Annotated in this window: 52 protein-coding genes and 9 tRNA genes (2 of these 61 cut by a window edge); 54 read left to right on the top strand and 7 right to left on the bottom strand. The window is 50.0% G+C overall.

Annotated features, from left to right (window positions below; all coding sequences use genetic code 11):
* The 9 genes from SOW26_RS08900 to SOW26_RS08860 form a co-directional block, all read left to right on the top strand.
* On the top strand, window positions 1-590 hold the 3' portion of the coding sequence (locus tag SOW26_RS08900) for an SIR2 family NAD-dependent protein deacylase (RefSeq protein WP_320652262.1). 415 nt of this gene lie to the left of the window's left edge; only the last 590 of its 1,005 coding nucleotides appear in the window; its start codon lies beyond the left edge, outside the window; it ends in the stop codon at window positions 588-590.
* Between the two features lie 159 nt (window positions 591-749).
* Complete coding sequence (gene fba / locus SOW26_RS08895) at window positions 750-1,613, top strand: class II fructose-1,6-bisphosphate aldolase (RefSeq protein WP_154476612.1); 864 nt, start codon at window positions 750-752, stop codon at window positions 1,611-1,613.
* 80 nt (window positions 1,614-1,693) lie between these two features.
* The gene (locus tag SOW26_RS08890) at window positions 1,694-3,805 is read left to right on the top strand and encodes a glutamine synthetase III family protein (RefSeq protein ID WP_154476610.1); all 2,112 of its coding nucleotides are present in this window, start codon (window positions 1,694-1,696) and stop codon (window positions 3,803-3,805) included.
* 30 nt (window positions 3,806-3,835) lie between these two features.
* On the top strand, window positions 3,836-4,282 hold the full coding sequence (locus SOW26_RS08885; RefSeq protein ID WP_276959034.1) for a DUF1700 domain-containing protein: 447 nt from the start codon (window positions 3,836-3,838) through the stop codon (window positions 4,280-4,282).
* A 323-nt stretch (window positions 4,283-4,605) separates the two neighbouring features.
* Entirely contained in the window at window positions 4,606-5,757 is a 1,152-nt protein-coding gene (locus SOW26_RS08880; RefSeq protein WP_154476606.1) for a THUMP domain-containing class I SAM-dependent RNA methyltransferase, read from the top strand.
* A complete protein-coding gene (rdgB, locus tag SOW26_RS08875) occupies window positions 5,754-6,383 on the top strand; it encodes an RdgB/HAM1 family non-canonical purine NTP pyrophosphatase (protein ID WP_472910319.1) in 630 nt (209 codons plus the stop codon). The genes SOW26_RS08880 and rdgB overlap by 4 nt, the downstream gene beginning before the upstream one ends.
* 9 nt (window positions 6,384-6,392) lie before the next feature.
* Window positions 6,393-6,872 carry a metallophosphoesterase family protein gene (locus tag SOW26_RS08870; RefSeq protein WP_276959039.1) on the top strand — a complete coding sequence of 160 codons (480 nt, stop codon included), beginning with the start codon at window positions 6,393-6,395 and terminating at the stop codon, window positions 6,870-6,872.
* Window positions 6,873-7,175: 303 nt separating this feature from the next.
* Complete coding sequence (locus tag SOW26_RS08865; RefSeq protein ID WP_320652261.1) at window positions 7,176-9,017, top strand: N-acetylmuramoyl-L-alanine amidase family protein; 1,842 nt, start codon at window positions 7,176-7,178, stop codon at window positions 9,015-9,017.
* Between the two features lie 230 nt (window positions 9,018-9,247).
* Window positions 9,248-9,333, top strand: a tRNA-Ser gene (locus tag SOW26_RS08860).
* Window positions 9,334-9,462: 129 nt separating this feature from the next.
* On the opposite strand, the gene SOW26_RS08855 is transcribed toward SOW26_RS08860, so the two are convergent.
* A tRNA-Ser gene (locus tag SOW26_RS08855) sits at window positions 9,463-9,551 on the bottom strand.
* 184 nt (window positions 9,552-9,735) lie between these two features.
* Here SOW26_RS08855 and SOW26_RS08850 point away from each other — a divergent pair.
* The 6 genes from SOW26_RS08850 (at window position 9,736) to SOW26_RS08825 (ending at window position 10,315) form a co-directional block, all read left to right on the top strand.
* Window positions 9,736-9,810: transfer RNA gene (locus SOW26_RS08850), tRNA-Pro, on the top strand.
* A gap of 6 nt (window positions 9,811-9,816) precedes the next feature.
* Window positions 9,817-9,887: transfer RNA gene (locus tag SOW26_RS08845), tRNA-Gly, on the top strand.
* A 55-nt stretch (window positions 9,888-9,942) separates the two neighbouring features.
* Window positions 9,943-10,016, top strand: a tRNA-Arg gene (locus SOW26_RS08840).
* A gap of 62 nt (window positions 10,017-10,078) precedes the next feature.
* Window positions 10,079-10,152 (top strand) — tRNA-His (locus SOW26_RS08835).
* 14 nt (window positions 10,153-10,166) lie between these two features.
* Window positions 10,167-10,238, top strand: a tRNA-Gln gene (locus tag SOW26_RS08830).
* A 4-nt stretch (window positions 10,239-10,242) separates the two neighbouring features.
* Window positions 10,243-10,315, top strand: a tRNA-Lys gene (locus SOW26_RS08825).
* A gap of 52 nt (window positions 10,316-10,367) precedes the next feature.
* Here the strand turns inward: SOW26_RS08825 and SOW26_RS08820 are convergent.
* Window positions 10,368-10,574, bottom strand: a complete 207-nt coding sequence (locus SOW26_RS08820) for a helix-turn-helix transcriptional regulator (RefSeq protein WP_276959043.1) — start codon at window positions 10,572-10,574, stop codon at window positions 10,368-10,370.
* Window positions 10,567-10,926 carry a DUF3796 domain-containing protein gene (locus SOW26_RS08815; protein ID WP_320652260.1) on the bottom strand — a complete coding sequence of 120 codons (360 nt, stop codon included), beginning with the start codon at window positions 10,924-10,926 and terminating at the stop codon, window positions 10,567-10,569. Before SOW26_RS08815 ends, SOW26_RS08820 begins: the two co-directional genes overlap by 8 nt.
* A 407-nt stretch (window positions 10,927-11,333) precedes the next feature.
* Between SOW26_RS08815 and SOW26_RS08810 the strand changes: the two genes are divergently transcribed.
* The 6 genes from SOW26_RS08810 (at window position 11,334) to SOW26_RS08785 (ending at window position 18,695) form a co-directional block, all read left to right on the top strand.
* Window positions 11,334-12,353 carry an alpha-hydroxy-acid oxidizing protein gene (locus tag SOW26_RS08810; RefSeq protein ID WP_320652259.1) on the top strand — a complete coding sequence of 340 codons (1,020 nt, stop codon included), beginning with the start codon at window positions 11,334-11,336 and terminating at the stop codon, window positions 12,351-12,353.
* Window positions 12,354-12,524: 171 nt separating this feature from the next.
* Window positions 12,525-14,210: a PucR family transcriptional regulator gene (locus SOW26_RS08805; protein WP_154476594.1), complete on the top strand. Its 1,686-nt coding sequence runs from the start codon at window positions 12,525-12,527 to the stop codon at window positions 14,208-14,210.
* A 230-nt stretch (window positions 14,211-14,440) separates the two neighbouring features.
* Window positions 14,441-15,682 carry a Zn-dependent hydrolase gene (locus SOW26_RS08800; protein WP_276959049.1) on the top strand — a complete coding sequence of 414 codons (1,242 nt, stop codon included), beginning with the start codon at window positions 14,441-14,443 and terminating at the stop codon, window positions 15,680-15,682.
* 38 nt (window positions 15,683-15,720) lie between these two features.
* Window positions 15,721-16,884 carry an NAD(P)/FAD-dependent oxidoreductase gene (locus tag SOW26_RS08795; protein WP_276959051.1) on the top strand — a complete coding sequence of 388 codons (1,164 nt, stop codon included), beginning with the start codon at window positions 15,721-15,723 and terminating at the stop codon, window positions 16,882-16,884.
* Window positions 16,885-16,922: 38 nt separating this feature from the next.
* Entirely contained in the window at window positions 16,923-17,711 is a 789-nt protein-coding gene (locus SOW26_RS08790; protein ID WP_320652258.1) for an electron transfer flavoprotein subunit beta/FixA family protein, read from the top strand.
* Window positions 17,712-18,695 (top strand): electron transfer flavoprotein subunit alpha/FixB family protein, encoded by a 984-nt coding sequence (locus tag SOW26_RS08785; protein ID WP_276959055.1) that lies wholly within the window; start codon window positions 17,712-17,714, stop codon window positions 18,693-18,695.
* A gap of 166 nt (window positions 18,696-18,861) precedes the next feature.
* Here SOW26_RS08785 and SOW26_RS08780 read toward each other — a convergent pair whose 3' ends face one another.
* Entirely contained in the window at window positions 18,862-19,725 is an 864-nt protein-coding gene (locus SOW26_RS08780) for an oxamate carbamoyltransferase subunit AllH family protein (protein WP_320652257.1), read from the bottom strand.
* A gap of 109 nt (window positions 19,726-19,834) precedes the next feature.
* On the opposite strand from SOW26_RS08780, the gene allB (SOW26_RS08775) reads away from it, so the two are divergent.
* The 4 genes from allB (SOW26_RS08775) to SOW26_RS08760 are packed head-to-tail and all read left to right on the top strand — an operon-like array spanning window position 19,835 to window position 25,430.
* Entirely contained in the window at window positions 19,835-21,238 is a 1,404-nt protein-coding gene (gene allB, locus SOW26_RS08775) for an allantoinase AllB (RefSeq protein WP_154476584.1), read from the top strand.
* A 31-nt stretch (window positions 21,239-21,269) separates the two neighbouring features.
* The gene (locus SOW26_RS08770; RefSeq protein ID WP_320652256.1) at window positions 21,270-22,631 is read left to right on the top strand and encodes an NCS1 family transporter; all 1,362 of its coding nucleotides are present in this window, start codon (window positions 21,270-21,272) and stop codon (window positions 22,629-22,631) included.
* A gap of 33 nt (window positions 22,632-22,664) precedes the next feature.
* Entirely contained in the window at window positions 22,665-24,038 is a 1,374-nt protein-coding gene (gene allB / locus SOW26_RS08765; RefSeq protein ID WP_276959059.1) for an allantoinase AllB, read from the top strand.
* A 27-nt stretch (window positions 24,039-24,065) separates the two neighbouring features.
* Window positions 24,066-25,430 carry an NCS1 family transporter gene (locus SOW26_RS08760; RefSeq protein WP_154476578.1) on the top strand — a complete coding sequence of 455 codons (1,365 nt, stop codon included), beginning with the start codon at window positions 24,066-24,068 and terminating at the stop codon, window positions 25,428-25,430.
* Between the two features lie 124 nt (window positions 25,431-25,554).
* Here the strand turns inward: SOW26_RS08760 and SOW26_RS08755 are convergent, their stop codons facing one another.
* On the bottom strand, window positions 25,555-26,409 hold the full coding sequence (locus SOW26_RS08755) for an alpha/beta hydrolase (RefSeq protein WP_320652255.1): 855 nt from the start codon (window positions 26,407-26,409) through the stop codon (window positions 25,555-25,557).
* A gap of 261 nt (window positions 26,410-26,670) precedes the next feature.
* On the opposite strand from SOW26_RS08755, the gene allE reads away from it, so the two are divergent.
* From allE to SOW26_RS08705, 10 genes are all read left to right on the top strand, one after another.
* Window positions 26,671-27,462, top strand: coding sequence for a (S)-ureidoglycine aminohydrolase (gene allE, locus SOW26_RS08750; RefSeq protein ID WP_276958687.1), 792 nt, complete (start codon window positions 26,671-26,673; stop codon window positions 27,460-27,462).
* Window positions 27,463-27,499: 37 nt separating this feature from the next.
* The gene (allD, locus tag SOW26_RS08745) at window positions 27,500-28,552 is read left to right on the top strand and encodes an ureidoglycolate dehydrogenase (protein WP_320652254.1); all 1,053 of its coding nucleotides are present in this window, start codon (window positions 27,500-27,502) and stop codon (window positions 28,550-28,552) included.
* An 11-nt stretch (window positions 28,553-28,563) separates the two neighbouring features.
* Window positions 28,564-31,572, top strand: coding sequence for a bifunctional FdrA/YlbE family protein (locus SOW26_RS08740; RefSeq protein WP_320652253.1), 3,009 nt, complete (start codon window positions 28,564-28,566; stop codon window positions 31,570-31,572).
* Window positions 31,573-31,596: 24 nt separating this feature from the next.
* Window positions 31,597-32,535: a carbamate kinase gene (gene arcC / locus SOW26_RS08735; protein ID WP_154476568.1), complete on the top strand. Its 939-nt coding sequence runs from the start codon at window positions 31,597-31,599 to the stop codon at window positions 32,533-32,535.
* A gap of 94 nt (window positions 32,536-32,629) precedes the next feature.
* On the top strand, window positions 32,630-34,240 hold the full coding sequence (locus SOW26_RS08730) for an L-lactate permease (protein WP_154476566.1): 1,611 nt from the start codon (window positions 32,630-32,632) through the stop codon (window positions 34,238-34,240).
* A gap of 24 nt (window positions 34,241-34,264) precedes the next feature.
* Entirely contained in the window at window positions 34,265-34,462 is a 198-nt protein-coding gene (locus SOW26_RS08725) for a hypothetical protein (RefSeq protein WP_154476564.1), read from the top strand.
* Window positions 34,463-34,521: 59 nt separating this feature from the next.
* The gene (locus SOW26_RS08720) at window positions 34,522-35,763 is read left to right on the top strand and encodes a M20 family metallo-hydrolase (RefSeq protein WP_154478823.1); all 1,242 of its coding nucleotides are present in this window, start codon (window positions 34,522-34,524) and stop codon (window positions 35,761-35,763) included.
* Between the two features lie 57 nt (window positions 35,764-35,820).
* Window positions 35,821-36,816 carry an FCD domain-containing protein gene (locus SOW26_RS08715; protein WP_276958684.1) on the top strand — a complete coding sequence of 332 codons (996 nt, stop codon included), beginning with the start codon at window positions 35,821-35,823 and terminating at the stop codon, window positions 36,814-36,816.
* Window positions 36,817-36,951: 135 nt separating this feature from the next.
* A complete protein-coding gene (locus SOW26_RS08710) occupies window positions 36,952-39,204 on the top strand; it encodes an LPXTG cell wall anchor domain-containing protein (RefSeq protein ID WP_320652252.1) in 2,253 nt (750 codons plus the stop codon).
* A 288-nt stretch (window positions 39,205-39,492) separates the two neighbouring features.
* Window positions 39,493-39,573: transfer RNA gene (locus SOW26_RS08705), tRNA-Leu, on the top strand.
* Window positions 39,574-39,683: 110 nt separating this feature from the next.
* Here SOW26_RS08705 and ybaK read toward each other — a convergent pair.
* Window positions 39,684-40,148: a Cys-tRNA(Pro) deacylase gene (gene ybaK / locus SOW26_RS08700; protein ID WP_330683558.1), complete on the bottom strand. Its 465-nt coding sequence runs from the start codon at window positions 40,146-40,148 to the stop codon at window positions 39,684-39,686.
* A gap of 449 nt (window positions 40,149-40,597) precedes the next feature.
* Between ybaK and SOW26_RS08695 the strand changes: the two genes are divergently transcribed.
* The 17 genes from SOW26_RS08695 (at window position 40,598) to SOW26_RS08615 (ending at window position 54,687) form a co-directional block, all read left to right on the top strand.
* Window positions 40,598-41,377: an HAD family hydrolase gene (locus SOW26_RS08695; protein WP_320652251.1), complete on the top strand. Its 780-nt coding sequence runs from the start codon at window positions 40,598-40,600 to the stop codon at window positions 41,375-41,377.
* A gap of 293 nt (window positions 41,378-41,670) precedes the next feature.
* Window positions 41,671-44,196, top strand: a complete 2,526-nt coding sequence (locus SOW26_RS08690; protein ID WP_320652250.1) for a glycyl radical protein — start codon at window positions 41,671-41,673, stop codon at window positions 44,194-44,196.
* Between the two features lie 2 nt (window positions 44,197-44,198).
* On the top strand, window positions 44,199-44,993 hold the full coding sequence (locus tag SOW26_RS08685) for a glycyl-radical enzyme activating protein (protein ID WP_276959135.1): 795 nt from the start codon (window positions 44,199-44,201) through the stop codon (window positions 44,991-44,993).
* A gap of 1 nt (window position 44,994) precedes the next feature.
* On the top strand, window positions 44,995-45,357 hold the full coding sequence (locus SOW26_RS08680) for a BMC domain-containing protein (RefSeq protein WP_276959133.1): 363 nt from the start codon (window positions 44,995-44,997) through the stop codon (window positions 45,355-45,357).
* A gap of 160 nt (window positions 45,358-45,517) precedes the next feature.
* Window positions 45,518-46,321 carry a class II aldolase/adducin family protein gene (locus SOW26_RS08675; protein WP_154476548.1) on the top strand — a complete coding sequence of 268 codons (804 nt, stop codon included), beginning with the start codon at window positions 45,518-45,520 and terminating at the stop codon, window positions 46,319-46,321.
* Window positions 46,322-46,339: 18 nt separating this feature from the next.
* The gene (locus SOW26_RS08670) at window positions 46,340-46,822 is read left to right on the top strand and encodes a GlcG/HbpS family heme-binding protein (protein ID WP_154476546.1); all 483 of its coding nucleotides are present in this window, start codon (window positions 46,340-46,342) and stop codon (window positions 46,820-46,822) included.
* On the top strand, window positions 46,813-48,201 hold the full coding sequence (locus SOW26_RS08665; RefSeq protein ID WP_276959130.1) for an aldehyde dehydrogenase family protein: 1,389 nt from the start codon (window positions 46,813-46,815) through the stop codon (window positions 48,199-48,201). The genes SOW26_RS08670 and SOW26_RS08665 overlap by 10 nt, the downstream gene beginning before the upstream one ends.
* Before the next feature lie 10 nt (window positions 48,202-48,211).
* Window positions 48,212-49,417 (top strand): zinc-binding dehydrogenase, encoded by a 1,206-nt coding sequence (locus SOW26_RS08660; protein WP_320652249.1) that lies wholly within the window; start codon window positions 48,212-48,214, stop codon window positions 49,415-49,417.
* 14 nt (window positions 49,418-49,431) lie between these two features.
* Window positions 49,432-49,746, top strand: coding sequence for a BMC domain-containing protein (locus SOW26_RS08655; RefSeq protein ID WP_154476542.1), 315 nt, complete (start codon window positions 49,432-49,434; stop codon window positions 49,744-49,746).
* Between the two features lie 47 nt (window positions 49,747-49,793).
* On the top strand, window positions 49,794-50,069 hold the full coding sequence (locus SOW26_RS08650) for a BMC domain-containing protein (protein WP_154476540.1): 276 nt from the start codon (window positions 49,794-49,796) through the stop codon (window positions 50,067-50,069).
* A 22-nt stretch (window positions 50,070-50,091) separates the two neighbouring features.
* A complete protein-coding gene (locus SOW26_RS08645; RefSeq protein ID WP_320652248.1) occupies window positions 50,092-50,619 on the top strand; it encodes a BMC domain-containing protein in 528 nt (175 codons plus the stop codon).
* A gap of 82 nt (window positions 50,620-50,701) precedes the next feature.
* Window positions 50,702-50,980 carry a BMC domain-containing protein gene (locus SOW26_RS08640; RefSeq protein WP_154476536.1) on the top strand — a complete coding sequence of 93 codons (279 nt, stop codon included), beginning with the start codon at window positions 50,702-50,704 and terminating at the stop codon, window positions 50,978-50,980.
* 129 nt (window positions 50,981-51,109) lie between these two features.
* Window positions 51,110-51,730: a phosphate propanoyltransferase gene (pduL, locus tag SOW26_RS08635; protein WP_418896400.1), complete on the top strand. Its 621-nt coding sequence runs from the start codon at window positions 51,110-51,112 to the stop codon at window positions 51,728-51,730.
* A 4-nt stretch (window positions 51,731-51,734) separates the two neighbouring features.
* The gene (locus tag SOW26_RS08630) at window positions 51,735-51,992 is read left to right on the top strand and encodes a EutN/CcmL family microcompartment protein (protein WP_154476532.1); all 258 of its coding nucleotides are present in this window, start codon (window positions 51,735-51,737) and stop codon (window positions 51,990-51,992) included.
* Window positions 51,993-51,997: 5 nt separating this feature from the next.
* Window positions 51,998-53,332: a 4Fe-4S dicluster domain-containing protein gene (locus SOW26_RS08625; protein ID WP_276959125.1), complete on the top strand. Its 1,335-nt coding sequence runs from the start codon at window positions 51,998-52,000 to the stop codon at window positions 53,330-53,332.
* Between the two features lie 16 nt (window positions 53,333-53,348).
* Window positions 53,349-53,897 (top strand): BMC domain-containing protein, encoded by a 549-nt coding sequence (locus tag SOW26_RS08620; RefSeq protein ID WP_276959123.1) that lies wholly within the window; start codon window positions 53,349-53,351, stop codon window positions 53,895-53,897.
* 25 nt (window positions 53,898-53,922) lie between these two features.
* Window positions 53,923-54,687, top strand: coding sequence for a DeoR/GlpR family DNA-binding transcription regulator (locus tag SOW26_RS08615; protein ID WP_154476528.1), 765 nt, complete (start codon window positions 53,923-53,925; stop codon window positions 54,685-54,687).
* Between the two features lie 19 nt (window positions 54,688-54,706).
* Here the strand turns inward: SOW26_RS08615 and SOW26_RS08610 are convergent, their stop codons facing one another.
* Window positions 54,707-55,564 carry an AraC family transcriptional regulator gene (locus tag SOW26_RS08610; RefSeq protein WP_276959121.1) on the bottom strand — a complete coding sequence of 286 codons (858 nt, stop codon included), beginning with the start codon at window positions 55,562-55,564 and terminating at the stop codon, window positions 54,707-54,709.
* A gap of 122 nt (window positions 55,565-55,686) precedes the next feature.
* On the opposite strand from SOW26_RS08610, the gene SOW26_RS08605 reads away from it, so the two are divergent.
* A complete protein-coding gene (locus tag SOW26_RS08605) occupies window positions 55,687-57,480 on the top strand; it encodes an L-fucose isomerase (RefSeq protein WP_276959119.1) in 1,794 nt (597 codons plus the stop codon).
* An 11-nt stretch (window positions 57,481-57,491) separates the two neighbouring features.
* Window positions 57,492-57,671, top strand: partial view of a rhamnulokinase gene (locus tag SOW26_RS08600; protein WP_320652246.1) — the beginning only. It continues 1,290 nt past the right edge of the window; only the first 180 of its 1,470 coding nucleotides appear in the window; the start codon lies at window positions 57,492-57,494; its stop codon lies beyond the right edge, outside the window.

Raw genomic sequence — 57,671 nt, 5'->3', positions numbered from 1 at the left:
TTATTACAACCAACGTGGATCATCAGTTTCAAAGAGCGGGGTTTGACAAGGAAAGACTATTTTACACGCAAGGAGATTACGGACTGTTCCAAAAGGCGGCGCCGGATCTTCCAAAGACCTATGACAATGAAGAATGGGTGAGGGAGGCGATGAAAGCACAGGGCTTTGTAAGGGATGTCAGAGGCAGGTGGGAAATTCCAGAGGATGGAAGACTTTCCATGCAGATTCCACCGGAACTGCTCCCACGGTGTCCGGATGACGGTTCGGAAGTAACCACAAATCTTCGTGTGGACAATTCTTTTGTAGAAGATGCGGGCTGGCACAAAGCGTCAGAAGCATACCGGGAGTTCCTTAAAAATCACGAGAAGACGCCGGTTCTGTTTTTGGAACTGGGAGTAGGAGCGAACACCCCGGTGATCATCAAATATCCGTTCTGGCAGATGGTGATGAAAAATGAAAAAGCAGCATATGCCTGTATCAATTATGGGGAGGCCTTCTGTCCGGTGGAAATTGAAAATAGAAGTATATGCATCAATGGAGACATAGGAGAAGTGTTACATCAAATGACACAGTTGCCTGTGACACCGTAAAAAAGACGCAGATACACAAACATTTTACACAAAGCAGAACCAAAAGAGAGGTTACTTGTTTTTTTGGATTCTTTGAGATATAATGGGAAAAGCAAGTGACACAGAAAATTGCCGGACAGGGGGGGACTCCTGGCAGGCAGAAAAAGTGGAGGTAGTAGAATGTTAGTATCAGCAAAAGAGATGCTTGAAAAAGCAGTGGAAGGACACTATGCGGTGGGCCAGTTCAATATCAATAACCTGGAGTGGACCAAGGCGATCCTGCTTACAGCTCAGGAATGTAATTCCCCGGTGATCCTGGGAGTATCCGAAGGAGCAGGCAAGTACATGACAGGCTTCAAGACCGTGGCAGATATGGTCAAAGCGATGATCGATGAACTGAAGATCACCGTGCCGGTAGCGCTCCATCTGGATCATGGCTCCTACGAAGGATGCCAGAAATGTATCGAAGCAGGATTCTCCTCCATCATGTTTGATGGGTCTCACTATCCGATCGAAGAGAATGTTGCCAAGACGAAGGAACTGGTAGAGACCTGCAAGAAGCTGGGACTTTCTCTGGAAGCAGAAGTAGGCTCCATCGGCGGAGAAGAAGACGGAGTCATCGGACAGGGCGAATGTGCAGATCCGGGAGAGTGCAAGCAGGTTGCAGATCTTGGAGTAGACATGCTGGCAGCGGGAATCGGCAATATTCACGGAAAATATCCGGCAAACTGGGCAGGCCTCAGTTTTGAGACGCTGGATGCGATTCAGCAGCTGACAGGCAAGCTTCCGCTGGTTCTTCACGGTGGGACAGGGATTCCGGAAGATATGATCAAAAAGGCTATCGATCTGGGAGTTGCGAAGATCAACGTAAATACAGAATGTCAGCTATCCTTTGCAGATGCGACAAGAAAGTATATCGAAGCAGGGAAAGATCTGGAAGGAAAAGGATTTGACCCGAGAAAACTTTTGAAGCCCGGTACAGAAGCGATCATGAAGACGGTAAAAGAGAAGATGGAATTGTTTGGTTCTGTCGATCGTGCATAGAACAGATAAGGGCATTCCGACGATGGTTGGAGTGCCTTTTTGTAATAACTGATAGAATTTATGGAAGAAGAGGATAATAGATGGAAAAGGGTATGAATGTAGCGGAAATATTCGGACAGGATGTGTTTAATGACACGGCAATGCAGGAGCGTCTGCCTAAAAAGGTCTACAAGGAATTGAAAAGGACGATAGAAGAGGGAAAAGAACTGGAACTGGATACGGCAGATGTGATTGCGCATGAGATGAAGGAATGGGCCATTGAAAAAGGTGCGACGCACTATACCCATTGGTTTCAGCCTTTGACAGGCGTGACGGCAGAAAAGCATGATTCCTTTATTTCGGCCCCGCTGGAAAGCGGAAAAGTACTGATGACCTTTTCCGGAAAGGAGCTGATCAAAGGGGAGCCGGATGCCTCTTCTTTTCCGTCGGGAGGGCTTCGGGCAACCTTTGAAGCGAGAGGATATACGGCCTGGGATTGTACGTCTCCTGCCTTTGTCAGAAGGGATGCTGCGGGAGCGACTCTTTGTATTCCCACGGCTTTTTGTGCATACACGGGAGAAGCGCTGGATCAGAAGACGCCTCTTCTTCGTTCCATGGAAGCGATCAATGAGCAGGCCATGCGTCTGATCCGGTTGTTTGGCAATACTCAGTCCAAGCGGGTGAGACCTTCCGTGGGAATCGAGCAGGAATATTTTCTGATCGATGCCGGCAAATTCCGGGAAAGAAAGGATCTGATCTATGCCGGACGTACCCTGTTTGGGGCAATGCCTCCCAAGGGCCAGGAGATGGATGATCATTATTTCGGGACCATCCGCCAGAGGGTGGCCGGATTTATGAAGGATGTTAACGAGGAGCTGTGGAAAATGGGCGTTACTTCCAAGACACAGCACAATGAGGTGGCGCCGGCACAGCACGAGCTGGCTCCCATCTTTGAAGTGGCGAACGTTGCAGTGGATCACAACCATATCATTATGCAGACCTTGAAGCGGATTGCCGGAAGACACGGGCTGAAATGTCTGCTTCATGAAAAGCCGTTTGCAGGAGTCAACGGTTCCGGGAAACATGACAACTGGTCTCTGACAACGGATGACGGAAGAAATCTTCTGGAACCGGGAAGTACACCGCATGAAAATATCCAGTTTTTGCTGGTGCTGACCTGTATTTTGAAGGCGGTGGACGAGCATGCAGATCTTCTGCGGGAGTCGGCAGCCAATCCGGGGAACGACCAGAGACTGGGAGCGGACGAGGCGCCTCCGGCGATCATTTCCGTCTTTCTGGGAGAACAGCTGGAAGACGTGATGGAACAGCTGATCAGTACGGGAGAAGCGACCCACAGTCTGGATAAAGGGAAAATGCATACGGGAGTGCGTACACTGCCGGATTTTGCAAAGGATGCAACGGACAGAAACCGCACTTCTCCGTTCGCTTTTACAGGCAACAAGTTTGAGTTCCGTATGGTAGGCTCCAGGGATTCCGTGGCAGGGGCTAACGTGGTGATCAATACCATTGTGGCGGAGGCCTTTGCAGAAGCGTGTGATGTACTGGAACAGGCAGAGGACTTTGATCTGGCGGTGCATGATCTGATCAAGGAATACGCCACCAGGCATCAGAGGATCGTATTCAGCGGCAACGGGTATTCGCAGGAGTGGGTGGAGGAAGCGCAGCGGCGCGGGCTGTCCAATCTGAGATGTATGGTGGATGCCATCCCGGCCTTGACCTCTGAAAAGACGGTGGCCATGTTTGAAAAATTCGGAGTGTTTACCCGGACAGAGCTGGAATCCAGAGGAGAGATCAAGTACGAAAATTATGCGAAGGCGATCAATATAGAGGCGCAGGTCATGATCAATATGGCAAGCAAGCAGATCCTTCCGGCGGTGGTGGGCTACACCAAAGTGCTGGCGGATACGGTGCTGGCTGTAAGGGAGGCTGGCGCGGATCATCAGGTACAGGCAGAGCTTCTGACGGAGGTGTCCGCTCTGCTGAAGCAGACAAAGGATGCCCTGAAGGTTCTCCGGGAAGTATCGGAAGAGGCGGCAAAGGAAGCAAAAAGTGAGATCAGAGCCAGATATTGTTATGAAAAAGTGGTTCCGGCTATGGAAAGACTCCGCAGACCGGTGGATCAGCTGGAGATGCTGGTGGATAAAGAGGTGTGGCCAATGCCGTCTTATGGAGATCTGATGTTTGAAGTGTAAAGGACAGATAGAAAGGGAGAGCAGGAATTCATGACAAAACACGAATTTTTACGCAGACTGGAGGAGGCGCTGGTCAATGAGGTGGAGCCTTCTGTGATACGTGAAAATCTGAAATACTACGAGGAATATATAGGTGAAGAGGTAAAGAAAGGCCGGACAGAGGAAGAAGTGTTGGAAGAGCTGGGGGATCCCTGGGCGATTGCAAGGACCATTTCGGATATGGCAGAGACGGGCTCCCAGGAGCCCCGAAGCCCGCAGCACAGAGCGGATTACGAAGAAGAAAGAACAGAATCCAGAGGTAGCTCTGTCCAGATCAACACAGGGCGCTGGGGCTGTATTTTGTGGCTGGTGATAGGGATTCTGGCTGTGATTGCAATCGGAGCTTTGATCGCGGGGATCATCAGTACCTTGCTTCCGATTCTGCTTCCCATCCTTGCGATCGTGGTGATCGTGCGGATCTTTGCCGGCCGACCCTGACAAAAAGGCGCCCTGTGAGGCGCCGGATCTTTTTGAGAAGCGGGATCGAAAAGTGAAGCGGCAGGAAAGATACCTGAAAAAAGGCTGCTTTGGAGCCTGAAACAGAATCCGTCAGATCAGTAAAAGACCGATGGGGGAGCCATCGGTCTTTTGAGGGGAGTATAAATAATTAATAAGGGGTGTAGGAAGTATCCTTCCTACAAGATTCAGTATAATATAGAGGAATTGAAAAAGCAAGCAGAAAAAGTAAAAAAATATTAAGAAAAAGTTAAAAAACAGAAAGAGCATTTTTCAAGGGAGAAAAGTGCAGAATAGGGAGAAGCATGAATAGGATAGAACTGATCGCACCCTGCCACTTTGGCCTGGAGTCGGTGCTGAAAAAAGAGATTGTGGATCTGGGATATGAGATCACAGAGGTGGAGGACGGTAGAGTTACATTTTGCGGAGATGTGGAGGCGGTTTGCCGGGCCAATGTGTTTCTGAGAACGGCAGAAAGGATCTTATGGAAGGTGGGAAGCTTTCGTGCCACTACCTTTGAAGAGCTGTTTGAAAAAACGAGGGAAATTCCCTGGGAAAATTATATTCCCAAAGACGGGAAATTCTGGGTAGCCAAGGCTGCTTCTGTAAAAAGCAAACTGTTTAGCCCTTCGGATATCCAGTCGATCATGAAGAAGGCCATGGTAAAGCGGCTGCAGGCCAAATACGGGATCGACTGGTTTCAGGAAGACGGCAGCTCTTATCCGGTGCGTGTCTTTCTGAAAAAAGATGTGGTGACGGTGGGGATCGAGACTTCCGGAGCCTCTTTGCATAAGCGAGGATACCGGGCGATAGCGGGAAAAGCGCCCATCACAGAAACGCTGGCAGCAGCCCTGATCCTTCTGACTCCCTGGAGAAAAGACCGGATCCTGGTGGATCCTTTTTGCGGCAGCGGAACATTTCCCATTGAAGCAGCGATGATCGGCGCAAATATCGCACCGGGTATGAATCGGTCATTTTTATCGGAAGAGTGGGACAACCTGATTCCCCGGCAGGCCTGGTATCGGACGATCGACGAGGCGCATGACGGGATCCGGCAGCAGGTGGAAATGGACATTCAGGGGTATGATGCAGATCCACAGGTGGTTCGGGTGGCCAGAAACAATGCTGCAGAAGCAGGCGTGGAGGAATATATCCATTTTCAGGAAAGGGAAGTATCCAGGCTGAGTCATTCGGGAAAATACGGGTTCGTCATTACCAATCCGCCCTATGGAGAAAGGCTGGAGGAAAAGAAAGATCTTCCGGCGCTGTACAGGACTTTAGGGGAACGGATGAAAGAGATGCCCACCTGGTCCACCTATATGATCACTTCTTATGAGGAAGCGGAGCAATATTTCGGGAGAAAGGCAGACAAAAATAGAAAAATTTACAATGGGATGCTGAAAACCTATTTCTATCAGTTTTTAGGACCAAAACCGCCAAGAAGGAGAGAAGGATAATGAGAGAGATTATTTTTGCCACGGGAAATGCACACAAAATGGAAGAGATCCGGATGATCCTGGGAGAAAAACAGGGGGAATTCCAGATTTTATCTCAAAAGGAAGCGGGGATTTTTGTGGATGTTGTGGAGGACGGTCAGACCTTCGAAGAAAATGCCATCATAAAAGCACGGGCGGTGGCGAAGGAAGCCCATAAGCGATATCCGAAAGCGATAGTGCTGGCAGATGATTCCGGACTGGAGATCGACTATCTGGGAGGAGAACCGGGAATTTATTCTGCCAGGTATCTGGGAGAAGACACCTCTTATGACAAAAAAAACCGGGTGATCCTGGAGAGACTGGCGAAGGCAGAACCCTCCCAGAGAACGGCACGGTTTGTGTGTGCCATTGCGGCGGTATTTCCCAACAAGGAACAGGAGGTAGTGCGGGGAACGATGGAAGGGCGGATTGCGGAAGAGATTGCGGGAGAAAATGGATTTGGCTATGATCCGATCTTTTTTTTACCGGAGTATGGATGCACCAGCGCCCAGCTTTCACCGGAAAAGAAGAACAGCCTCAGCCACAGAGGAGTGGGACTGCGAAAAATGCGGCAGATCCTGGAAGAAAGAGAAGGGGCAAAGGAGTAGGAAGGAAGCATGAAGCTTTTGATCATCAGTGATACACATGGTTCGCATATCAATGTAGACAAAGTGCTGGAGAAGGAAGAGGGAATGGATCTTCTGATCCATCTGGGAGATGTGGAAAAAGGAGAGGATGCTATCCGCTATTCCGTGAACTGTCCGGCGCATTTTGTCCGGGGAAATAATGATTTTTTTTCCGATCTTCCCAGAGAGAAGGAGCTGTTTCTGGAGGGCTGGCACCTCTTTTTGTGCCATGGGCATGCGTACTATGTTTCTGTAGGAGAAGAGCAGTTGAAGCGGGAAGCAAGGGGCAGGGGGGCGGATATTGCCCTTTATGGTCACACGCATAGGCCGGTGATCCACAGGGAAGAAAATCTTCTCATCCTCAACCCCGGCAGTCTGACACATCCCCGTCAGGAGGGGCGAAGACCCAGCTATATGATCCTGGTGCTGGAGGAGGGAAAAGAGCCGGAGGCTTGGATCAAGTATTTGTAGGGAGATGCGGGAAAAAGAAGTAAGATGGCAAAGTAGCGGATCAATCGACCGGATACTGGAAAGCATATATCACCATAGAAAAATAGATAAAAACCTGATAAACAGAGTGGAAAAGCAGGAAAAATCAGAATAGAAAAAACCTATAAATTACTTTTTTTATTAAAAAAAACAATCGGTCAGACGCCTGAATGTTATAGAGGAAGCCCGGGGAATTTGCTAAAATAGCAGAAGAAAAATCAGAAGGAAGGGCGGCACAGAGTAAACAGGCAGCCACTTTTTGGAGAGCAGAAAGAGGAGGACAAGATGAGAAAAAAAGTAGTGGGATGGATGCTGGCGTTTGCACTGCTGGCAACACAGGGAAGCGTGGCAGCGCTGGCGGCAGAAAGGGAGACAGAGACCGGTAGCAGCCCGGCGGCGAAAGAAAGTCTGGAAGAGGAACAGACGGCGGGGCAGGAAGCTGTGATCAGGCAGGTGACCCGGAAAACAGAAACTATGTCAGAAGGCAGGAAGCAGGTAGAGTTTTTGGCACAGGGAGAAAACCTGAAAGAGGTAGGTGTCCGCATAAAGATGGGGTTATTTGCTCAGAAGCTGGATCTGTTTCAGATCGTCAGGGAAGGGGAGGGAGAATCCCAAAGCATCAAGATCCTATTCCCTGAAAATGAGACCGGCGGCGAGGAGGTTTATGAGGTGCAGTTTTTCCCTACTCCGGAAACAAAGGGAAAAATTGCTTTTGAAACAAGCTATGAGGTTCGGATTCCCAGAAGGGAAGAAACGGGAGAGCCGGAGCTTTGGTGGGTTCGCAATGCCATGTGCTTTGGAGATCTGTATCAGGCCGGAGATGAAGTGGTTGTCTGGGTAAAGGGTAAGCATCTGACAAAGGAAAACGTTACGTTGGAGTTTTCTCATCCGGAAAGTGTCATGATTGAAAAGGTGGAGCATCCAAATGATGAAAACCTGACGTATACCCTGTTTTTTCAGGAAAATCCGGAAGCGGGAAGAAAAGAGCACATTATCACGGCAAAGGCAGGGCGATATGAAAAAACCATGAAGCTGACCCAGTATGGGACGGCAGATACAGATGCGCCGAAACCGGATGTAAAGCCGGAGCCTACACTGCCTCCGGTAATTCAGAATGCAAGGCTTTGCTGTGAGGAGATTACGGCAGAAGGCGGTGAGCCGACACTGACACTGGAGGGAGAAAACCTGAAAACGGACAACTGGAATGTGACGGTGGAGGCTTTTGAAAAAGGAACGGATACAAGGGTGGAGCAGATGGAGGTGACGGTGGAGAAGACGTCTGCGACTTCGGCAGTTCTGCATATTCCTGAAAATAAGACGGGAAAGGAACTGCAATATCAGATCTGGATCGGTGTAAAAGCCAAGGGAACGGAGCCGATTCTGAAGAACCTGTATCAACAGAAAAAGGAAGCCGAGACGGAGCCGATTGAGGAAGATCCACAGATCCGGGAAGGGTGGAAAGAAGATCAGACCGGAAAATGGTATCAATATGGAGACGGGAGTTATCCGAAGGCAGAAGCGGTAGAAATAGAAGGAGAAATCTATTATTTCAATGTGGTCGGATATCTGGAATGCTGTCGCTGGATACAGACAGGCGGACACTGGTATTACCTGACTTACGAAAGCAAAGCGGCAAAGGGATGGGTCGGAATCGGCGGAAGCTGGTATTTCTTTGACAAGAAAACGGCGCAGATGCAGACGGGCTGGCTCAAAGAAGGTGATGCGTGGTACTTTCTGGATGGAAACGGCGTCATGAAGACAGGTTGGCTGTACACAGGCGGCAGTTGGTATTACCTGGGAGAAACAGGCATCATGCAGACAGGTTGGCTGCACACGGGAGGCAACTGGTATTATCTGGATGAGACAGGAGCCATGAAAACGGGCTGGCTTCGGGAAGGTGGCAGCTGGTACTACCTGGAAGGCACCGGCGTTATGAAAACAGGGTGGCTGTATACGGGAGGATCCTGGTATTACCTGGAAGGAAACGGTGTCATGAGAACAGGATGGTTATATACGGGAGGCAACTGGTATTATCTGAAAGGCAATGGAGTGATGGCAGCCGGGGTGGCGCTGTCCGTATCGGGGACAAGCTACCGATTTGACGGAAACGGCAAATGGATCGGATGATAGAAGTAGAAAAATCAGGCAGGCAAAAAGAGGATCAGGCACAAAGGAAGAAAACCGGGCTTTGTGCCTGGTCCATAAAGAGGGGACAGGAGGTTATAAAAGGGAGATGATAAACGGGAGTCTATGAACAGGACGATAGACGATAGATGGGAGGCGGGAAAAAATATTGACGGAACCTGCCAGGTGTGATAGAATACACCATGTCGCCAGATCGCGGCAGAATAGGATACGGAGGGGTATCGAAGTGGTCATAACGAGGCGGTCTTGAAAACCGTTTGTCCGCAAGGGCGCGTGGGTTCGAATCCCACCCTCTCCGCTTTTGAGAAACAGGAAATGCTTACAGGTTAAGTATTTTCTGTTTTTTTGATCCGATCTTGAGCGACCGGAAGGCTGCACATAAAAAGCCCGCCGATGACGGAAAATCATCAGCAGGCTTTGGGATAGACGGAGATGGAGGGATTTGAACCCTCGCGCCGGCGAAGCCGACCTACCGGATTTCGAATCCGGACCCTTCAGCCACTTGGGTACATCTCCAGCGGAAATGTTGCATTTCCTTTCAGGGAGGGGGACTACAAAATTATCCACCTCTCATACCGAACCATTGTATCATAAAAAAGCAGAAGATTTCAAGAAAAAAATGATTGACATTTAAAAGTTGGTACTATATAATGACTAATGTGTCACGGCAAATTGCCTGATGACGATCGTGCGACAATGTCGGGGTGTGGCTCAGCTTGGCTAGAGCGCCTGGTTTGGGACCAGGAGGTCGCAGGTTCAAATCCTGTCACCCCGATCGTGTGCGGGTGTAGTTCAATGGTAGAACACTAGCCTTCCAAGCTAGATACGTGGGTTCGATTCCCATCACCCGCTTTTCTTGGAGCAGAAATGCCCGGGAAAATGGTTAGACGGTTTCTGTTTGGCCTGTGAGTCTGTAGCTCAGCTGGATAGAGCAACGGCCTTCTAAGCCGTAGGTCGAGGGTTCGAATCCCCCCAGGCTCGTTGGAACCACACAACTTAATATTGGGTACTTCATCGGTCTTAGTCCGGTAGGTAGATACATGGTGGGTATGGTGCAGTTGGTTAGCGCGCCAGATTGTGGTTCTGGATATCGTGGGTTCGAGTCCCACTACCCACCCTTTTTTCTTTTATTGGGCTATCGCCAAGCGGTAAGGCACAGGACTTTGACTCCTGCACTCGTTGGTTCGAATCCAACTAGCCCAGTTGCGGGCGTGTAGCTCAGTCGGTAGAGCACTTGACTTTTAATCAAGTTGTCCGGGGTTCGAATCCCCGCACGCTCATAAAAGCAAACAGCGGAAATCCAATACTATATGGGTTTCCGTTATTTTTATTTCATGACAGATCATTCTCAACTGTAAACATTTCTTCGATGGATACCTGGAACTGTTTTGCGATATTCCAGGCCAATACGAGGGAAGGATTATATCTTCCGTTTTCCAGATTTCCTATGGTTTCTCTTCTTACGCCGACTTTTTGAGCCAGCTCTTCCTGACTCATGTGGTATTTTGCCCGATATTCTCTGATTCTGTTTTTAATCATGACTGATCCCTTTAAATTCTCTCCACTCTAGTATGGTAACAGATAATGTAAAGCATAAAACTGCTATGGAAAAGCAAATGCCGAAAGATTCGGGAATATAGTTTTCTCTTTTTATGAAAAGACCCAGGATCATCAGCGTCGGAATGAGGGCGAACAACTGAACCAAAAAAGCTATTGTTGCTGATTTCTCAATGTTTTTCCAAAACGATTCATCGGGGATGACCCAAAAGTACCGTAAATAGAACAAGAATCCCAAAAATCCGAACCATCCGGGATTTTTAGTGAAGATCCCAAGAATGGAAATAGATGAAACAATAGATAAAAATCCAATTGGATTGATTCTTTTTCTCATAAAAATGCCTCCTTTTTTCTTATGTTTTTCAATGATCTGTTTTTCCGTAAGTGATATCCGTATAAATCTAAAATGTGGTATATTTATCACATTATGATATAAAAATATCACACCTCATACTTGCTGTCAACTCAGTTGTCGGCGATCTGTCGATGAGAAAAAAGGTAGTAAGGGGAAACGGACTTGCATTGCGCCGCTTTTCAGAGTAAGATGAAGCCAGTTCACATACGGAAGCTATCTTTCAAAAAGTGCGAAATAGAAAACAGAAAAAGGGACGGAGAAAGAAAACCGCAAAGAAAACCGCGAAAGGGAACCGTGAAAGAAGAAAGCAAAAAAGAGTGAGAAAGATACTTGCTGTTTTGTAAAAAACAGATCAAGATAAATTTCAAGAGAAAGAGGGAAGGCAAATGACATACGAAGAGATGCTAAAAGCAGCACAGGGAGAAATTGGAAAATTCTGCAAAGCCTGTCCGGTGTGTAACGGGAAAGCCTGCAGGAATCAGATACCGGGACCCGGGGCAAAAGGCGTTGGAGATACGGCCATCCGTAATTATGAGAAGTGGCAGGAAATTCGGGTGCAGATGGACACCCTGACAGAGAAACAGGAAGTGGATACCACATTTGAAATGTTTGGACGTAAGTTCCGCTATCCTTTTTTTGCAGGTCCTGTAGGCGCGGTCAACCTGCATTATGGAGAGAAATACAATGACGCTTCCTACAATGACGTTCTCGTATCCGCCTGTGCGCAGGCAGGGATCGTGGCAATGACGGGAGACGGCGTGAACGCAGAGGTGATGAAAGCGGCAACGGAGGCGGTAAAAAAGGCGAAAGGACTGGGGATCCCCACCATAAAGCCGTGGAACCTGGAAACCATTCGGGAGAAAATGCGGCAGGTGCAGGATTCGGGCGCGTTTGCGGTTGCGATGGACGTAGATGCAGCAGGACTTCCCTTCCTGAAAAACATGGTGCCTCCGGCAGGAAGAAAATCCGTAGAGGAGCTGCGGGAAATTGTGGACGCCGCCTCTGTTCCGTTTATCGTGAAAGGGATCATGACAGGAAAGGGCGCACTGAAAGCAAAGCAGGCAGGCGCATCGGCTATCATCGTATCCAATCACGGCGGACGGGTGCTGGATCAGTGTCCTGCTACGGCGGAGGTGTTAGAAGAGATTGTAGAGGCAGTGGAGGGAAGTATGCGCGTCTTTGTAGACGGCGGTATTCGCTCGGGCGTGGATGTATTTAAGGCGCTGGCTCTTGGCGCCGACGGAGTGATCCTGGCACGGCCTTTTGTAACGGCGGTATACGGAGGCGGCGAAGAAGGGGTGAAGCTTTACGTGGAGAAAATAGGCGGGGAACTAAAGGATACTATGGAAATGTGCGGAGCAGATTCGCTGGCGGAGATTAAAAAAGATATGATCCGAAAAGCTTAGATGCCAAGGACGGAAACCTACCGGTAGAAGAAACTCTGGCAAACATCCATGACCGGCTTTGCCGGGCTTGCAGAAACTTTGAAACAGATTCCCGCAAAAGAGGCTGTGCGGGTTTTGGAGCAGACAAAAAGACGACTGCAGACCAGGTGGAAGGATAGGAGAGGATAAAGCATGAAATATCGTGTGAGAGATTTGATGGAGCAGAGTGGTTTGGGGAAAATGAGGGTGATTGCCGGAGAAGATCATCTGGATAATGAGATCGGGGGAGTGACGATCATTGAAGCGCCGGATATTGTCAAATTTATCAATGGCGGCGAAGTGCTTCTGACGGGACTGTATGCCTTCAAATCCTGCAGCCTGTTGGAAATGGAAGGCTATATCCGGGAACTGGAGCAAAAAAAGATCAGTGCGGTGATCCTGAAACGAGGACGGAACATTGACTTTGCAGAAGAAAAAGTAGAAATGTTCAAGGCTTATGCGAATCGCAGGGAGATTCCCTGTCTGTCTGTGGATTTTGATACTTCGTTTAAGGACATTATGGAAGTGATCATGGGGGAGCTGTTTAGTGACGAGGTAAAACGGCTGAAATATTTTAAGACGACCAGAGATAATTTCGAGGCGCTAGTACTGTCTTTGAAACCGGAAGAGGACGGGATCGTGAAGCTGCTGACGGTACTGGGCAAGCTCATCAGCAATCCGACGGGGGTGTATGATCAAAATGGGGTTTGCATCGGAGAGACAAAAACCGTTCCCACTGATCTGGAGGTTTCGGGAGAACTGATCCAGGTAGATCCTGAAATCGCCTCCAACTACCAGTACATGAAGAGAAGTGTATACATTTATGGAGAAGGAAGAGCGGTTGACCAGTACGTAGTCCGCATGAAGAGGATGTTTGGGATCCAGATGTATCTGGTGGTGACAGAGATCGGGGAAAAACTGGACGCCATGGATTATATTGCGATCGACAGTGCGGTATCTGCTCTGCAATATGAACTGTCAAGAAGATATGCGGTACTGGAACTGGAGAAAAAGTATCAAAATGATATTTTGCATAACATTTTGCACGGAGAGATCCACTTCATCGAGGATATGAAGAAAAATGTAAGCCTGCTTGGCATGTCCTTTGGAGGGATGTACCGGGTCGTTGTTTTCGGGATGGAATATAAGAGAGGGAAGGAGCCAAAAGACATCAACGTCCGGATGGATGATGTAAACCTTCTGAAAGAAAGAATCCGCAGGGTGTTCCCGGGAGCCGTGATATCCAATGACCTGGATAAGGTCATCGTAGTAGAAACGGAAGAAATGGAAAAGCATGAATGTGAATTTAGAAAAGACATGCAGGCTGCCATAGAAAAATTGAAAGAGTTTCTGCGGGAGCAGAAAAAAGGCTTTGAGATCAAGGCGGGAGTGGGGAAAAAAGTAGACGGTATCGTCAATTTGAAGTATAGCTACCGGGAAGCGGAGGATGCGTTGGGATTCCTGGATATTGCAGGCAGCATCTTTGGAAAGGAGAAGTCTGATATCCTGTTGTTTTCCGACATGGGAATCCTGAAGCTGCTGTCAGGGTTGAAGGAGGAAGAATTACAGGAATATATACCGGAGACTCTCCAGAAGCTGTATAGGGATCATAAAAGTCAAAAGAGGGAATGGATCCTGACGCTTTCCACCTACCTGGATTATAATCAAAATCTGATGAAAACGGCGCAGGAGCTGCACATCCACTACAAGACGGTGGCTTACCGGATCGAAAAAATCGGAATGATGACAGGAATGCGCTTTGATGATGCAAGAGAAATGCTGAGTGTGCGAATCGGGCTTGTGGCATGTAAGATCCTAGACAAATTAAAGAAGGGGTAGGAGCAGGATGCCTGCTTCTTCGTACTGCCGGGGAGCAAAACAAAAACCATTTTATCTGAGAAAGATAAAATGGTTTTTGTTTTTTATCATGAAATGACGATGAAAATTGTTAAAAAATAAACTACAATGACGAATATACACAGGGGAAAGAAAAAGAAAAGGGAATAATAGGATAAATTGCACAAAAATAACCTTCTGTTCTTGTGGAACCTGACAGGGAGGAAAAGAGAATGGTCATTGACGCAGAAAAAGTCATGTTTTATTTGGAGGAACTTTATCAATGTGGAAAACAGCCGGACGGCACATTTTCCAGGATCGCCTACTCAAAAGAGGATCAGGAAGGAAGAAGGCTGTTTGCGGGATGGTTTGCAGAAATCGGAATTTCCACGCGGGTAGACGAAGCGGGGAATCTGATTGCCAGAATGGAAGGAAGGAATCCGGCTTTGCCGGCGATCCTGCTGGGCTCTCATCTGGATACCGTTCCCGATGGAGGCAGATATGACGGCGCTGCCGGCTGCGTGGGAGGCCTGGCGGTATGTGAGGCTATGAAAAAAGCAGGATACATTCCCGATCATCCCATTGAAGTAATCGTTTTTACAGATGAGGAAGGGGCAAGGTTCGGAAGCGGACTGTTTGGAAGCAGCGCTATCTGTGGACAGCCGCTGGAGGTGTCAGAGGAAGAGGCGGACGGATGCGGAAACAGGCAGAAGGAAGTGATGGAAAAGAGCTATGGGATCCGGATGGAAGACGTGTGGAAAGCAAAGAAGGAGCCAAAGGATGTTAAATGCTTTCTGGAGCTTCATGTGGAGCAGGGAGCGAGGCTGGACAGAGAAGAAAAAGCGATCGGAGTCGTTTCTTCTATCGCCGGAGTAGTAAGATTTGAGGTGGAGATTTTCGGCGAGGCAAACCATGCAGGAAGTACAGCCATGGGAGACAGAAAAGATGCACTGGTAGCAGCGGCGGAGCTGATCGGAGAAATCCCTGAAATCGTAAAGAAAACCGGAAAGGAGTTTACCGTAGCGACGGTGGGAACCATACAGGTCTCTCCCAATTCTGTCAATGTGATCCCGGGAAACTGCCGGTTTCATCTGGAGATCCGGGATCAGGAACGAGAAATCATGGAGGCGGTAGAGAAAAACGCTTTCGCATATCTGGAGGAAGTCTGCCGAAAAAGCGGATTGGAATTTCGGGTGCAGAAAATCTCGGACCATGATCCGCAGCCAATGCAGGACTGGCTGAGGAAACAGATCGAGGAGGCGGCCAAGGAGATGGACTATAGCTACACGATCCTTCCCAGCGGAGCATTTCATGATTCTCTGGCGATGGCACAGGCATTTCCCACAGGCATGATTTTTGTACCAAGCAAGGGCGGGATCAGCCATTCCAGATATGAGCGGACAGAAAAAGAAGAGATGAAAAAAGGCTGCGAGGTATTATTACATACCGTATTAAAAGTAGATAACATGAAATAACTCATGTTAGAAATAAAAAAGAAAGGAAGGGCACACAAATGGAGAAAAAGAGAATTGGGATCATCGGCGGAGGAATTTCAGGAACCTGTCTGGGTTATCATCTGAGTCTTTACGATCAGGCGGAAGTTACGGTGTTTGAGAAGAATACAGTGGGAGGAGCCTCTACGGCAAAATCTGCCGGAACAGTATGCCTGTTTGACGATTCTTTGAAAAACCGATACTGGGACGTGCGTCTCTATGGGTTTGAGTCTTACCTGAAAATGGAGGCAGAAGAAAAGGGATCAGCAGGATTTGATAAAACGGGGACACTGGTGGTAGCTACCAATGAGGAAGTGGAAAAGGTCATTCAGACGGGGATCGCTCTTGCAAAAGCGGCAGGCTATACAGGGGAATACATCACCGATAAAGATCGGATCAAGGAAATCCTTCCGGATATTTCCACGGAAAATATTCTGGGAGCAGGCTATACCCAGGATGACGGATATTTTGACGGCACCATGATCTCCAACACCTATGCAAAAAAACTGCAGGCAAACGGCGGCGTCGTAAAAACAGGTGTGGAAGTAACGGAAATAAAGGTAGAAGACAACAAGGTCAAGGGACTGAAAACCAGCGAAGGAATCGAGTATACCTTTGATGTGGTAGTAGACTGTACAGGGCCCTGGAGCAAATTTACCGGAGAAATGGCAGGTGTTGACGTACCGATCTGGCACACAAAAGCAGAAGCCTTTTTCCTTTGCCCTCCGGGAAAGAAGCTGGATTATACCTTCCCGGTATTAAAATACCCGGAATTTTATGCATTGCGGGCAGGAAACAATATTTTCATCTGTAAGTCTCACCTTTCAATGGATCTGAGCAATCCGATGCACGCAGGACAGTGGGATCCGGATAAGCTGCCGGCAACGGGAGGAACGGACGAGTATTTCATTGATTTCCTTCTGGACCAGCTGGAAGCGAAGGTACCCGGAATCGTAGACAGCGGATTGGTATCTTCCTGGCTGTCCTACAGAGCGGAGCCAAAGGATTTCTGGCCGATCCTTGGCGAGACGCCGGTGGAAGGCTATCTGCTGGCAACAGGCTATGGCGGAAATGGAGTGATCGAAGCGCCTGCAGCAAGCAGAGACCTTGCGAAACTGATCATGGTGGGCGAATCCACGCCGCTATTGGAAAACTGGGCGTTTAAGCGTCTGTTAGAGCAATAAGAAGTGAAAGACACTGCAAGAGTAGATAGGAGAGACATATGAATATAGCAGTTCTGATAAAACAGGTTCCTGTTTCCAACAACGTATCGGTAGATCCGGAAACACATGCGCTGGTTCGCACGAGCATGGAAGGAATGCTGAATCCTGCCGATCTGAATGCCATTGAAGCTGCCATGCTGTTAAAAGAGCAGGTAGGCGGGAAGGTAGTTGCCTTTACCATGGGACCGACAGAAGCGGAAAAATCATTGCGGGATGCCATGGCGCTTGGCTGTGAGGAGGGAGTGCTGATTTCAGACCGGTGCTTTGGAGGAGCAGACACACTGGCGACAGCGAAGCCTCTTGCAAGAGCCATCAGGAAATATGGGACGTTCGAACTTATTTTAGGAGGAGCGATGTCCAGTGACGGAGCAACAGGACAGGTGGGTGCAATGGTAGCGGAATATCTGGGGATCCCTCATATTTCAGAAGTGTCGGGCATAGAGTATGACGGGAAGGAAGGAATACGGGGAATCAAACAGTGTCAGGGAGAAGAGGTGACCTTGGAGGCGCAGCTTCCGGCTTTGATGACGGTATGCTTCGGATGCAATGAGCCGCGCCTTGCAACGCTTCGCACGAAGCGTAAGGCAAAGGAGAAACCGTTGAAGCTGTACACGAATGAGGAGCTGGGATTTGCGCAGGAGGAGATCGGGATCAAGGGATCTCCCACTCTGGTAGCGGATTCCTTTGCTCCTGAGCGGACAAGGAAAGCTGTTATGTTAAAGGGAACACCGGAAGAGATGGCGGCAAAAATTCGAGAGTGGATAGAGATTGAGAAAGGAAAAAATTAAATGGCGAAAGGAATTTGCGTTTTTGCGGAACACTTTCAGGGGAATATAGAAGCGGTGGTAGCGGAGCTTGTTTCGGTGGCACATTTGATCCGGGAGACGACGAAGGAACAGATATCGGCCATGGTTGTCTCTGACGACTGTGAGAAGCTGATCGAAGAACTGAAAAAGCTAGGGCTGGATGAGATCTATGCGGTGAAAACAAAAAGAGATCCCCTGTTTCAGGACGATGCAGTCAGCCAGGTGATCGCAGACATGCTCCGCAGGATCGATCCCTCCGTTGTGCTTGTTCCTGCAACAATGACAGGGCGCTCGATTTTTTCACGGGTAGCTGTAAAGCTGGGATGTGGACTGACGGCAGACTGTACAGAGGTGCTGGTGGGAACAGAGGAGGACGGCTCTTTCTATATCAAGCAGAACAAGCCCTCCTTTGGGGAAAATGTATTCGTGACCATCGTGACCAGACCGGGAGTATATCCGCAGATGATGACGGTAAGACCGGGAGTGTATCAGCCCTATGAGGCGACGGGAGAAAAAGAACCGCGGATCAGCTATTTGGAGGTAGAAGTGCCGGAATCCGGGATCCGGGTGGTAACAAAGCGTCCGGCCGTCTCTTGTACGGACAGCATCCTGGGGGCGGAAACAGTTGTGATCGCCGGAAGAGGAGCGGAAACGGCAGAAAGCTTTGAACTGCTCCGGCGGTTCGCCGGGCATCTGGATGCGGCGGTGGGAGGAACGAGACCCATTGCAGATGAAGGGTGGATTCCCTTTGAAAATCAGGTGGGGCAGACCGGATGTACCATCCGTCCTCGTATCTGCATTGCTCTGGGGGTATCCGGGGCGATCCAGCATACGGAAGGGATCAAGGATACAAAGCTGATGATCGCGATCAACCAGGATGAGGAGGCTCCGATCTTCCAGATTGCGGACTATGGGATCGTGGGAGACTTGAATCAAATTCTTGCAGAGTATCTTAAAGAAAAATAGAGAAATAAAACTTATCCGAAATGGATATAAAATATTTTGAAATTTATCGGTATTAGCCAATGTGTTACAGTGTGAGATATATTATAATTGGCGATATATACAAGAGATACAATGGTGGATTAAGATAACTGTGCATAGTTACTAAAGCGAAAAGGGGCAGGTGCATTTACACCCGCCCGTTTTCTATAAAGTCCAGGACGAAGAAGATCCCGTACAGGGTATCTATGCCGGAGGAATGTCCGATGGCTTCGAAAGAAGCCAGAATGGCTCCGGGCTCCGGACATTTTGCAAGAGAAAGAACGGCAGGACTGAACCGGTGGTTCAGCGCGCAGCGCAGGAAGGTCTGACTGATGGTGTTGGTGCGGTGTAAGTCGGCTGCAACCTGTTCCTTCAGCAAAGAAGCAAAAGAAGAGCTTCCGTTTCCGGAAAGGATCAGGCCGGCCAGAACACCGCAAAGGAAATCGTCGCCGGAGGGAGTCAGACCAATGCCCAGTCCCAGGAGCCGGGACAGGCAGACGGAGGCAGAAGAATACTCTTTTTGGGATAACGCCTGTCGGGCCTGCAGAAGATACTGCCGTCCGCCTTCTAAGATCGGGGAAGGAAGGGGGCGGCCGGGCTTCTGAAAGGCGTGGAAGATGGCGTCAAATCCTCCGGTGTGGGAGGAGAGCAGGACGGCGGCCAGACGCTCCTTTAAAAGGGCTATCTGAGCAGGCGTCAGTTCTTCCTGCAGACAGGAGGAATAGGATTTGGCTCCCTGAAACAGAAAGCGGAAAGAGCCGATCAGAAGGGAAGTGTCGGTAACTCTGACAGGTGTACCTTCTGAGAGGTTCAGTTTGCGCAGGGACTCCTCGGAAAGATCAGCGATCAGGCTGATGGGAGACAGAGGGGAAGCGTTCGATTGTAAGGCGATCAGTGTCTTATCAATACAAAGGTTCACAGTTTTTCGATAAACGGAATGCACGAATCCGTCTTGTCTGGTTTTTAACAGGTGCAATGTGAGGTCTGAGGCTTGTATGATGTCGTAATACATAGTATCTTATCTCCAAGGAATTTCCTGAGTATTTTATCTATAGATATGTACGTATGGTAGCAGACAAGGAAGAAAAACGCAACAGCAGGCAAGCAGGAGGGAAAAAGTTATGTATGATCTATTAATTCAAAACGGAAAGTTGGTAACTCCGGATCGTATCTATGAGGCAACGGTAGCGATCCATGACGGGAAGTATGCAGCATTTCTTGATCCGAAAGCAGAGGTGGAGGCAAAGGAAGTGATCGACGCGAAGGGAAACTATATTTTCCCCGGAATCATCGACTGTCATGCCCACTTAAACGAGCCGGGATTTGAATATCGGGAAGATTTTGAAACAGGTTCCCGTGCGGCAGCGGTAGCAGGCTGTACAACGTTGATCGACATGCCTCTGAACAATGATCCTTCTTTGTTAAACAAGGAAATTTTTGATTTGAAAATGGGAAAGGTCAGCAAGCATTCTGTGATCGACTATGCGTTGTGGGGCGGCATTGTAGGAGACTACAGCGACGATCCCAATGGGATCAAAAGCAATATAAAGGATCTGGTAGATCTGCATCACTGCGGCGTGGCGGCTTTCAAGGGATTTACCTGTCCAAACGGAGACCTGTTTCCAACGGTGAATATGGGGAATGTAAGAAAAGCGTTAGAGACCTTAAAGCCTTATGGGGCGCTTTGCGGATTCCATTGTGAGGAATGGGGACAGGTGTATGAAAGAGAAAAAGAAGCAAAGGCCAAGGAAGGGCGTACCAATGAAGAGAAGATCCGCGACTTTTTAGATGCCCATGATGTATGGACCGAATATGTGGCCACAAAAAATGTGATCGATATGGCAAGGGCAACAGGAGGAAGGGTGCATATCTGCCATGTCAGCCATCCGATGGTGGCGCAGGTGGTAAAGGATGCCATCCATGAAGGGCTTCCCATCACGGCGGAGACCTGCCCGCATTATCTGGGATTCACAGAAGACTTTGTGTTTGAGAAGGGTGCGCCGGCAAAATGTACGCCGCCCATGCGGACACGGGAGGATATGGAAAAGCTGTGGGACTATGTGCTGGACGGCACCCTGTCCTGTGTAGGAAGCGACCATTCCCCGGCGGCTGACGAGGAGAAAGACAATGCCACAAAGGATATCTGGCATGCCTGGGGCGGATTGAATGCGATCCAGTATTTCCTCCCAATGATGTTTGATATGGTGGTGCATCAAAAAGGGCTGTCTCCCAGTCTCATTGCAAAAGTCATGGACTACAATCCTGCCAAAGTGTTTGGGCTTTATGGACGAAAGGGTGCGTTTGAGATCGGGTTTGACGGAGATATTGTGATTTTGGATCCGGAGAAAGCATGGAAATGTGAACAGGAAAAGCTGCTGACGAAAGGGCATGTTTCCTGTTTCAACGGACTGGAAGGAAAAGGAACGCCGGTATGTACCATTATTCGCGGCAAGGTGGTGGCGGAAGACGGAGCATACAGGGAAGAGGCCATCGGACACGGAGAATATGTTACACCGGTAAAATAGAACTGTGGGAGAGAGAAAACAGGAGGGAATTATGAGTGAAGTAAAAAACAAGGAAGTGAAAAAAGAAGCCAGTTCGCTGGCGCCCATCAAAGAAAAAGACCGTATCATGGGCTGGGGCTCCAACACCATGCTGTGGCTGGGAGGCTGTATTTCCATCGGAACACTGACCATGGGATCTGCCCAGTTGGAGAAAGGCCTGAATCTGGTTCAGCTGTTTGCAGCCGTGCTGTTGGGATCGCTGCTTTTGATCGTTGGAATTGCCATGAATGACCAGTTCAGCTATAAGACGGGAGCGCCTTACAGCGTACAGCTAAAGAGCGCGTTTGGAACCAAGGGAAGTATCGTGCCGGTTATGATCCGGGGACTGCCCGGTATCGTCTGGTACGGGTTTCAGACATGGCTGGGAGGAGCGGCTCTGAACAATATTTCCATTGCATTCTTTGGCTATGATAATATCTGGGTGTACTTTGTCCTCTTTCAGGTGGTGCAGATCCTGCTGTCCATCAAAGGGTTCCAGGGAGCAAAGTGGGTTGGAAACATTGGCGGTGTAGTAATCTCTCTTGCCATGATCTATCTGCTGTACATCTGCATTTCACAGTACGGAGATACCATCGGACAAAAACTCCTGCATAAAGAGGGAACCTGGGGAATGCCGTTTATTGCGGCGGTGATTGCATTTTTTGGAAACAGTACCACCGTTATGCTAAATGCGGGGGATTATTCCCGTGAAATGAAAAGCGGATATTCTGCCGTTACGCGCGGGGTTTCCTATTTTCTTGCAATGGTGCCGGCGACGGTGCTGCTGGGACTGATCGGAGCCATGGTTTCCACAGCGACCGGAATTGCAAACCCTATCAACGCTTTTGCACAGATGGTGGAAAATAAATTTGTCCTGGTTGTAACGTTGGGATTCATCATTTTTGCACAGTTGTCCACAAACCTGGCAAGTAATGTCATTCCTCCGGCCTATGCGTTCATGGACGCCTTTAAGATGAAACACAGGACGGCAGTGATCCTGGTAGGAGTGCTTGCGGTGGCGACCTGTCCCTGGATCTTGACCAGCAACAGCTCTGCGGCGGGACTGGATATATTTGTGAAAGTTTATACAGCATTTTTCGGACCGATTTTTGCGGTGCTGATCACAGACTTTTTTATTCTTCGCAGAAGAACATACACCGAAGAAGCCCTGCAGGATCTCTATGATGAAAAGGGAGACCACGCAGGGGTCAACTGGGCGGCGATCCTTGCCATTGCAGTGGGGGCAGTCATCGGCTTGCTGAACGTAAATATTTCATTTTTTACGGCAACGATCCCGACGGGTCTGATCTACTACTTTGGTATGAAAAAGATGCCATCCTGTGCCCGTTTCAGAAAAGGAACCTCTTTAGAATAACAGACGTACAGAAAAAACAGGAGGGAATGAGGAATGTTTGACGTATTGATCCAAAATGGAACCATTGTGACGGCAGAGGCTGTTTGCAAGGGCAATATTGGAATAAAAGATGGGAAAATTGCGGCGATCCTGGAAGCAGGGATCGCTCCGCCGGCAGAGAAGGTGATTGAGGCAGAAGGAAAGTATGTATTTCCGGGAGCCATTGACACCCATGCACATCTAAATGATCCGGGGTTTGAATGGCGGGAGGACTACGCGCATGGAACGGCGGCAGCGGCTCTGGGAGGCTATACTACAGTGATCGACATGCCGCTGCAAAACGATCCCTGCCTGACAAATGCAGAGGCTTTTGATTTTAAGGAGGCGAAGGTGTCTCCCAACGCCTATGTGGATTACTGCTTCTGGGGCGGACTGACCAGCTATAATCTGGGAGATCTGAAGGATCTGGACGAAAAGGGATGCGTTTCCTTTAAATCCTTTATCGGGCCCGTTTCTCCGGACTATGAGTCGCTGAACTATGGACAGGCGATGGAGGCCATGGAGATCATCAAAGAATTTGACGGACGCGCAGGATTTCACTGTGAAGATTACTCCATCATCAAAAACCAGGAAAAGAGGATGAAGGAGGCCGGGCGTACCGACTGGAAAGCCTTTCTGGAATCCCGTCCGGTGGTGGCGGAAATCGTGGCGACAGACGCCATTATAGAGATCGCGAAGGCCACCGGCTGTAAGGCACATATCTGCCATGTATCGCATCCGGAGGTGGCAAGACATATCAAGGCGGCGCAGGACGAAGGATATGATATTACGGCAGAAACCTGTACCCATTATCTGACCTTTACCTCGAAGGATGTGATCGAAAAGGGCCCGCTTTATAAATGCGCGCCGATCCTGCATTCCCAGGAGTCGGTGGAGCAGATGTGGGAATATGTAAAGGCGGGCGTATTCAGCGGCATTGCTTCGGATCATTCTCCCTGCTCCTATGATGAAAAATACAAGGAGATCCTGGGGCAGAAAATAGAGACGGCGTTTGATGTATGGGGCGGCTGCTCCGGGATCCAAAGCGGATTTCAGGCGTCCTTCAGCGAAGGGGTCGTAAAGCGGGGAGTATGCCCCACTGTGCTGGCAAATGCCATGGCGGTTTTGCCGGCAAAGGCATTTGGGATCTATGGAAAGAAGGGAGACATCCGGGTGGGATTTGATGCGGATCTTCTGGTGGTGGATCCTGAAAAAGAATGGGAGATCACAGGGGATTCCCTCCTTTATGTAAACAAGATCTCTGCTTTTGTGGGATTGAAGGGAAAAGGACTTCCCATCCTGACGATGGTCCGGGGCAATGTAGTAGCACAGGACGGCAAGATCGTAGCGGAAAAAGGATGCGGAGAGCTGGTAAAAAAGCAAAAATAAAAAAGTTGGGAAAAAGGAGAAGAAGGGATGAGTAATCTGATAGAAAATAAGGAATTAAGGGCGGATCTGGCGCAGCAGATCGACCCGGATCTGCAGCCGACAAAAAAGAGGATCATGGGTACCGTTTCCTACGGGGCAAGCTTTATGGGCGGCTGTGTATCGGTAGGGACATTTTCCATGGGAGCGGGTCTGATCGGGGTACTTACCGTACCACAGGCGATCCTTGCGATGTGTATCGGATGTGTTGTCATTGCGGTGGCGCTTGCGATCATCGGAGAATGCGGACATATTTATGGCATACCGTTTGCCGTGCAGTTGCGCAGCAGCTTTGGCGTAACGGGAGTAAAAATCCCCGGTGTTCTTCGGGGACTGCCTGCCATTGTCTGGTTTGGCTTCCAAAGCTGGGTAGGAGCCGGCGCCATCAACGGCTGTTGTAAGGTTTTGTTTGGGTTTGACAATCTGCCGGTGGTATACGCATTGTTTACGATCCTTCAGGTGGCTCTTGCTATTAAAGGGTTTGAGGGGATCAAGTGGCTGGAAAATATTTCCTGTGTCTTCATCATCGGAATTTTGATCTATATGCTGTATGTGGTAAATACGCAGTTTTCTACAGAGATCGGAGACGTATTCTCCAAGGTGAAGGGAACCTGGGGGATGCCGTTTTGGGCAGCGACAACTTCCTTCCTTGGGATCTATTCGACCATGATCATTAATGCTTCCGACTATTCCCGGAACGCAACGCCGGATATCAAACCGGTAAAAGCGGCAAGCATCTACACCATCTCTATCTTGCCGGTAACCCTGTTCATGGGCCTGATCGGACTTCTGGTAACGGCGGCGACAGGCAACAGCGACCCGGTGGAAGTATTTTCTACGACGATGGGAAGTAAATTTCTGACGGTTGTGACCCTGCTGTTTATCGCATTTGCACAGGTGACCACAAATGTATTGAACAATATCGTACCTCCGGCATATGTTCTGATGGAATCCTTTAAAATGAAGTGGTCTCACGCAACCGTACTGGTTGGTGTGTTGTCCGTATGTGTGATGCCGTGGAAGCTGGTTACGGCAGATTCGGCAGCAGGTCTGAACCTGTTTACCCAATTCTACTCTGCCTTTTTAGGACCGATTTTTGCGGTGATGGCAGTTGACTTCTTTATCCTGCGAAAGAAAAAGCTGGATGTCAATGATATTTACGACAAACAGGGAACCTTCAAGGGAATCAACTGGGCAGGAATCATCGCGATTCTGATAGGCTCCATCTGCTCGCTGTTTATCATGAAGCTGTCCTGGTACGTCAGCCTGATTCCGACAGGGGTTCTGTATTATTTCCTGATGAAGACGCTGCCGTCCTCCAGGAAGTTCTGCAAGGGAACTATCTTTGAAAAATAAAGCATAAGAACAGAATGAGAGGAGGTGTCGTTTTCGTGTCCGGATGGGAAGGAAAGCGGCACTCTCCTTCCGTTTATAGGAGAGTATCCATAAACGGAAGGCTCCTGCTTGAGGCAGAAGAGGATCAGACTGCAAAGAGCTGATGCAGGAAAGCCAGAGAGGCATCCAGAAGAGCGGCAGTAAAGGCAGAGGAGGGATCCCGGTCAAAATCGTGTTCACTGCAGGGAGCCACATAGGAAAAGGCGTTGTATTTTGTGCACAGAGCAAGAAATTCTTCGTAAGGGACATCGGTATCTCCGGTGCTGTGGGCACAAAAAAGTGGGCAGGGAAGCCGGTCGCAGGTGCGAAGGGAGTGCTGCAGGAAGAAAAACTTTTCCCGTCCTTCGTAGATCAGATCCTTCCAGCAGCCCTGTTGCCTGGCGTAGACATAGACGCTGTAATGGGTCTGCAGGCTGCCGGTGGGATGGATCTCTTTCGGGATGGCCTGCAGACAATCGGCCGACACCGGTGGAAATGTGCGGTAGAAACTGCTGGGGGACTGAAACCAGTTGTCACACAAAAACCCATATCCGTAGTAGGAGAGGATCCCTGACGGCGGGCTGGGAAGCTGCCCGCAGGCAGCGGCGCTCAGGCAAAGATAAGCGCCGGCAGAACGTCCCCACAGCAGGTAGGGGAGAGGGCGGCAGACATAGGAAAGCGGATGCTCCAGATAATGCCGGATGGACGCGCAGACATCCTCCAGAATGAGAGGGAGCTTTGCGGCCGGCGCCAGGGGATAATCAAAGGAAATAATGCTGTAGCCGGCTTCGGTAAGCCGGCGGATATGGCAGTCGGGCAGATCCCTTTTATCTCCGTACAAAAGTCCTCCGCCATGAAAATATAAAAGGACGGCATGAGGCTTACGGAAGGAATGGGAATAGACGATGGCGTTTTTGGGATAAGGCAGCTGCTGTAAACAGACTTCTTTAGACTGAAACATAAAAAACCTCCAGAAACCGTTGATTAAAATGTGGTTAATAAATAAAAGAAAATTTCAATACATATTATAACACGAACAGCGAGAAAATAAAGAGGAACTGCATTGGAAATAAAAAATGCAGAATAGATAAAATAAAATTCATGAATTTGTTTAAAATGACTATTGAAAAAATAGGATACTAAGAGGATAATAACTATTAGAATCCGGTTGACCACAACACATAAAAATTATTGGGAAATCAAGAAAGGAAGGATGAAAGCTATGAGTTATTTAAACAATCAGACAGGATACAGAGAGGATCTTTTAGAAACACGTTCCGTAATCAAGAAGGACAACTGGGTACTTCTTGAGCCGGACGGACTGGTAAAGAACGCCATTCCGGGATATGAAAACTGTGATGTGACCATTCTTGCATCCCCGGCCATGGGCGCGTCTTTTGCAGACTATCTTGTAACGGTACACGAAGGCGGAAAGAACCTGAAGGGGATCGGTGGAGAAGGAATCGAGACACTGCTGTACGTTCTTTCCGGGAAGATTCATGTAAAAAATGCAGATAAGGAAGCAGACCTGACAGAGGGCGGCTACCTGTTTTCTCCGGCAGGGAAGGACATCTGCTTTGAGAATACAGGAAAGGACACGGCAAAGCTGTTTGTTTACCGGCGCAGATATGATGCGGTAGAGGGATATGCGGCGCATACGGTAGTAAACAACACAAATGACATGGAATGGGTGGAATACGAAGGCATGGACAACTGCCACATTAAAGACCTGCTTCCGGCTGCGGGAGATTTTGGCTTTGACATGAACTTCCACATTCTGAAATTCAAGCTGGGAGCTTCCCATGGATATATCGAAACACACCTGCAGGAGCATGGGATGTATTTTCTTTCCGGAAAAGGAATGTATCGTGTGGACGGCGAATGGATCCCGGTAAAGAAGGGGGATTACATGTTCCTGGACGCTTACTGTCCGCAGGCATGCTACGGCGTAGGACGGGAAGAGGAGCTTGCCTATCTGTACTCCAAGGATTGTAACAGAGAGGTTCGACTGTAATCGGGTAGAATAAAATAAAGGAAAAGGGAAGGAAGTTATGAAGCTTGCACGTCAAGAGTTGAAAGATTTAATGAAGCATAAAATGATGCAGGGAGGGCTGCAGGAAGAACACGCAGAGCAGACGGCAGAGATCCTGACATGGGCACACGAGAGAGGGTATGCGTCTCATGGAGCGGTACGTGTGGAATATTACACAGAAAGGATCGCAAAAGGAGGGATCACCCACGACCCTGCCATCACATGGAAGCAGACGGGCCCCTGCTCCGGGATCATGGACGGAGACAACGGGATCGGCTACTATGTGGCGACAAAGGCGACAGAAAAAGCTATCGAAATGGCGAAAGAAAACGGGATTGCGGTGGTTGGAATGGCGAATATTTCACACACAGGCTCCATCGGGTATTACACGGAAATGTGTGCGAAGCAGGGACTGCTTGCCATAACCTTCTGTCAGTCTGATCCCATGGCAGTGCCCTATGGAGGGACAGAGCCTTACTATGGAACCAATCCCATTTCTTTTGCGGCGCCGACAGCAGACGAAAGAATGGTGGTCTTTGATATGGCGACTACCGTGCAGGCATGGGGAAAGATCCTGGATAAAAGATCACAGGGAGCAGAGATTCCCGGTGACTGGGCAGTGGATGAAGAAGGAAGCCCGGTAACAGATCCCCATAAAGTGAACGCTCTGGTACCGATTGCAGGAGCAAAAGGATACGGACTGATGATGATGGTAGACATTTTCTCAGGAATCCTGCTGGGAGTTCCCTTTGGAAAGCATGTAAGCTCCATGTACGCAGATTGCTCCAAGGGACGGGAGCTGGGTCAGATGATCATTGTGATGGATCCGGAAAGATTCTGCGGGGCGGAACAGTTTATGAAAAACATGTCCCAGTCCTGCGATGAGCTGAGCGGAATGAAGGCGGCGCCCGGGTTTGGAAAGGTGTATTATCCGGGAGAAAGAGCTGTGATGAGAAGAGACAAAACCTATGAAGAGGGCGGCATCGAGGTGGTAGATGAGATCGTGGACTACCTGAAAAGCGACCAGCTTCATTTTGACAGATATGATCACAAAAACAGATTTGCCGATTAGGGAGAAAAACTATGTTAAAAACAGTTGTAAAAAAAGGAAGCTATCATGATTCCGTCGTGCTGATGCTTTTGACCAACCATATTTCAGCGATCGAGGGAGTAAAAAAGGTATCCATCATGATGGCGACGCCCGCCAATAAGGATATTTTCAAGCAGAGCGGGCTGGATACAGAAGAATTGATGGCCGCAACGGCAAACGATATGGTAGTGGTTGCGGATATGGACCGGGAAGAGATTTTGGATATCATCCTGGAGGAGTGTGAAGCATTCTTGAAAAAGCAGTCGGGAGACAACGAGGAGAAAAAGGGGGCAGAAAGTGTCAAGTCCTGGGAAAGGGCGCTGAAAAAGCTGCCGGAGGCAAATCTTGCGGTGATCTCTATTCCGGGGGCGTATGCGGCGCTGGAAGCAGACCGGGCGTTGGATGAGGGGCTGCACGTGTTTATGTTCAGCGACAATGTAACGGTGGAAGACGAAAAGAAACTGAAGGAGAAGGCGCACGAAAAAGGGCTTGCAGTGATGGGGCCGGACTGCGGTACCGGAATCATCCAGGGAGTTCCCATTGCCTTTACCAACAACGTGACGCCCGGGTCCATCGGGATCATCGGAGCTTCCGGAACCGGGATCCAGGAGCTGACCACCATCATTGACCGGCTGGGAGAAGGAGTAACGAACGCCATCGGGATCGGCGGCCGTGATCTGAACGCAGCCATTGGCGGGATCACGATGATGGATATGATCGACGGAATGGAAGAGGACGAAGCGGTAAAAGTGCTTGTGATCGTATCCAAGCCGCCGGCAAAGGAAGTCAGGGACAAGATCTCTGCAAGACTTTCCAATTTCAGCAAACCGGTAGTCACCTTATTTGTAGGAGAAAAACCGGACTATCACGAAGAAAACTTCTATCATGCCTATACGCTGGATGAGGCGGCAAGACTTGCCGTAGGTCTGGTGAGAGGCGAAGAAGTGCCGGAGGCGGAGATAAACGCAGACACTTCCGCGTTCTTCCGGGCAGAGGATGGAAAGACCATCAAGGCATATTATTCGGGAGGAACCCTGGCAAATGAGGCGGCCATGCTGATCAAGGACGCCATGGGATGTAAGGTTCCGCCGGAGGATATTGAAGGGTATATGCTGCAGCTGGACGGAAATGTTGTGGTAGACCTAGGAGACGACGCTTATACACAGGGCAAGCCGCATCCGATGATCGACCCGGCAAAACGGATCGAATGCATGCAGGAAGCAGTGGATGATGAGACGACGGGAGTGGTTCTGTTTGATATCATGCTGGGCTATGGATCCCATGGGGACATGGCAGGCGCCCTTCTTCCCACTATTGTGGAATTAAAGGCCAAGGCAGAGTCGGCGGGAAGAAAGGTTTTCTTTATCGGAACGGTATGCGGAACGAAGAAAGATGTACAAGGATATGAAGAAGCTGTAAGCAAGCTGGAGCAGGCAGGCGTGATGGTCTGCGAAAACAATAAGCTGGCGTGCCGTATGGCGATCCGTGCCATTGGAAGAGATTTTACAGAACCGAAAAAGGAGATCCGCAAAAAAGAAGTGACTCCCTGGGAGAAAAAAGCTCCTTCTGACATGCTTCGCAGACTGCTGTCAGAAAAACCGGGGATCATCAATATAGGGCTGAAAAGCTTTGCGGAAGTAGCGGATCAGTTTGGCTGTCAGGTGGTACAGTACGACTGGATGCCACCGGCAGGCGGAAATGTAAAGCTGATAAAAACCCTGAATTTTTTAAGAACCTGCCAGGAGATCGATCAGAAGAACCGGGAAGTGATCGCAAAGATTGTGGGAAGTCAGCCCATCCTAAAAGACAATGTCCGGGCAAAAGATGTGATCCCGGAATTTTCAGAGAATGGCGGAAAAGTCATTTTACATGCCGGACCTCCGGTGGCGTACCGGAATATGCCGGATCCTATGCAGGGATCCTGCGTCGGGGCCGTCATGTTTGAAGGATGGGCAGAGACGGAAGAAGAAGCAAGAAGGATGCTGGAGGCGGGCGAGATCCGGTTTATTCCCTGCCACCACTGCAATGCAGTAGGGCCGATGGGAGGGATCACCTCTCCCAACATGGCAGTCTTTGTAGTGGAAAATGCAGTAGATGGACGCAAGGCTTACTGTACGATGAACGAAGGGATTGGAAAGGTGCTGCGCTTTGGCGCTTATGATGCGGAAGTAGTAGACAGACTGCGCTGGATGCGGGACGTACTGGGTCCCACACTGGGAAAAGCCCTTCGATCCATGGAAAACGGTCTGGCTGTCAATCCGCTGGTGGCAAAGGCAATTGCCATGGGAGATGAATTCCATCAGAGAAATATCGCGGCATCCCTGGCTTTCCTGAAAGAGGTGGCGCCCATCATCACAGCGATGGATCTGGAAGAAAAGGACCGCTATGACGTGATCAAATTCCTTTCGGATACAGATCAGTTCTTCCTGAACATTATGATGGCGACAGGAAAGGTGGTCATGGATACAGCAAGAGAAGGAACGGACGGAACCATCGTAACAGCCATGTGCCGGAACGGATATGAGTTTGGGATCCGCATTGCCGGAATGGGAGACGAATGGTTTACCGGCCCGGTAAATACACCGCAGGGACTTTACTTTACGGGATATGACGCAGAGGACGCATGCCCGGATATGGGAGACAGTGCGATCACAGAGACCTTTGGCGTAGGAGGCATGGCAATGATCGCCGCGCCTGCCGTAACAAGATTTGTGGGAGCCGGCGGATATGAAGATGCGCTGAGGACCAGCAATGAGATGATGGAGATCGTGATCGACAGGAATCCCAACTTTACTGTTCCTACCTGGAATTTCCAGGGAATCTGTCTGGGAATCGACGCGAGACTGGTAGTGGAAAAGGGAATCACACCGGTCATCAACACGGGAATTGCAAACAAAGTGGCAGGAAAGGGACAGATCGGCGCAGGTACGGTACATCCTCCCATCGAATGCTTCGAGAAGGCAATCGTGGCATATGCTAAGAAACTGGGATTTGAGGCATAAAATATAGAAAGATAGGAGATGGCTATGGAGAAAAAGAAAGTGGTCATTGCTCTTGGCGGAAATGCCCTGGGAAAAGATATCGAAGAGCAAAAGAAAGCAGTTGCAAAAACGGCAAAGGTGATCGTGGATCTTGCGGAGCAGGGACTGGACATCATCGTCACCCATGGAAACGGGCCGCAGGTAGGCATGATCCAGAATGCAATGGACAATCTGGTGGTGGCGGGAGAAACGGACAAGCAGATCCCGCTTCCCACCTCTGTGGCCATGAGCCAGGGGTATATTGGCATCGATCTGCAAAATGCCATCAAGTACGAACTGCATAACCGGAAGATCGACGGAAAGGTATCCACCATCCTGACACAGGTGGAAGTGGATCCAAAGGACGAAGCCTTTCAGAACCCCACAAAGCCCATCGGAAGGTTTTTGACGAAGGAAGAGGCGGAAAAAAATGAAGCCAATGGAGTGGCGTGCATGGAGGATGCCGGCAGAGGATACCGTGTGGTGGTAGCCTCTCCCATGCCCATGCGGATCCGTGAGCTGGAAACTATCAAAACACTGGTAAACGCAGGGCACATCGTGATCACCTGCGGTGGCGGCGGGATTCCCGTTGTGAGCGATGAAGACGGAAGACTGGTAGGAACCAACGCAGTGATAGATAAGGACAATGCCAGCAGCCTTCTGGCGGCGAAGATCGGCGCGGATTACCTGGTCATCCTGACTGCGGTAGAAAAGGTGGCCATCAACTGGGGAAAAGAAGATCAGAAATGGCTTTCGGATATTACGGTAGAACAGGCAGAAGAGTACATTGCACAGGAGCAGTTTGCAAAAGGCTCCATGCTTCCCAAGGTAGAGGCGGCGATCCGCTTTGCCAGATCTGCTCCGGGGCGCCGGACGCTGATCACGCTGCTGGATAAAGCATCGGATGGGATCGCGGGCAAAACAGGTACTGTGATACATTCTTAAGAGTCCGGAGAAAGGCCATATTCTGCAGCTCCTTCCGGGGCTGAGGGGTATGGCTTTCGGACAAATTTACAGAAACAGCAAGTAGGAGATAACTATGAATATACCAACAAACTTATTTATGTGGATCATGGCATTTCTTCCCATCGTGGTCTTATTGGTGCTGATGATCAAATACCAGTGGGGAGCGACTGAAGCCGCGCCCATAGGACTTCTGATCACGATCGTTGCGGGCATGGTATTTTACAAGGCGGATATCAGGCTTCTGGCGGCGGAGAGTGCAAAAGGGATCTGGAGCGCCCTCACTATTCTGGTAATCGTGTGGACCGCCATTTTGATGTATCAGGTAGGAGAAGAAGCTAGCGCTTTTTCGGTGATCAAAAGCGGAATGCGGAAGCTTCTTCCCAATGAGCTTTTGCTGGTGCTCGCAATGGGATGGATTTTTGAAAGCTTCCTGCAGGGAATTACCGGATTCGGGGTTCCGGTTGCAGTGGGAGCTCCTTTGCTGATCGGGATCGGGATGAAGCCGAAATGGGCCGTGATTCTTCCTTTGTTAGGACAGGCATGGGGAAATACCTTCGGAACACTGGCGGCGGCGTGGGACGCCCTTGCTATGTCGGCAAATCTGGCGGCAGGAAGCAGGGAATACCTGGTGACGGCTCTTTGGACGGCAGGCTTCCTCTGGTTCTGGAACGCGATTACCGGATTTGCCATCTGCTGGTTCTACGGAAAAGGAAAAGCCGTCAAAAAAGGATTTCCGGCAGTGGTCCTGCTGTCTCTGATCCAGGGAGGCGGAGAGCTTCTTCTGACGCAGGTCAACACGACACTGTCCTGCTTTATTCCTTCCTGTATTTCACTGGTGGTAGTATTGCTTTTGGGAAAAATGAAACGGTACAAAGAGGAATGGATGATGGAAGACAGCGATCTGATGAACCGGGAATTTACAGGACGGTCCTCCGAGAAGGAAGAGACGGATATGACGCTTTTGCAGGCGTTCGTCCCCTACATTCTCTTATCGGCAATGACGCTGGCCGTACTGCTGATAAAGCCGGTGCATAACCTGCTGCAACAGGTGGAATTTGGCTGCCCGTTCCCGGAGACGACTACCGGATATGGATTTGTGAACAAAGCGTACGAGAGCTTTTCTCCATTCCAGCCATTTACGCATGCCAGTATGTTTTTGCTCCTGGCTTCCCTGATCGGCCTTTTCTACTACAGACAGAAGGGCTGGATCAAAGAAGGCGGCGTAAAGCGGATCTTCGGGAAGTCTGTCGCCATGACGATGCCGTCGGGGATCGCAGTCATCGGCCTTGTTATTATGTCCAAGATCATGAGCGGAACAGGACAGACAGTGGTTCTTGCCAACGGGATCTCAAGGGTACTGGGAAGGATCTATATCGTGCTGGCTCCCTTCGTGGGACTGCTGGGAACCTTTATGACAGGCAGTAATGTCAGCTCCAATATCCTGTTTGGAGATTTTCAGGTACAGACGGCAAAGCTGCTAGACGTCAACGCCCCGGCTGTACTGGGGGCTCAGTCTGCCGGCGGAGCGATCGGAAGCGCCGTCAGTCCCAGTAAGATTATTCTGGGAACAACAACCGCCAATATTCTGGGAAGCGAAGGACAGGTGCTAAAGAAGATCATTGTGATCACAGTGCCTGCCACCATTGTGATCGGAATCATTTTGTATGCGGCAACTGTCATTTAAACACAAAGGAATGGAGGCAGGAAAATGGAAAATCAAAGTTTCTTTAAGACGAAGGCGGGCGGTCTGACGCTTGTATTTCTGATCATGATGCTGGCGTTTGGAATCATCATGGCAGGACTTGGCCTGTCAAACGACGTGTTGTGTACCGTTGGATTCCTGATGGTCATTGCAGCCATGCTCTATTCGCCCATCAGGGTATTTATCATAGAACGGAAAAAATAAGGGAAACAGAAGAAAGAACCGAAGGCATGGTTCGTTTGAAAGGGAGAAAAGAACGCATGATGGAGATTGATGGAATCATTGGAAGGATCGCGACAAATTTAGAGCATTTAAAACAGTATACGGCTACGCCGGGAGAGGGGTGTACACGGCTTCCTTTCACGAAAGAAGCAAGGGATGCCGTGAACTACCTGACAACGATCATGAAAGAGGCAGGAATGCAGGTACGAGAAGACGCTGCCGGCAACGTGATCGGGGTCCTGGAGGGGAAAAATCCCGAAGCTCCCTGTGTCATGATGGGCTCCCATTATGACTCTGTGATCAACGGAGGAGATTTTGACGGGATCGCAGGAGTCGTGTGTGGGATCGAGGTGGCAAGACAGCTAAGAGACAGCGGAATCATGCAGGACCGGAACTTTGTGGTAGTCGGCTTCTGCGACGAGGAAGGAATGCGTTTTGGAACGGGATACTTTGGATCGGGAGCCATGCTGGGCGACCGTGACGTGGAGTATTGCAAAAGCTTTAAAGACAAGGACGGCGTCTCGATTTATGACGCCATGGTAGAATATGGACTGGTTCCGGAAAAGATCCGGGAAGCCGCATGGGCGGAGGGCTCCATCGGACAGTTTTTGGAGCTGCATATTGAGCAGGGCCCTGTTCTGGATACGGAAAATGTTGAGATTGGTCTGGTAGAAGGAATCGTGGGGATCCAGAGGTATCAGGTAACGGTACACGGAAGGGCGGACCATGCAGGAACGACGCCGATGGATATGCGTATGGACGCGGTAGACGCAGCCACTAAAGTGATTTCCAAGATTCCGGATTGGGCGAGAGAAAAAGCGGATGGAACGGTGGCTACCACAGGTTATATCCGTACCATACCGGGAGGAATGAACATTGTTGCGGAGCGGGTGGAGTTTACGGTAGATATCCGTTCCATGAATAACGACAATATCAATGATATTGCAAACAGGATCCGGGCGGCCCTGGAACGGGAAGTCAAGGCGATGGGCGGAAGCTATGAAATCAATGCAAAGCTTGAAATCACACCGGTATTTCTTTCAAAAGAAATGTTAAGCAGAATGGAAGAAGGCTGCAAAAAGCATGGGTACAGCTATAAATATCTTCCCAGCGGAGCAGGACATGATTCCCTTGAGATCGGGCAGGTCATTCCAACTGCGATGCTGTTTGTGCCCAGCAGAGACGGGAGAAGCCATTGTCCGGTCGAATTTACAAAGTACAGCGAGTTTGCAAAGGCAACCGTCATCATAACAGAGCTTGCAATGCAGCTGTTAAGTGAGTAAAATAGGATAGAAAGCTGCTAGGGGTGCGGAAGAATCGGAATGGTGGGAGGACGAGCTTTGAGTTCATTATACAAACATGAAAATCTCAGAATTTTCAGGAGACATCTGGGACTGACACAAAAAGAATTGATCCATCACTTCCTGGGCGAGGAAGAAAGACCCATCAGTATTGCGACTCTCTCCAATCTGGAAGTGAAAGGCGGAGTAAGACTGAATGATGTGGTGTTGAAGATAGCGGACAAGGTGTCGATAGATCCGATGCTCTTTGCTCTGGACACACAGGAATTTGCGGAGCAGATCGCTTCCCTCTTTCCAAAGAAAAAAGACAGACTGCAGATTCCGGGGCAGGGAGGCAAAAAAACCGGGATCAACCATCTGATCAACCAGCTGACCATGCATTTTGCGCAGCAGATGATGAACGGCACACTGCAAAAGGGAGATAAGATCGAGGCGGACAGAGAGCTGGCGGTCCTGCTGAATGTAGGGCGCTCGGCGATCCGGGAAGCCATGAAGGTGCTGGAGGTCCTTGGGATGGTAGACATTCGGCCGGGACAGGGAACCTACATCAGCAGCGATGAGGCGGATTTTTTCCGGATCCCTCTGTCCTGGTCTCTGTTTCTGAATCGGAGCCAGATCGAAGACATTATTGTGGTTCGCAACAGCCTGGAAACGAAGGCGGCAGAGCTTGCGGCTTTTTGCGAGGATGTGGATGAGCTTCACCATCTGTCTTCCATCTGCCATAGTATGCAAAGGGCATTGCTGGAAGGAAATCATGGAGAATTTCTGCAGGGGGATCTGGATTTCCATATCTGCATCGCAAGATGCTCCGGGAATGATGTGATCTACACCATGATCCAGACCATCAGCAATCTGATGCGTCACATCAGTGGAACGGGCATGGTGTACGAGGAGCAGATTCAGGAAATTTACGAAGAGCACCAGAAAATTTATGGATCGATCCTGATCCATGACGGGGACGGGGCAAGAGAAGGCATGCGGCTGCATCTGGCCAGATCGAGGGAGCGATACAGTTGCAAATATGACAGGTATTAGTGCCGGCGGAAGAGGAATTCGTCAGGGGAGACGAAGAATGCGGAAGAAAGGCGCTTGCATTGCCGAAGGTTTCGGAGTAGTATAGGAATGATTCATATATAGGAGCTAGGATTCAAAGTCAAGAGAGGAAAAGAAATGAAAAATTGCAAGAAAAGAAACAGGGGATTCGCTTTTCTGACAGCAATGGCAGTGGCATTGGGGATGCTGTTGCCAAAAGCGGTGGTCGTCCAGGCGGCGGATGAACTACAGGTGGCACAGTACACTCAGACGAGCGGGACGGCAAGCTGTGGAGCCGCTCAGAATACCGCCACATTCAATGGAAGCTGGAAGGCCTCCATTCCTATGGGAAAGGTGATGCAGGGGATTGAAACCCAAATGAGACTGGCGGCAGTTAACGGATTCTATCCGCACGGAAAGGATGGAGCCAACACGATTGCCTATGTGGAATACACGGTAACCTTTCCGGCAGGCGCCGTCATTGACAGCGCTGCCATTCAGAAGACCAACGCCACATCCATGTTTAATACCACCGCATTTTCGCATAATGTCAGCGGACAGTCGGTGACCTTCAAGCTTCCGTTAAAGGATGTAAACTGGTCGGGCATCTATGAATATTACCTCAAGGATGGAGGAGGAGCCTCAGACAAGACGATCGATATCACCATTCCCTATACCGTTACAGCGGGGAGTCTGGACGAAACAAAGGAATTTGAGAAGCAGACTGTCACGGCTAAGGGAGAGTTTGAGACGCATGCATCAGGAAGCTTTCTTTGGGCACCTTCAAAGGTGGTTTATGGAACAGATGTCAGCTCGCAGCCTTTGGCGCCGGGATTTTCAGCGGCCAACTGCTTTGGACAGCCAAGCAACGAGGATGTAAAGCAGCAGCTGGATCTGGACGCGGATCTGAAGCTTGGGGATGATACGGGAAATACGGCAGTCACGAAGCAGAAGACGGAAGAAATGGATTTTGTGGGGACACTGGACGTAAAAGCCATCAAAGAACAGATGGCAAAGATCGAAAATACCTACGCAGGTGCAGAAGCCTCAAATATCAAATTGGAAAATCTGGAGAGTACCTTTACAGCCAGCTTGATGTTGCCATACGAGTTAAGCTTCACAAAAACAGAGGCGACGCTTTCCGGCGCGAACGGGGTGTTTGAGGTCGGACAGACTACGCTGGAGAATGCTGACAGGGTGGCGGTAGTCACCCTCAAGCTGGCGGGAGCCGAAAGCATAACCAGCTATGATAAGCTTCGGGATGCCATCAACCGAATGGACGATGAGCTGAAAGTCACCTTCCGGACAGTCAAATTTAATGAAGCGGCGGAAGGCGGCAAAACTTATGAGGTAACGGGCCTGGTGACCGGACGGATGGAAGCAAAGGCAACCCATACCGTTTCCGGAAAAGCGATCAATTTTAATTTACAGTGGGACGGAAAGCAGTCGGAAGGCGGAAAAAGCGTAGCCAATCCGGGAGAGATCGCAATTTCCGTGCATTATCCGGCAGCGACGGAGCAGACGATCCAGAAGACGGGAAATCTGGACGGAGACCTGCTGGTAAATGAGGATACCCAGCACACCAAGGTTCCGGTATTCAAAAAAGCAGATACGTTTAAGGTAACGGGACTTCTGAATGTAAAGCCGATCAAGACGCAAATGAAGCAGGTAGAGAACGCCTATCAGGCAGACCAGGTTGCCACGAATATCGCCATCAGCGATATACATCATGCATTTACAGCATCTATGGAGCTTCCGGAAGGACTTCGGTTTACGGAGAATGCAAAGGATCATATTGAGCTGAAGGGAGCCAATGGAAAGTTCAAGATCTCCGATGCGAAGATAGAGGGCAAGAAACTAAGCGCTACCATGGTGGTTGCCGCAGAAGTAAATACATTTAAGGAAATCAAGGAAGCGGTAGACGGAGTAGAAGATCACTTAAAAGTGGAAGTTGGCGGTGTGACATTTGCAGACGATGCAGTGAGCGGACAGAACTACACGATAAAAGGGGATGTGACAGGAGTCTTCCAGGCAAAGGCAACGCACAAGCTGACGGGAAATGTGATCCGTTTCGATTATAAGTGGAAGGGAGTTCAGCTGGACGGGGGAGAAGATTCCACAGATCCGACCACAGATGCCATTCAACTGACAGTAAAATATCTTGCGGAAAAAGATGTTCCGGCAGATCCAAAAGATCCTTCCAAGCCGACGGATCCAAAAAAACCTTCCAAGCCGGAAGCTCCGGGAAAGGTTGCCGGCGTGAAGAAATCAACAGCGGCTCCAAAAACGGGAGATTCTCCGAAGGTTCTGTTCTATTCCGGGGCAATGCTGCTTTCGATCGCAGGAGGGATCCTGGTATTCACGAAAAGAAAAGAGGAACAGGGAATATAGAACCGCTGAAAGCGGGAAAGATCCTGGTTGGCTGCCTTGGCAGCCGGATCATTGAAGAAACAGACACAATTTCTGCCATCAGCGAAAGCTGATGGCAGTTTTGACGTTCGTTTTGTGTTTGAAATGGATTTGTGATCGGGATCCTAGGATGCCTTTTGGGCTGATAGGACAAAAGGCTTTTCAAAAGGCTTTCACGAGCCTTCTTTATTGAAAAAGAATTGACAAAAATCGCTAAAAAAAGTAGAATAGGGAGTGCCCTGTTTTCATCATTTGACTTGGGACAGGCATGCGGATGTGGCGGAATTGGCAGACGCGCTAGACTTAGGATCTAGTGTCCATGACGTGCAGGTTCAAGTCCTGTCATCCGCATCGGAACAGATACGGTAATTGATACAATTTGTCAGTTGCCGTATCCTTTTTTTTATTGCGCTTTCGGAAGCAAGAGAAGAACATCAGAAGGCGCAGGAAAGAATTCTCCCCTAAGTCAGATCTGCCACGCCAAAAGGAAGGATCTGTTTGAGAACCTCAAGAGACAATTCCACCTGATGGCCGATCTTTCCGCCGCTAAAAATGATGGTAGGAAAGGAGAGAGCCTGCTGATCGATAAAGGTAGGAAAAGACTTTTTCATACCAATGGGAGAGCAGCCGCCATGGATATATCCGGTTAGCGGCAGCAGTTCCTTTGCCTTCAGCATTTCTATTTTTTTCTCTCCCGCTGTTTGAGCGGCTTTTTTAAGCTGCAGCTCCTTGCAGACAGGGATCATAAACACATAATATTTTTTGGAAGCGCCGACAGCGACCAGCGTCTTAAATACCTGTAAAGGATCCTGATGAAGAATGGAGGCGACCTCTGTTCCGCTGAGGGCGTCGGTATCGCTGTAGTCATGGGTAGTGTAAGGGATCTTCTTTTGATCCAGCAGGCGCATCACGTTTGTTTTCAGCATAAGCATTCTCCTTTTTGCCTGGAATCTATCAAGGCTGTCTGTTGCAGAAGAAAACTGCCTGTAAGAAGGCGGTGGGGACAGCCTAGGTAAATTGTAGAAAAGAACGAGCGGAATTTCAAGGTGTTTTTTTAACAGAGAGACGGAGAAAGCGGATCTGTTGCGAAAAACAGTTGACGGGTCAGATAATGTAACTGGATCATGAATACATCTAAGAGAAGCGAAGAGCAGATGTGCCAATGGGTTCTTGCGAGGAGTCCGGCAGGAGCCTGTGGCTTTTTGAAAGTAGAAATCTCCGCAGGAGTTTGCTATAATGACGCTGGATATACAGAAAATCCAAAGAAATGCAAAGAGATTCAAAGAAATACAGGAAGAAGGATGATCTGTCCTGAAAAATAGAACGGATAAAGAAGGGAAGCGGGGAAAGGAATTCGACGGAAAGGGAAGAAAGCATGAGAAAGAAATGTATTGTCAGTGATCTGGATGGAACCCTGTTAAAAGAGGGGGAAGAGAGGCTTCCAGAAGAATTTTTCGACGGGATTCGGGAGTTGGGATCCCGGAAAATAGATTTTGTGGTAGCCAGCGGCAGATCTTACGGAGATCTGAAAAAATTGCTTGCGCCGGTGCTATATGAAGTGACCATGATCTGCGAGGAAGGAGCCGCGATCATACAGAAGGGAAAGATGCTCCATTGCAGACCCATTCCCCGGGAAACGGTAGAACACTGGGTGAAGGAGGCAAAACGACAGAAAGCGGAGCTTTTGCTGGCAGGGAAACACACCTGCTACACAGAATACGAAAATGAAGGGCTAAGAAGCAGGTATCAGAAACAAAGAAGAGCAGTCATGCCCGTTCGGGACGTCAGGGAAGTGACAGAACCGGTGCTTCGAATGTCGTTTTTTCTGGGATCGGGGGAAAAAGGAGGCTGGATCAGAAGGAAGGGGGAGAAAGATCACGAGGTACGGATCAGCTTTCAGGATGAAAGCTGGCTGGATCTGGTTTTGGCGGAAGCAGATAAAGGAAGCGCGCTGCAGTGGCTGCTGAAGGAGAGAGGGCTGTCCGTAGAAGAGGTTCTGGTATTCGGGGACAATACCAATGATATTCCCATGTTTCATTTGGTGCCGGACAGCTTTGCCATGAAGTGGGCAAAGGAAGAAGTGCGGCGGGAGGCGGGCCACGAAAGCGCATGCGTCATGGAAAGCGTGAGAGAGCTTCTGAAACGGCAGCTGTAGGAGGAAATTCAGAGAGGAATCGGCAGACAGCCCGGTGAGGTCGGAAGAGGCAATGGCATTTTCAGTAAGAAAAATTTGGGCGTAACGGGAAAGAGAAAGGTAGTTCGTAATAGCAGCAGTCAGAAGAAAGAGTCTGGCTGCTGTTTTTTGTGGTGTATTTGTGGGTTGTGGTGGGAAAAGCGATAGAACATCCTTGACAGGACAATAAAAACAACATATAATCAACATAAAATACAATAAAAACAACATAAAATTCATAAAAAGCCAATAGAACACACAAAATGGAGGGAAGAATGGGAAAGTATAACAGTACAGACATTCCAAAGACAGACCGGATCCCGGCCCTGGTAGAGCATTTGTATGCCAAAATGCCGGAGATCGAATCCGCCAGAGCGGTGCTGCTGACGGAATCCTACAAGGAAACAGAGGGAGAACCGATGATCCTGCGCCGGGCGAAAGCATTCGCCCATATTTTGGATCATATTCCCATCCTGATACGTCCCCAGGAATTGATCGTAGGAAGTACCACACTGGCTCCGAGAGGGTGCCAGACCTATCCGGAATTTTCTTATGCCTGGCTGGAAGAGGAATTTGATACGGTAGAGACCAGAGCGGCAGACCCTTTTTACATTGCAGAGGAAACGAAACAGAAGCTGCGGGAGGTACACCGCTACTGGAAAGGAAAAACTACCAGTGAACTGGCCGAGCATTATATGGCGGAGGAAACCAAAAAAGCCATCGCTCACAATATGTTTACTGCCGGGAATTACTTCTATAACGGAGTGGGTCATGTGACGGTCAAATATGAGATGGTACTGCAAAAAGGGTATCAGGGCATTCTGGAAGAGGCACAAAAAGAATTGGAGAGCTGTCAGGTGGGTGATCCTGACTATGCCTCCAAGTCCAGATTTTTGCAGGCGGTTCTGATCAGCTGTGAGGCTGCGATCCGTTATGGGAAACGATACGGAAAGCTGGCGGGAGAGCTGGCTGCCAAAGAAGGGGAGCCAAGGAGGAAGGAAGAGCTTCTTAAGATCGCAGAAAATTGCAAAAATGTGCCGGAAAAGGGGGCAAAAAGCTTCTATGAAGCATGCCAGAGCTTCTGGTTTGTACAGCAGCTGATCCAGATAGAATCCAGTGGGCATTCCATCTCTCCGGGAAGATTCGATCAGTATATGTATCCCTATTATAAGGCGGATCTGGAGGCGGGAAGGCTGACCAGAGAACAGGCACAGGAGCTGATCGACTGTATCTGGGTCAAGCTCAACGACCTGAACAAATGCCGTGATGCTGCCAGTGCGGAGGGATTTGCCGGCTACAGCCTGTTCCAGAACCTGATCGTGGGAGGACAGGATACAGAGGGGCGTGACGTGACCAATGATCTTTCCTTTATGTGTATTCAGGCGTCTCACCATGTATTTCTGCCGCAGCCGTCTCTGTCTATCCGGGTGTGGAACGGTTCGCCGCAGGATCTTCTGATGAAGGCAGCAGAACTGACCCGGACGGGGATCGGGCTGCCGGCCTATTACAATGATGAAGTGATCATTCCCTCTTTGATGAGCAGGGGGCTGACGCTGGAGGACGCCAGGGATTACAACATCATCGGCTGTGTGGAGCCTCAGAAGGCAGGAAAAACGGAAGGGTGGCATGACGCAGCATTCTTTAATATGTGCCGTCCGCTGGAACTGGTGTTTTCCAACGGAATGGACAGAGGAGAGTTGGTAGGTGTCAGGACGGGCGATGTGGAGCAGATGACCACCTTTGAAGAAGTTTATAAAGCCTACGAAGCGCAGATGAATTACCAGATCTCTCTTCTGGTCAATGCAGACAATGCCATCGACGTGGCGCATGCACAGAGATGTCCGCTTCCTTTCCTGTCGTCGATGGTGGACGACTGTATGAAGAAAGGAAAGACGGTACAGGAAGGCGGAGCCGTCTATAACTTTACCGGTCCCCAGGGCTTTGGGATCGCCAATATGGCAGACTCCCTGTATGCCATCAAGAAGCTGGTATTTGAAGAAAAGAAGGTGACTCTGGGAGAATATAGAAAGGCAATGGCCTTGAATTACGGAGAAGGCCTGGACGCGGTCAGCATGACAGAGATGGCGGTGGATATCCTGAGAGAACTGGAGAAACAGGGACAAAAGGCGGGGCCAAAGGAAGTGGAAGCTGTGGTCAAAACCTTAAGTCAGGATCTGATCCCGGAAGAAGAAAAGCAGAAATACAGGAAGCTGCGGCAGTGGATCGACGAGGTTCCCAAATTCGGGAACGATCAGGAGGAAATTGATGAATTTGCCAGAGAAGTGGCATACCTTTATACAAAGCCGCTTCCATACTACCGTAACCCAAGAGGAGGGACCTATCAGGCAGGGTTGTATCCGGTATCGGCCAACGTTCCTTTGGGAGCCCAGACGGGAGCAACCCCCGATGGACGGCTGGCGCACACACCGGTGGCGGACGGAGTTTCTCCCTCTGCCGGAAAGGATGTGTATGGACCTACGGCGGCTGCCAACTCGGTGGCGAGGCTGGATCACGGAATCGCTTCCAACGGAACTCTTTTTAACCAGAAGCTGCATCCTTCCGCCCTTAGCGGGATCAAGGGACTGGACAACTTCGTCAGTCTGATCCGCTCCTACTTTGACCAGAAGGGAAGCCACATGCAATTTAATGTGGTAGACCGGGAAACGCTTTTGGATGCACAGAAACATCCGGAAAAATATGCGCATCTGATCGTGCGGGTAGCAGGATACAGCGCATTGTTTACCACACTTTCCAAGTCCTTACAGGACGACATCATCAACCGAACAGAGCAGGGAATCTAATTATGGAAGACTACAGACAGACAAAAGGAAGGATTTTTGATATCCAGAGATACTCTATCCACGACGGCTACGGCATCCGGACCATTGTGTTTTTAAAGGGATGTGTTCTAAGATGCCGCTGGTGCTGCAATCCGGAGTCCCAGGAATATCGGATCCAGACCATGATAGTAGGCGGGAAGGAAAAGATCATGGGACGGGATGTGACGGTGGAAGAAGTCATGGAAACAGTAGAAAAAGACCGCCCCTATTACCGGCGTTCCGGAGGGGGACTGACCCTTTCTGGCGGAGAAAGCCTTTGTCAGCCGGAATTTGCCCGAGATCTTTTGAAAGCTGCCAAATATGCAGGAATTTCTACTGCCATGGAAAGTACCGCCTGCGCACCCTATCAGGCCATCCGGGAACTTCTGCCGTATCTGGATCAGTATCTGCTGGATATCAAGCACATGGATCCTGGGAAGCATAAGGCCTACACCGGAAAGGACAATCGGCTGATCCTGGAAAATGCAAAGAAAATCGCAGCGTCGAAAGCGACAGAACTGAATATCCGGATTCCGGTGATCCCGGGCTTCAATGACACAACGGAAGAGATCCGGGCTATTGCCTCCTTTGCGAAAGAACTGGCGGGAGTTAAAAGGTTGTTTCTCCTGCCGTATCACAGACTGGGGCAGGACAAATACGAAGGTCTTGGGAGAAACTATCTGATGGGAGACGTACTTCCTCCCACCACGGAGAAGATGGAACGACTGAAACAGGCGGCAGAGTCGGCGTCCATGCTGGCGTGTCAGATCGGAGGGTGATATGGAATACAGAGACAGTGAAAAACAAAGGATCGTACAGGAGCTGGTACCGGGAAAACAGCTGACGCTGGCACATATCATCGCCAATCCGGATCGAAGCCTTTATGAAAAAGTAGGGCTGGCTCCCGGAAAGGAAGTAAAAGCAGCCATTGGGGTGCTGACGGTGACTCCGGCGGAGACGGCCATTATCCTGGCAGATATCGGAATGAAGGCTTCCGGGATCCGGATCGGCTTCATGGACCATGTCAGCGGATCACTGGTGATCACAGGAAGTGTATCAGAGGTAGAAGCCTCGGTCTGTGCCATTCTGGAGTATGCCAGCAGGAAGCTGGATTTCAGTGTGTGCGAGATCACAAGAACCTAGATGACGGGGAAATGGGATAGAAATCCGGGAAAAAGATCTGAAACGGTTAAAAACAACATAAAACAACACATAAATAGTTGACATTATGTTGTATTTAGATTAAAATACAAAAAGAACCAAGAAAAACAAATAAAATGATCATTCCAGGGAGGAACAAGCGATGTTGAATGAGTACGAAATAAAAAAACAAATGTGTGAGATCGGACGAAGAGTCTACAACCGAAACATGGTTGCCGCAAACGACGGGAACTTTTCTGTAAAGCTGAACGACAATGAGTTTTTGTGTACCCCTACCGGAGTATCCAAGGGATTTATGACGCCGGAATATATCTGCAAGGTCAATGCCAAGGGAGAAGTGATCCAGGCAAACAAAGGCTTCCGTCCTTCTTCTGAGATTCTGATGCATATGAGGGTCTATGAAAAACGACCGGATGTAGGAGCGGTAGTACATGCCCATCCAACCTTTGCCACCAGCTTTGCTATTGCCGGGATCCCGCTGACCCAGCCCATTATGCCGGAAGCAGTCATTTCCCTGGGATGTGTTCCTATCGCAGAATACGGAACTCCTTCTACGGTAGAGATTCCGGACAATGTAGAAAAGTACCTGCCGTACTATGACGCCGTACTTTTGGAAAGCCATGGCGCTCTGACCTGGGCACAGGATCTGCTGTCTGCTTACCACAAGATGGAGTCGGTAGAATTTTATGCAGAACTGCTGTACAAGTCCAAAATGCTGGGCGGACCGAAGGAGTTTGACAGCCAGACGGTAGAAAAACTGTACGAGATCAGAAGAAAGATGGGAATTCCGGGAAAACACCCGGCAGACCTTTGCCAGAATAAAAACGGAAAGAACTGCCACAGCTGCGGATGCCAGAGTCAGAGCAAGCCGAAGACAGAGGCGGCAAGCAATGCCGATCTGGTAGCCTCCATTACCGCAAAAGTGATGGAACAGCTGGGAATGTAGTGCAGGCAGGGCAGACAGATGAAAGAAGAAAGGGTAGCAAGGCTTGTAAAAGCAGCCTGGGGCGGAAGCCGGGATAAGCGTCTGGGAATGACCCTGGAACTGGCGGCTGCCCTGGTGGAATGTGTAGAAGACCGGGCAGAAGAACTGGGACTTGCCATCGTCAGCGCCGTTTCAGATGCGTCGGGCCATCCCATACTGGTGCGCAGTATGGACGGGGCTTACCGGGGAAGCTACGATGTGGCGGTCAATAAGACCTACACAGCCGTTGCCTTTCAAAGGTCTACCAGTGAACTGGGAAAAGCTGCACAGCCGGGACAGTCTCTGTACGGGATACAGTTTACCAACCATGGCAGGATCGTTCTGTTTGGCGGAGGCGAGATACTGCAGGAGAACGGAAAGATCATCGGAGCGTTGGGCATCAGCGGCGGAAGTGCAGAACAGGATGAAGGACTGGCTGTGTACGGGAAGAAGTTATTAGAGGAGGTGGTTTCGTGCCGATAAATGAGGAACTGTTGCAAAATATCGTGCAGGAAGTGGTGGCAAAGCTGGAGATCCGGAAAGATGCAGCCACGAAGCACGGAGTGTTTGAGGAGATGACAGAGGCCATCGAGGCGGCGAAAAAAGCGCAGCAGATCGTAAAACGGATGACCATGGATCAAAGAGAAAAGATCATTTCTGCCATTCGTAAAAAAACAAAGGAGCAGGCAGAGGTCATGGCTCGCATGGGCGTAGAGGAAACCGGAATGGGCAACGTGGGTGATAAGATCCTGAAGCATCACCTGGTGGCAGAAAAGGTTCCGGGGACAGAAGACATTAAGACAGAAGCTTATTCGGGAGACCGGGGGCTGACCCTGATAGAAATGGGACCGTTCGGGGTGATAGGAGCCATTACACCCTGTACCAATCCCAGTGAAACGGTGCTTTGCAACACCATCGGGATGCTGGCAGGTGGAAATACGGTGGTATTTAATCCACATCCGGCAGCGATCCAGACGTCCATCTATGCCGTCAATCTGATCAACGAGGCTTCCCTGGAAGCAGGCGGGCCGGACAATATTGCCGTAACTGTCAGAAAGCCTACCATGGACAGCAGCAATGTGATGATGAAGCATCCGGACATTCCGTTGATCGCGGCGACCGGCGGACCGGGCGTGGTAACGGCGGTACTTTCTTCCGGGAAACGGGGGATCGGAGCAGGAGCAGGAAATCCTCCTGCCCTGGTAGACGAAACGGCGGACATTGCCAAAGCGGCAAGAGATATTGTAAACGGATGTACCTTCGACAACAATCTTCCCTGTATTGCAGAAAAAGAGGTGGTGGCCGTCAGCGAGATCACAGATGAGCTGCTCCATTATATGCAGACAGAACAGGGATGTTACCAGATCAGTCAGGAAGAACAGCAGAAACTGACAGAGCTGGTGCTAAAAGGCGGCAGGCTGAACCGCAAGTGTGTGGGCAGGGATGCAAAGACGCTTTTGGAAATGATCGGCGTGTCTGTGCCTGACGGGATCCGATGCATTATTTTTGAAGGACCAAAGGAGCATCCCCTGATCGCGGAGGAACTGATGATGCCTATTCTGGGGATCGTAAGGGCAAAGGACTTTGAAGACGCGGTAGAACAGGCGCTCTGGCTGGAGCATGGAAACAGGCATTCCGCACACATTCATTCCAAGAATGTGGATCGGATCACCCATTACGCAAGGACACTGGACACGGCGATCCTGGTAAAAAACGGGCCCTCTTACGCAGCATTGGGATTTGGTGGCGAAGGCTTTTGTACCTTCACCATAGCCAGCAGAACCGGCGAAGGACTGACCAGTGCCAGCACCTTTACAAAACGGCGTAAGTGTGTCATGTCCGAAAGTCTTTGTATTCGGTAAGGAGGAAACAATGAATAGCAATGTGAATGTAGAAGAAATCGTAAAACAGGTGCTGGCCAACATGATGGCGGAGCCCTCCGGCATGACTGCTCCGGCAAAGGGACAGGAAGCCATTCCCGGGACGGCAAGGGTGGCCATGCTGACAGACCTGGAGCATTATGACATCAAGGAATTCCCCCTTCCGGAAGTAGGAGACGGAGACATTCTGGTAAAGGTAGAAGGCTGTGGGATCTGTGGAACGGACGCCCATGAGTTTAAACGAGATCCCTTCGGGCTGATCCCGGTGGTGCTGGGACACGAGGGTACCGGAGAAATCGTAAAAATGGGAAAACATGTAAAGAAGGACAGTGCGGGAAAGGATCTGCGGGTGGGAGACAAGGTGGTAACCTGTATGATCTTCAAGGACGATCCGGATATTACCATGTTTGATATGAACAAGCAAAACGTAGGCGGGGCAGACGTATATGGCCTGCTTCCGGACGACAAGATCCATTTTAACGGCTGGTTCTCCGACTATATCCTGATCCGAGAAGGCTCTACTGTATTTAACGTAAGTGACCTGGATCTGTATTCCAGAATCCTGATCGAGCCCTCTGCCGTACTGATCCACGCGGTGGAACGGGCAAAGACTACCGGGATCCTGCGGTTCAATTCCAGAGTCGTGGTACAAGGATGCGGCCCCATCGGACTGATCTGTATCGCGGTGCTGCGGACGATGGGAATTGAGAATATCGTAGCAGTAGACGGAAATGCAAAACGGCTGGAATTTGCAAAAGAGATGGGAGCGATGAAGTCGGTGAACTTCCAGGAGCACAAGGGTCTGGAAGCGCTGACTCAGGGAGTGAAGGAGCAGTTTGACGGACATCTGGCAGATTTTGCTTTCCAGTGCACCGGAAACCCCATGGCGCACGCCAATATTTATAAGTTTATCCGGAACGGAGGAGGCTTGTGCGAGCTGGGATTCTTTATCAACGGAGGAGACGCCACCATCAATCCTCATTTTGATCTTTGTTCCAAGGAAATTACGTTGGTAGGTTCCTGGGTATATACGCTGAGAGATTATGCCACCACCTTTGATTTCCTGAAACGGGCAAAGGGGATCGGCCTCCCGATGGAAAAGCTGATCACAGACACCTATTCTCTGGAAGAGATCAATGAGGCCCACCAGAAAAATCTGGCAATGACGGGACTGAAGATCGCCATCATTAATCGGTAACGGAGCGCATGGATATGAAAGAAGCAGTAGGAATCCTGGAAGTATATGGTCTGGTCTGCGCCTTCCTTGCAGCGGATGCAGGATGCAAGGCCGGGAATGTACGATTGGAATATTTCGATAAAAATAAGCCGGGAAATGCAGAGGAGCTGCCGGTACCCCTTCTGGTCACGGTAAAGTTCAGAGGTGCTGTGGCAGACGTGGAAGCGGCGCTTACGGCGGCAAAGGAAAAGGCATCCCAGGTAACGGGAGTGGTACAGAGCTATCTGATCCCTAATCCCACCGGGGATACGGAAAAGATGTTAAAGCTAAATGCTTTTGACAAAAATTAGAACGCATTTGTAAAAAACTTGTAAAAAAGAAAACGGAGGAATGTCACATGGCACAGGAAGCATTGGGAATGGTAGAAACAAGAGGACTGACGGCGGCGATCGAGGCGGCGGATGCAATGACAAAGGCAGCGGAGGTAGTCCTGGTAGGGACAGAAAAGATCGGTTCCGGTCTGGTAACGGTGATGGTAAGAGGTGATGTAGGAGCGGTAAAGGCAGCAGTAGAAAGCGGCAGTGCAGCGGCAGGAAGACTGGGAGAGCTGGTAGCAACACATGTGATTCCAAGACCTCACTCAGACGTAGAGAAGATCCTGCCGGGCGTATAATACAAAGACAGGGAGAGGACCCATGGGAAAGTCATATGGATTTGTAGAAATAACCGGAGTGGTGGCGGCGATTGACGCACTGGACATTATGTGCAAGACGTCGGGAGTTACGCTGGAAACCTGGGAAAGAAAGCTGGGAGGCCGACTGGCTACCATCATCGTCAGCGGAGACGTTGCCTCCGTCAAGGAAGCAGTGGAAGCCGCAAATACCCAGGGAATCAAAAAGCCGGTGGCATCCGGGGTCATCGCCAGTCCCCACATGGAGATACAACGTCTGGTGGCGCTTAGCGCCAGCCGGTTCCGGACAGATAAGACGGAAGCAAGGACACAGGCAGCGGTGGAGACAACGCCCACAGAAAGCACAGACAAGCAGGCAGCCGGGACGAAAGGATCGGCAGAAAGCGCGAGAGAGGCAGAAGAAACAGAACCGGTAGACAGCATAAAAGAAGTACAAAAAGAAGCGCTTCAGAAAGCAGAAAAGAAGCCTGAAAAAAAGGCTCAAAAAAAGGAGCAGAAGAAATACCAGAAGAAGAATCAACCGAAACGGTAAAGAAAGCCCCGGGAAAGATCCGAAAAGATGAGACGGATCCGCAGGGAAAAGCAGACACAGAGAACAAAAGGAGGATATGAACATGGCACAGGAAGCATTGGGAATGGTAGAAACCAGAGGATTGGTAGCGGCAGTGGAAGCAGCAGACGCAATGTGTAAGGCAGCAAACGTAACACTGGTAGGGACAGAAAAGATCGGTTCCGGGCTGGTAACGGTAATGGTAAGAGGAGACGTAGGCGCTGTAAAGTCTTCTGTGGAAGCAGGAGCAGACAGTGCGGGAAGACTGGGAGAGCTGGTGGCAACACACGTGATCCCAAGACCTCACACAGACGTAGAACAGATTTTGCCAAAAGTAAAATAAAAGAGAAAACGAATTCCGGACATACCCTGCAACGCAGCTGCTTGCAGGGTATGGAACCATAACGGGCAGACAGCCGGGGAAAGGGTGGAACCTAGTTTGGAAACGAAAGAAATTGCAGTCATAACGAGAATGGTATTGGAGGCGATGGAAAAAGAACGGCCTCAGAAACCGGGCTTTGAAGTCCCGGTAGGGATATCTGCGCGGCATGTGCATCTGACGCAGGAGCATATAGAAACCCTGTTTGGAAGCGGATATCAGCTGACGAAGAAAAAAGAACTGATGGGCGGACAGTTTGCATCAAATGAAACGGTGACCGTCATCGGTTTAAAGCTTAGAGCGATAGAAAATGTAAGAGTATTAGGACCGGCCCGGAAAGCTTCCCAGGTGGAGATTTCCGCCACAGACGCCGTCCGGCTGGGAGTTAAGGCGCCTGTCAGAGAGTCGGGAGACACGAAGGACTCCGCCCCCATTGCGGTGGTAGGACCCAAGGGAGCCATCTATCTGAAGGAGGGCTGTATCGTGGCCATGCGCCATATCCATATGTCCCCAAAGGATGCAGAGGCGGCAGGGGTCAGAGATAAGGAAGAAGTGTCCGTGCAGGCGGACAATGAGAGAGGAACGATCCTCAGGCATGTGAAGATCCGGGTGGATGAAAGCTTTACGCTGGAAATGCACATGGATACAGACGAGGCAAATGCCTGTGGGATCCGCCAGGGGCAGACGGTAACGATCTTGCAGAAAGGACGATAGATTCATGCTGGTTGGAAAAGTGGTGGGAAGTATCGTTTCCACGAGAAAAAGTGAAAAGCTCATAGGAAATAAATTTATGATCGTAGAGCCGCTGGAAAAAGGAGGCGGCTCGGAAAGAGGAAGCTTTGTAGCCATTGATCATATTGGAGCCGGAGTGGGAGAAACGGTTTTGGTAGCAACGGGAAGTGCGGCAAGGATCGGATGCGGCATGGAGTCGGCGCCGGTGGATGCGGCGATTGTGGGAATTGTAGACGAGGCATAGAAAAGATGAAAGAGATTCAGGAACTAAGAGACCGGATCCGCCGCCTGGGAGTGGTGGGCGCAGGAGGCGCAGGGTTTCCTACCTATGTGAAGATGGATGAAAAAGTGGATACACTGATCCTGAACTGTGCAGAATGTGAGCCTTTGCTGAAGCTGCACAGGCAGCTGTTGTCCCGGAGGGCACAGGAGATCCTGGAAACACTGGCAGAGATTGCCCGGATAGTTCAGGCAAAACAGGTGGTTATCGGTATCAAGCGGGAATATACTTCCACGGTCAGAGAACTGGAGCGATGGAAGGAAGCATTTCCCCAGATCCGGATCCATCTGCTGGACGGGGTGTATCCCATGGGAGACGAGATCGTCCTGATCTATGAAGCTACCGGACGGGTGGTAAGGCCGGGAGGCCTCCCCATAGAGGAAGGGGTAGCGGTACTGAACGTGGAAACCGTTTTTAATATTTACCGGGCGCTGAAGGAACAGGAGCCGGTGGTAGAGAAACTGGTATCTGTGGTGGCGGAAGTAAAGCATCCCTCCACCGTTTCGGTTCCGCTGGGGACATCGATCCGGGAAGCGGTAGAGATGGCCGGAGGGGCAGCGCTGGAAGATCCGGTCTACCTGGTGGGTGGCCCTATGATGGGAACAGTCAAAACCGCAGAAGATGTGGTAACCAAAACCACCAATGCGATCCTGGTACTGCCCAGGGAGCATTATCTCATCCGGAAAAAGGAAAGCAATCCGTCTATCGAGCTGAAACGGGCGGCGTCTATCTGCTGTCAGTGTCAGGCTTGTACGGATCTTTGCCCCCGGCATATGCTGGGACATCCCATTACGCCCCATCTGTTTATGCGGGCGGCTTCCAATCAGGATTTTCAGGACAACCATCCTTTTGTAAACACTTTGTTCTGTTCCTCCTGCGGGGTCTGCGAACTGTATGCCTGTCCGCAGGAATTATCCCCCAGGACGCTGATGGGAATTTATAAGGGCGGACTGAGAAAATCAGGAGTCCGGCCGCCGGTGGCAGAGGCAGAGCCGGTCCGTGCGATCCGGGAATACAGGAAGCTTCCGGAGGAACGGCTGATGGCAAGGCTGGATCTGACCCGGTATGATACGGAAGCGCCCCTTGTGGAGGAGACGGGATATCAGGTAAAAGAAGTGAGGATCCCTCTTTCACAGCATATCGGAGCGCCGGCAAAAGTAATCGTCCGGCCGGAAGAACAGGTAGAGAAGGGGCAGATGATCGCCAAACCGGACGAAGGGCTTAGTGTGGGGATTCATGCGTCTATCAGCGGAAGGGTAGTGTCAGTGACGGAAACTTATGTTACAATAAGAAGTGTAGGATAGAAAGGACGAACGTGCAGTGAACAAGGCAATAGGAATGATCGAGTTTAAGACGGTCGCATCGGGGATCACAGCCACTGACGCCATGGTAAAGGCGGCGCAGGTGGAGATCATAGAAGCGCAGACGGTCTGTCCCGGAAAATACATTGCGATCGTAGCGGGAGAATTAAGCGGGGTAAAGGCGGCCGTTGAACTGGTGCAGACACAGTACCCCATGCATTTGATCGGCGATTTCGTTCTGGGAAATCCACACGAAGATATTTTCCCGGCACTTTATGGAAGCTCCCAGGTGGGAGACATGCGTGCTTTGGGAATTTTGGAGACGTATGATGTGGCATCATTGATCGTGGCGGCGGACGTGGCGGCCAAGACGGCAATGGTCAGACTGATCGAAGTCAGGGTGGCAAAAGGGATGTGCGGAAAGTCCTATCTGCTTCTGACGGGAGAGGTTGCGGCAGTGGAGGCGGCGATCGAGGCGGGAAAAAGGAGCGTGGGAGAAAAGGGAATGCTTTTGGACGCTTCCGTGATCGCCAATCCTGATGCAAAGCTGATTCGTACAATCCTGTAAAGAAACGGATCAAAGGAGAAAGGCAATGCTGGCACTGGAAAGAAGAAAAGAGATCTTAAAAAAGCTGCAGGAAGAAAAAAAAGTGATCGTGGGGGAGCTGAGCCGTCAGTATGACGTTTCAGAGGAGACCATCCGAAGAGATCTGGAGAAGCTGGAAAAAGAAGGACTGGCTGTAAAAAGCTACGGCGGAGCGGTATTGAACGACAGCACCAGTATTGAGCTGCCCTTCAATGAAAGAAAAAAGCACAATGTGGAAGGGAAGCAGAAGATCGCAAAGCTGGTGGCGGATCTGGTAGAAGACGGAGAGCATATTATGCTGGACGCCAGTTCTACTGCGGTATTTATTGCCAAGGCAATGAAAAAAAAGGAGCAGCTGACTGTGCTGACCAATTCCATCGAGGTGCTGCTGGAGCTGGCAGACACGGAGGGCTGGGAAGTGATCTCCACCGGAGGCGTACTAAAGGACAGATATCTGGCGCTGGTGGGAGCCAAGGCAACAGAGGCAGTGCAGCAGTATCATGTAGAAAAAACCATTATTTCCTGCCGGGCTTTGGACGGGGACAAAGGATTTTCCGAGAGCAACGTGGAGTTTGCCCAGATGAAGCAGGCCATGATGAAAGCGGGAAGACAGGTGATCCTGGCGGCAGACAGCAGCAAGCTGTACCGGTTTGCTTTTGCCAAGGTAGGAGATCTGAAGGATATCGACATCCTGGTGACGGACGAAAAGCCGGACGCCAGAATGCAGCGTCTGCTGGATGCGGCGCAGGTAACATGCCTCTATCCGGAGTAGAGGAAAAAAACAGAAACAGCTATTGCAGGGGCAGGCGCAGGTATTTTCTTGGCGTCAGCCCCTTATATTTTTTAAAGGTTTTAGAAAAATAGCTGACGTCGTTAAAGCCACAGCTAAGGGCGATCTCCGTGACAGACTCATCGGAGGTGACCAGCTTGAAACAGGCCTGCTCGATACGGTAATAGTTCAGATAATCTATGGGGGTGCGGTGGGTCATTTCCTGGAAAAACCGGCAAAAATACCGGGGATTCATACCGGCGGTCCGGGCAAGATCCTCCAGCGTCAGGCAGTCGGCATACCGGTCGTCGATCAGGTCAAAGACAGCCCGCAGCTGCTCCATCCGTCTGTGATTTTTCCGGGAAGACAGGGGGCGCTCCGTATAATAGTGACGCTCAAACACACATCCAAAAAACTGATAGATGGCGCCGGTAATGATCAGCTCTCTGCCGGCGGAGGTGTTGCGCATGGTGTCAAACAGCGTCCAGACGATTCGATGAAGATCGTCCCGGGTATCCGGAAAGCAGGAGTTGACCCAGACGGCGTTGCTGCACACCTGGCCCAGCAGTTTCTTTCCGGCTGTATTGCTTTTGGCAAGGGCGTGCAGATCAAACACGATGCACTCGTAGACGCAGGAGGAGGGGATCCCGCCGTGCAGGGCGCCGCTGGGGACAAACGCCAGGTCGCCGGAGCGGATCAGGAATTCCTTGTCCTCCATGGTCATCAGAAACTCTCCTTTCAGCACGCGGATCAGCTCACATTCCATGTGCCAGTGGTAGGTCATCTCATAGCGGGGATGGCTGGGCGTCACGTGATAAAATTCCACAGGGAAGTCAAAGGTTCCGTGTTTTTTTCGTTCATGGTATTCAATATATTTCATTTTGGGCTCCTATGCAAAAGTGAATATTATTATATTTTTTCTCTATTATAACACAAGAAAAGGGAAAAGAGCAGAGGTATAATGTAGTAAATGTATAAAATAGTCATAAAGGAGGAATTCATATGGCAGCGAGCAGATTAGTAGGAGCTTATCCGGTGATCGGGATCCGTCCCACCATTGACGGCAGAAGAGGAGCGCTGGATGTAAGAGGGTCTCTGGAAGAGCAGACCATGAATATGGCAAAGGCAGCAGCAAAGCTGTTTGAAGAAAACTTAAGATATTCCAACGGAGAACCGGTGAAGGTGGTCATTGCGGATACCACCATCGGACGCGTGGGAGAGACGGCCGCCTGTGCGGAAAAGTTCCGCAGAGAAGGCGTAGATATCACGGTGACGGTGACACCCTGCTGGTGCTACGGATCAGAAACCATGGATATGGATCCTCATACCATCAAGGCTGTCTGGGGATTTAACGGAACCGAGAGACCGGGAGCAGTTTACCTGGCCTCCGTGCTGGCAACGCATGCACAGAAGGGACTGCCGGCGTTCGGGATCTATGGACACGATGTGTGCGGGGCAGATGAGACAGACATTCCGGCAGACGTGAGGGAAAAGCTTCTCCGCTTCGGACGTGCGGCAGTGGCGACAGCCTCCATGCGGGGCAAATCCTACCTGCAGATCGGCTCCATCTGTATGGGTATCGGCGGATCTATCATTGATTCCGACTTCATTGAATCCTATCTGGGTATGCGGGTAGAATCCGTAGACGAGGTGGAGATCATCCGCCGTATGACAGAAGGTGTTTACGATCAGGCAGAATATGAAAAGGCTCTTGCATGGACGAAGGAATATTGCAAGGAAGGCTTTGATACCAATCCGGAGCATCTGCAAAAATCAAGAGAGCAGAAGGATTCTGACTGGGAATTTGTAGTGAAGATGATGGTGATCATCAAAGACCTGATGAATGGAAACAAGAATCTTCCGGAGGAATTTTCCGAAGAAGCCATCGGGCACAATGCGCTGGCGGCAGGATTCCAGGGACAGAGACAGTGGACGGACTTTTATCCCAACTGCGACTACCCGGAGGCCCTGCTGAATACATCCTTTGACTGGAACGGAGCAAGAGAACCGTATATCCTGGCAACGGAAAACGATGTCCTGAACGGACTGGGCATGATGTTTATGAAGCTTCTTACCGGAAAGGCTCAGATATTTGCAGACGTTCGCACCTACTGGAGCCCGGAGGCAGTAAAAAAGGCGACCGGATTTGAACTGACAGGACTGGCAAAGGAGTCGGACGGATTCATCCATCTGATCAATTCCGGAGCGGCTTGTCTGGACGGAAGCGGAGCGGCCAAGGATGAAAACAGCAACGGCGTGATCAAGCAGTGGTGGGAAGTAACGGAAGAAGACCAGAAAGCCATCATGGATGCCACGACCTGGCACTATGCAAATAACGGATATTTCCGGGGAGGCGGATATTCCTCCAGATTTGAAACGAAGGCGGAAATGCCGGTAACCATGATTCGTCTGAACCTGGTGAAAGGACTGGGACCGGTGCTTCAGATCGCAGAGGGATGGACGGTCAATCTTCCGGAGGAAGTATCGGACGCCCTGTGGAAGAGGACGGATTATACCTGGCCCTGTACCTGGTTTGCACCAAGGATCACAGGAAAAGGCGCCTTCAGATCTGCCTATGATGTGATGAACAACTGGGGAGCAAACCACGGAGCCATCAGCCACGGACATATCGGGGCAGACGTGATCACCATGGCGTCTATGCTTCGGATCCCGGTATGCATGCACAATGTACCGGAAGAAGAGATTTTCAGACCGGCAGCATGGAATGCATTTGGAGAGGATAAGGAAGGACAGGACTACAGAGCCTGCGCTACATACGGACCACTTTACAAATAGAGGGGTGTGCTATGGAAAAAAGAGTATTGGCCTTTGACTTTGGGGCATCAGGGGGAAGAGCTATGTGCGGCACCTTCGATGGGGAGAAAATCTCCATCGAAGAGCTGCATCGGTTTTCCAACGACCCGGTGCTGGTGAACGGCACCATGTACTGGGACGTGTTGCGGCTGCTCCATGAGATCAAGCAGGGA

It is taken from the genome of Suipraeoptans intestinalis (assembly GCF_034091795.1).
GTDB lineage: Bacteria > Bacillota > Clostridia > Lachnospirales > Lachnospiraceae > Suipraeoptans > Suipraeoptans intestinalis.
The sequence above is the reverse complement of the archived record's forward strand: the minus strand, read 5'-3'. Positions and strand labels throughout refer to the sequence as shown.

Coding starts and splice junctions, on each gene's coding strand:
- fba (WP_154476612.1), top strand. CDS start 750: ATGTTAGTATCAGCAAAAGAGATGCTTGAAAAAGCAGTGGAAGGACAC.
- SOW26_RS08890 (WP_154476610.1), top strand. CDS start 1,694: ATGGAAAAGGGTATGAATGTAGCGGAAATATTCGGACAGGATGTGTTT.
- SOW26_RS08885 (WP_276959034.1), top strand. CDS start 3,836: ATGACAAAACACGAATTTTTACGCAGACTGGAGGAGGCGCTGGTCAAT.
- SOW26_RS08880 (WP_154476606.1), top strand. CDS start 4,606: ATGAATAGGATAGAACTGATCGCACCCTGCCACTTTGGCCTGGAGTCG.
- SOW26_RS08870 (WP_276959039.1), top strand. CDS start 6,393: ATGAAGCTTTTGATCATCAGTGATACACATGGTTCGCATATCAATGTA.
- SOW26_RS08865 (WP_320652261.1), top strand. CDS start 7,176: ATGAGAAAAAAAGTAGTGGGATGGATGCTGGCGTTTGCACTGCTGGCA.
- SOW26_RS08820 (WP_276959043.1), bottom strand. CDS start 10,574: ATGATTAAAAACAGAATCAGAGAATATCGGGCAAAATACCACATGAGT.
- SOW26_RS08815 (WP_320652260.1), bottom strand. CDS start 10,926: ATGAGAAAAAGAATCAATCCAATTGGATTTTTATCTATTGTTTCATCT.
- SOW26_RS08810 (WP_320652259.1), top strand. CDS start 11,334: ATGACATACGAAGAGATGCTAAAAGCAGCACAGGGAGAAATTGGAAAA.
- SOW26_RS08805 (WP_154476594.1), top strand. CDS start 12,525: ATGAAATATCGTGTGAGAGATTTGATGGAGCAGAGTGGTTTGGGGAAA.
- SOW26_RS08800 (WP_276959049.1), top strand. CDS start 14,441: ATGGTCATTGACGCAGAAAAAGTCATGTTTTATTTGGAGGAACTTTAT.
- SOW26_RS08795 (WP_276959051.1), top strand. CDS start 15,721: ATGGAGAAAAAGAGAATTGGGATCATCGGCGGAGGAATTTCAGGAACC.
- SOW26_RS08790 (WP_320652258.1), top strand. CDS start 16,923: ATGAATATAGCAGTTCTGATAAAACAGGTTCCTGTTTCCAACAACGTA.
- SOW26_RS08785 (WP_276959055.1), top strand. CDS start 17,712: ATGGCGAAAGGAATTTGCGTTTTTGCGGAACACTTTCAGGGGAATATA.
- SOW26_RS08780 (WP_320652257.1), bottom strand. CDS start 19,725: ATGTATTACGACATCATACAAGCCTCAGACCTCACATTGCACCTGTTA.
- allB (WP_154476584.1), top strand. CDS start 19,835: ATGTATGATCTATTAATTCAAAACGGAAAGTTGGTAACTCCGGATCGT.
- SOW26_RS08770 (WP_320652256.1), top strand. CDS start 21,270: ATGAGTGAAGTAAAAAACAAGGAAGTGAAAAAAGAAGCCAGTTCGCTG.
- allB (WP_276959059.1), top strand. CDS start 22,665: ATGTTTGACGTATTGATCCAAAATGGAACCATTGTGACGGCAGAGGCT.
- SOW26_RS08760 (WP_154476578.1), top strand. CDS start 24,066: ATGAGTAATCTGATAGAAAATAAGGAATTAAGGGCGGATCTGGCGCAG.
- SOW26_RS08755 (WP_320652255.1), bottom strand. CDS start 26,409: ATGTTTCAGTCTAAAGAAGTCTGTTTACAGCAGCTGCCTTATCCCAAA.
- allE (WP_276958687.1), top strand. CDS start 26,671: ATGAGTTATTTAAACAATCAGACAGGATACAGAGAGGATCTTTTAGAA.
- allD (WP_320652254.1), top strand. CDS start 27,500: ATGAAGCTTGCACGTCAAGAGTTGAAAGATTTAATGAAGCATAAAATG.
- SOW26_RS08740 (WP_320652253.1), top strand. CDS start 28,564: ATGTTAAAAACAGTTGTAAAAAAAGGAAGCTATCATGATTCCGTCGTG.
- arcC (WP_154476568.1), top strand. CDS start 31,597: ATGGAGAAAAAGAAAGTGGTCATTGCTCTTGGCGGAAATGCCCTGGGA.
- SOW26_RS08730 (WP_154476566.1), top strand. CDS start 32,630: ATGAATATACCAACAAACTTATTTATGTGGATCATGGCATTTCTTCCC.
- SOW26_RS08725 (WP_154476564.1), top strand. CDS start 34,265: ATGGAAAATCAAAGTTTCTTTAAGACGAAGGCGGGCGGTCTGACGCTT.
- SOW26_RS08720 (WP_154478823.1), top strand. CDS start 34,522: ATGGAGATTGATGGAATCATTGGAAGGATCGCGACAAATTTAGAGCAT.
- SOW26_RS08710 (WP_320652252.1), top strand. CDS start 36,952: ATGAAAAATTGCAAGAAAAGAAACAGGGGATTCGCTTTTCTGACAGCA.
- ybaK (WP_330683558.1), bottom strand. CDS start 40,148: ATGCTGAAAACAAACGTGATGCGCCTGCTGGATCAAAAGAAGATCCCT.
- SOW26_RS08695 (WP_320652251.1), top strand. CDS start 40,598: ATGAGAAAGAAATGTATTGTCAGTGATCTGGATGGAACCCTGTTAAAA.
- SOW26_RS08690 (WP_320652250.1), top strand. CDS start 41,671: ATGGGAAAGTATAACAGTACAGACATTCCAAAGACAGACCGGATCCCG.
- SOW26_RS08685 (WP_276959135.1), top strand. CDS start 44,199: ATGGAAGACTACAGACAGACAAAAGGAAGGATTTTTGATATCCAGAGA.
- SOW26_RS08680 (WP_276959133.1), top strand. CDS start 44,995: ATGGAATACAGAGACAGTGAAAAACAAAGGATCGTACAGGAGCTGGTA.
- SOW26_RS08675 (WP_154476548.1), top strand. CDS start 45,518: ATGTTGAATGAGTACGAAATAAAAAAACAAATGTGTGAGATCGGACGA.
- SOW26_RS08670 (WP_154476546.1), top strand. CDS start 46,340: ATGAAAGAAGAAAGGGTAGCAAGGCTTGTAAAAGCAGCCTGGGGCGGA.
- SOW26_RS08660 (WP_320652249.1), top strand. CDS start 48,212: ATGAATAGCAATGTGAATGTAGAAGAAATCGTAAAACAGGTGCTGGCC.
- SOW26_RS08655 (WP_154476542.1), top strand. CDS start 49,432: ATGAAAGAAGCAGTAGGAATCCTGGAAGTATATGGTCTGGTCTGCGCC.
- SOW26_RS08650 (WP_154476540.1), top strand. CDS start 49,794: ATGGCACAGGAAGCATTGGGAATGGTAGAAACAAGAGGACTGACGGCG.
- SOW26_RS08645 (WP_320652248.1), top strand. CDS start 50,092: ATGGGAAAGTCATATGGATTTGTAGAAATAACCGGAGTGGTGGCGGCG.
- SOW26_RS08640 (WP_154476536.1), top strand. CDS start 50,702: ATGGCACAGGAAGCATTGGGAATGGTAGAAACCAGAGGATTGGTAGCG.
- pduL (WP_418896400.1), top strand. CDS start 51,110: ATGGTATTGGAGGCGATGGAAAAAGAACGGCCTCAGAAACCGGGCTTT.
- SOW26_RS08630 (WP_154476532.1), top strand. CDS start 51,735: ATGCTGGTTGGAAAAGTGGTGGGAAGTATCGTTTCCACGAGAAAAAGT.
- SOW26_RS08625 (WP_276959125.1), top strand. CDS start 51,998: ATGAAAGAGATTCAGGAACTAAGAGACCGGATCCGCCGCCTGGGAGTG.
- SOW26_RS08615 (WP_154476528.1), top strand. CDS start 53,923: ATGCTGGCACTGGAAAGAAGAAAAGAGATCTTAAAAAAGCTGCAGGAA.
- SOW26_RS08610 (WP_276959121.1), bottom strand. CDS start 55,564: ATGAAATATATTGAATACCATGAACGAAAAAAACACGGAACCTTTGAC.
- SOW26_RS08605 (WP_276959119.1), top strand. CDS start 55,687: ATGGCAGCGAGCAGATTAGTAGGAGCTTATCCGGTGATCGGGATCCGT.